Below are 47,102 nucleotides of genomic sequence, written 5' to 3' on the forward strand. Positions count from 1 at the left end.
GGCGCCGCGTCCAAAACCGGTCGTGGGAGCAGCGGCCGGTGGGTCGGCGGGATAACCGCCCCGGCCGGGCGCGTCGGCCGGGTAGTTGCCTCGTCCATAACCGGTGGTGGGGGCAGCAGCTGGTGGGTCGGCGGGGTAGCCGCCGCGGCCGGGGGCCGGTGGCGCGTCGGCGGGGTAGTTGCCGCGTCCATAGCCGGTGGCCGGAGGGTCGGTGGAGTAGCCACCGCGGCCTGAGGCTGGTGGCGCGTCGGCCGGGTGGTTGGCGCGTCCATAACCGGTGGTCGGGGCGGACGCGGGCGGATCGGCGGGGTAGCCGCCGCGACCGGGGGCCGGCGGCGCGTCGGCGGGGTGATTGCCGCGCCCATAACCCGTGGTCGGGGCAGCGGCGGGCGGATCTGCGGAATAGCCGCCGCGTCCGAAGCCGGTGGTGGGGGCGGCGGCCGGCGGATCGGCCGGATAGCCGCGGCCGGGAGCCGGTGGCGCGTCAGCCGGGTAGTTGCCTCGGCCAAAACCGGTAGTTGGGGCGGCGGCCGGCGGGTCGGTGGGATAGCCGCCGCGGCCCGATGCTGGTGGCGCGTCGGCCGGGTAGTTGCCGCGTCCATAACCGTTGGCCGGGGGGTCGGCGGAGTAACCGCCACGACCGAGGGCCGGCTGGGAGTCGGCCGGGTAGGCAGCACCACGGCCGAAGCCGGTCGTCGGAGCAGCGGCCGACGGGTCCGCGGAGTAGGCGCCGCGACCGGAGGCCGGCTGGGACTCGGCCGGGTAGGCGCCGCCGCGGCCGAAGCCGGTGGTCGGGGCGGACGCGGGCGGCTCTCCGGCGTAACCGCGTGGGGCGTCTGCGGCCGGCGCCTCGTCGGCGTAGCGGTTGCGGCGCGGACCGGGCGTTGCCTCGGCGGCGTGGCCGCCTGGCCGGTCGTCGTAACTGATCGGCATCGGAACGGCGGCGCTGCGGGCACCGGTGCCGGTGTCGTCTCGGCGGGAGCGGCGGCCGGTCTGGTCCTGCCCGCGCTGGCCGGTGTCCTCATACGGAGCCGAGGGAAGGGCGCGACGGCCCGTCGAGACGTCGTGCCGGCCGGTGGTGGCGGGGTCGACGCCGGTGGACCAGGTCGACGTGGTGGGGTCGGCGAACAGCGGGATGCTGCCGGTGTCGGCATGGCCGGCCCAGTTGTCCGAGTCGGAGCGCGTGGCCCAACCCGTACCCCCGGAAGGTCTTGATCCGCCCTCGGGAGCCCGGCGGCGACCCACCGGCGGTGACCCGTCGCCCTGATCCGCGTCGCGCCGCCAGGCGGCGCGGTCGTCCTCGCGGACCAGATGGCGTCCGTCGTCGCGCGGGGTCTGCCAGCTCGGTCGCTCGGCCGGGTCGTCCATGCGCAGCCAGTTGGTGATGGACTCCCGGTCCTGCGTGCCGCCGGTCGACGCGGACCGGGTGTCGGTCAGGTCGCTCCAGGTCGCGGTGCCCTCGATCGAGTCACGCTGCCACGGCTGGCGGGGCTGCTCGGCTTTCGGATCGACGAGCTGCTGCCAGGAGGGCGAGCTCTCGGCCGGTGGTCGCGGCGCCGGCTGCTGCCACGAACTTTCCGTGGTCGGTGTCGTGCTCGGTGACGTGAACTGCTGCCAGGCCGGGCGAGGCTCGGCACCGGACGGGTCGGACCACGGGGTGTTCGAGATGGCCGGCTGGGCCGTCGGTGTCTCGGCGGGCGGCTCGTAGGCGCTGTTGCCGCCGGTCCATGCCTCGGTGGTGGAGCGCCAGCCGTGCGAGCCGGTGGTGGAGCGCCACTCGGTGGTCTGCCGCCAGCGCGCGCCGGTGGCCCGCCACTCGGCGGTCTCACTGCGCCAGCCGACGCCGTCGGCCGGGAACGCGGGTCGGCCCTTGGCGACGTCGGTGTATCGGTTGGCCGGCTCGACCGCCTGGGACTGATCGGACTCGGCCTGCTGCGCCCACGCGTCGGCGCGGCGCTGCCAGGCGAGCGCCTCGGGGCTGGGCTGCATGCTGCCGGTGTCGGTCAGTGACGACCATTTCGGCTCAGGCTCGTCGGAATCCGGATTTTCCGGACTCGGGGAGGGCCACGGCTGTGCCGCGCGGCGATCCCGCGGCATGCGGGCGCCGTAGTCCCATTCCCGTTGGTCCACCCAGAAAGCGTGACGTGCGCGAGACCGAACCGCAACGCCTCCGGGCGACGGCTTGCTCACGCGCGGCAGCTTTTTCCCTCTCCACAGGTGGGGACAGCGTTATCGCTGCTGGATAAGGCACATGTGGCACAAACTCCGAGGGTTGTCCCCAGGATGTGCACAGGCCTGCCCACAGCCTGGGGCGGGATGTCCACAGGTTGTCCCGAGACTCGTCCACCGGCGCAGTTGGGCAGGTGGCGGGCGGGTTCGTAGAGTGGGGCCGCCTTGATCGGAGAGATTTTTTTCGATCATGGCCGGGTTCAGCCAAAAGTGTCACACCCGGGCTGTTTGATCTCAGGCAACAGCATCGCCGAGTGGAGGGAGTCCGGGTGTCGATCACCGACGACGCACGGCCGGAGTCACGACCACCGGCACAACCGGCAGGTGGCGGACCGCCGCGCGGCGGTGGCCAGGGCGGCGGCGGCCCGGGCGGTGACAGCTCGTTCCCGTCTGGCTACGACAAGTCACCGCCGCAGGACGTCGCGGCCGAGCAGGGCGTGCTCGGCGGCATGCTGCTGTCCAAGGACGCCGTCGCCGACGTCGTCGAGATCCTCAAGGTGCACGACTTCTATCGGCCGGTGCACGCCACGATCTTCGACGTCATTCTCGACCTCTACGGGCGTGGTGAGCCGGCCGACGCCCTCACCGTGGCCGCGGCCCTTTCCGACTCGGGCGACCTGCAGCGCATCGGCGGTGTGCCCTACCTGCACACGCTGATCGAGAGCGTGCCCACCGCGGCCAACGCCTCCTATTACGCGCGCATCGTCTCCGAGCGGGCGATCCTGCGCCGCGTGGTCGAGGCGGGCACCAAGATCGTCCAGCTCGGCTACGGCGCCGGCGGCAACGGCGGCCGCGATGTCGACGACATCGTCGACCTGGCCCAACAGGCGATCTACGACGTCACCGAGAAACGGGTCAGCGAAGACTTCGCGGCCCTCGGCGACATGCTGCAGCCCACCCTCGACGAGATCGAGGCGGTCGGCGCCTCGGGCGGCGGCATGAGCGGTGTGCCGACCGGCTTCTCCGACCTCGACCGGCTGCTCAACGGCCTGCACGCCGGTCAGCTCATCATCGTGGCCGGGCGACCCGGTCTCGGTAAGTCGACCGCCAGCATGGACTTCGCCCGTAACGCGGCGATCCGCCACAACTGCGCCAGCGCCATCTTCTCGCTCGAAATGAGCAAGATCGAGATGGTGATGCGTCTGCTCTCCGCCGAGGCCCGGGTGCCGCTGCACGTGCTGCGCTCCGGCCAGCTCACCGACGACGACTGGAGCAAGCTGGCCCGCCGGATGGGCGAGATCAGCGAGGCTCCGATCTTCGTCGACGACACACCCAACATGAACCTCATGGAAATCCGGGCCAAGGCTCGCCGTCTCAAACAGCGCCATGACCTCAAGCTCCTGGTCATCGACTACCTCCAGCTGATGAGCTCGCCGAAACGGACCGAGAGCCGTCAACAGGAGGTCTCCGAGCTGTCTCGAGGCCTCAAGCTCCTGGCCAAGGAGATCGAGTGCCCGGTGATCGCGGTGTCGCAGCTGAACCGTGGTCCCGAGCAGCGCACCGACAAGCGCCCCCAGCTGTCCGACCTGCGAGAGTCCGGCTCGATCGAACAGGACGCCGACGTCGTCATCCTGTTGCACCGTGACGACTACTACGACAAGGAGTCACCGAGAGCCGGTGAGGCCGACTTCATCGTGGCCAAGCACCGAAACGGCCCGACCGACACGATCACGGTGGCGGCGCAGCTGCACCTGTCCCGTTTCGTCGACATGGCGATCGTCTGAGTCAGCCCGCGTCGGCGACCAGCACCGACGCGGTACTCCACTGACCCGGGCCGTGATAGGGCAGCGGTGCCGGGCGGCCCTGTCCGTCGACGACCAGGGCGTCCATCGAGACGACGTTGGCGGTCGAGGGCACACCGTGATGGCGGTAGAGCGGGACCTCTTCGCTCAATCGGCCCACCTGGGGGTCGAGGAAGAGGATCGTGCCGTCGTGGTTCGTCGCCGCCCAGGCGTGGCAGCCGCCGCCCTCCAGGTCGGTCAGGATGAAGGCGAACGCGCCGTGACCCGAGTTGTGCAGGTGGTTGGCCAAGTTCTGCATGGCGGCATCGACCGCCGGCTCGGCCGCGCCGGGGTCGGCGCCACCCAGGAACGGGCAGAGATTCTGGAACGTCGTGCCGGTCGCCTGCTCGACCCGCCGTAAACCGTGCCGTTCGCCGCCTATCGGCCGGTCCGGGTCGCCGGCGGCATAGGAGTCGAAGGTGCGCGCCGCCGCCACCCGCGGCCGTCCGTGCACATAGGTGTCGAAGAGCGCCAGCACCGCGTCGAGGCAGTTCAGCCCGCGCGTCGGGTCGCCGGCTGGGCCACCGCCGTTGGCCAGGCCGAACCATCGCCCCGACCGCGGGTCGGCCAGGCGCGCCGCACGGCCGTCGCCGTCCTTCGGCATCGCGTCTTCCAGCGCTTTCTGATGTACGGCGAGGGGCGCGCGCAAACCCCCATAGGTGTCGTACCGCCGAGTCCGGTCGATCGGCGCCGGCTCGACCTCCCCGGTCAGTCGGGACCGCTCATCGCCCGGCTCGGGTTGTTCGCCAGGCGGCTCCCGGTCAGCGGCCGGGCCGCGCTGGGCAGGTTGCTCCCGCCCGGCGGCCGGGCCGCGCTGGGCAGGTTGCTCCCGCCCGGCGGCCGCATCACTTCCGGCCACCGGATCGCGCCTGGCAGCGGGCTCGCCCATCAGGGCTGGATCGCCGATCAGGGCTGGATCGCCGATCAGGGCTGGATCGCCGATCACGGCTGGATCGAGTTCGCCGGCGGCGACCCGGGCCTGTCCGGACTCGATCTCGGTCAGGAGCGTTCGAAGCGCCGTCGAGCGCGCCCGCAGTTCCTCGCCGTCCAGCGGGGAACCGGTGAGGATCTCGAGATCGGCCAGCCGGCTCAACGCACGGATGCGCACCCCGGTCTCGTCGGCGACGGCCGCGAGGAAGCCGGCATATTCATCGGCGACATATCCGAAATGTTCGACTGGCGGCTCGGGTGCTGACGGACGCGGCGGGATGATGGCGACGGTCCGGATGCCCGGTTCCGCAGCGTCGGCCCGGCCGGACTTCGGCGGCGGGTCAACAAGATCGTGGGCAGCGGGCCGCCGTTCCCCGGCAATTCGCTCCAATTCGGACCGCGGAATGCGCCGCGTAATTCCACCCGCCTCCGTGCCGGGCCGCGAACCACCCTTGACGGTCCCGGGCCAATAGGACTGCCGGAGCACACCGGCGGCGCTGATCCCCCGGGTAGCCCCGGTGCTGATCCGATCCGCCGCCGGGAACAGGCGGCGGGTCTCTGTTTCGGCGGAGGCAGATGCAAAAGCCGAGGGCGAGGCCGGGCCTGAGGCAGAGGCGGGGGCCGAAGTAGAGGCAGAGGCAGGGGCAGGGGTAGAGACGGGGGCAGGGGCAAAGACGGGGGCCGAGCCGGAGGCAGGGGCAGAGACGGGGGCAGGGGCAGAGACGGGGGCCAAGGCGAAGGCAGAGACGGGGGACGAGGCTGACGCTGAGGCGGGGGCTGACCCGGAAGCCGTACGCCCGAATTGGGCGCCGGAGGCGGCCGGCCCGGCACCCAGCCGGTCGGTCAGGCGCTCCGCGCTCTCCCGGACAGCGGCCCGGGCCGCGGTCAACAGCCCACCGGCCGCCGGTGCGGCCGCACCCAGCGTGAGCGCGGTCGTGACCATCGTCCCGAGGAGTTCGGTCAGGAGCAGGCCAACCTCGATCCAGGCCGCCAGCTTGGCCGCCTCCAGATCCCGGCCGCACTCCTCGACCACGCCACCCAGCTCGTGGGCGATCTCGATCAATGAGTTGAGCGGCGCCGAAGGATCACCGGCCAGCCGTTGCCACGCGTCCTGGAAGCCGCTGTTGCCGTCGCCGGTCATGATCTGGGCCGCGGCGGCGAAGGCGGCCTCGTGCGGCGCGGCGAGGGCGGCCGCCACCGCATACCAGCGGTCGGCGACGTCCCAGGTGGCGGCCTCGTCGCCGGCCGGCCAATCGCCGCCGATCACCCAGTCGAGCGTCTCGTGCACCCAGCGCGGCACGTCGAACGGAAGGTGCTGAAGGGGGTGCGGGATGGGGCTGGGCAGGGCCGTCATGGTTGCTCCAGGTTGTCCTGGGCGGCCCGGGCGGCGGCGTCACCGAGGCTTTCCACATATGCCGCGAGCTGTTGCCACGCGGTGAGGACCTGCGTCTCGACCGGACGGTACCGCTGCTCGAAGGCGCGCCCGGCCTCGTCGCCACCCCACGGTCGCACGGCCGACATGGCGGCGACCGCCGCTCCGGAGACGTCACGCTGCGCACCCAGCTCGCGACCGGCGGCACTGAGTAGCCGTGCCCCCTGCCACGCAGGGTCGAAGTCCAGCTCGTCGTCGTCACTCACCGCGGATCGGCCCCGATAGCGCGGAAGGCACTGTCGGCTTCCGGATAGCTCGGCCGAGCAAGGGAACCTTCCAGTTCGGACCGTCGATCGTAAAACCCCTGGTCTACCACGGTTCAGACTCCCGTTCGCCGCCATCGAACGTGGTGACTTTACCGGGCGTCGTCACGTTGGGCGATCCGGTAACTTCATTCCGCACAAGGAAGGATATTCACCATGATCACTCGCGGTGAGGCCGAGGAGATCGCCGCGCGCTGGGCGCGTGGCGAGGCCGAACAGCGGGGGTACGGATGTGAGCCCGCCCTCGCCGAGTTCGATCTCGGCTGGGTGATCTGGACCCGACCGGCGCCCGATGTGCTGCCGATTCCGGGCGACGGGGCCCGCACGGTGATCGATCGGGAGACGGGCGTGCTCTCGACGTGGCCGGCCATCCCGCCCGACGACCTCGCCACCCTCTATCGGGAGCGGCGGCCGAAACCGTCGGCGACGGTCGACGCGTGGGCGGCCCTGCGCCGGTCGGCGCGCCGGCGGCCCAGCCCGGCCACCGTCGCCGAGCTCGTTGTGGACGGCCGGCTGTTCCGGGCCCAGGGCGCCAAGGGCGACCAGGAGATCAGCCATCACCCGCTGGTGGAGGGCCGATTGGGCACGATGCCGGTGGCGTCCCGGGTGCGGGGCGCCGAGCGCCACGCCGAACTGATCGCCGCGTCCGACGCGCTGCACGAGGGCGGCCTGCGAGGCGGCCGGCTCAATGCCTTTCTCGTACGCGACCAGGGCGATCCCAACGCGGCTGGTCCCGTTCGCCCGTGCGAGACCTGCCTGGCCGTACTCGTCGATCTGGGCCTGTTGCCGCCGTCCGACCTCGCCTATGCCTCCGAGTGGCATCACGGCGTCGACGGCCCGACCGGCCGTTTCCCGTCCGAGGTGGCCCGGGTCCTGACCGGCGGTGGCTGGCTGGGCGTCGAGCTGCCGCTGACCACCACGATCGAGGAGGCGGAGCGGCTCAGCGGCCTGCCTGCCTTCCCGGCCGCGAGACGGGCACTGGCCGAGTTTGCCGGGGTGCGCTGCGGCCGACGCGGTCCGGGCCGCCGGCGTGCGATCCGCCTGTTGACCTTCGACCCGCTCCCGGCGGCCCGCCAGCACCGGGCGCTCACCGAGTTCGCCGAGGTGATCGGCGCGGCGGTCTTCCCGCTGGCGGTGGAGGGTGGCGACGCTCTCGTGGTGATCGACGAGCGCTCGCGAGTCTTCATCCTGGACCAGGCCGGCGACTGGTTCGTCGGCGAAGATCTGGATGAGGCCGTGACCGGCCTGCTCACCGGCGACGGCCCGGCTGACCGCCTGCACGACGACGGCTCCTGGCCGTGACCGCCCGCGCCGACCCGGGATGGAGTCGGCGCGGCGGGCGGACAGGTCAGTCGAAGAGTTCGTTGAGGAAGCTCTTGTGGCGCTTGTTGCGGTAGTGGCCGTGGTGCCCGTGCTGCCGGTAGTGGCCGTGATGCCCATAGGCCGGGGCGGCGGGGTAACCGTGTGCGACCGGCTGGCCGTAGACGGGCGGGGGTGCCGCGTAACCGCCGTGGGCCGGCGGGGGCGGCGGCGGGGCGTAGGCGCCCGGCGGCGGAGCCGCGGGTGCGGCCGGGCGGGACGGGGCCTGCCGACTGTTCCAGTTCGACTCGGCCTCGAAGAGTTTTTCCAGCTCACCACGGTCGAGGAAGATGCCTCGGCACTCGGTGCACTGATCCACCGTGACGCCGCTGCGCTCGTACACCCGCATCTCGCCGTGACACTTCGGACAGGTCATCTGCATCTCACTGACGGTACAAGGCCGTGTCACCTTCCGGGCGGCCTCCGGCTGTGTGCTTCCTGTGTGTGCACAGCGGGGCTAAAGGTCAGAGCGGGCGCCCACACCAGGAGCGCCACGGGGTAGAGCAGGTAGCCGAAACGGGTCGTGGGCATCAGCAGGATCGCGGCCAGCAGGCCCCATCCACTGATCAGGGCGGCCGCTCGGGCGGTCCGCGGCGGCCGGCGCAGCAGCCAAAAACCGATCAGCAGGGCCACCGCCACCAGCAGGGCCGACGCGACGTAGCGCCCAGCGGGCAGGTTCTGCGCGATCAGGTAGCCCGGGAACGGCGACTGCGCGGGGCTGGTCACCACGCCGTGGCCGAGCGGGAAGCGCAGCACGTTCTCCACGAACGCGTCCGCGTCGACCAGGAACGGCGGGATCAGCACGAGCAGCGGAAGGCCGAGCGCGCCGGGCAGCAGAGACCGCCACCGCCGATTGGCGACGGCGAGCACGATCAGCACGGCGACGACCGGGAAGGCGAAGAGCTTGCCGGCGGCGGCGGCACCGACGGCCACGCCGGCCCACCCGTAGCGGTCGGCGGCGGCCAGGGCCAGGGCCAGTAGGCAGAGCGCCATGACCGGGATGTCGTCGCCCCCGGTGGCCAGGGTGAGCGCGCAGATCGGGAACACGGTCGCCGCCTGCAGCCCGCGCACCACCGCCGGGGAGGAGCCGAGGAGACGCACGGCTGCGATCAGCGCCGCCGCCGTGACCACCGCGAACCAGACCCGGGCGTCCGTCCACCAGAAGTCTCCGAAGACGGCCCGCGGCAGTCCGAAGACCGCCATCCCCGGCTGATAGGGGCTGTAGCCCATCAGCCGATCGTCGGCCGGCAGCGCGAGCAGGGAGTCCCGGCCCAGGTAGGGCGTGCCGTCGTGGAGGAGCCGCTCGCCCATCCGCTCGACGACCAGCACCTCCTCCTGCGCCCGGTCGGTGCGCCCGCCGGCCCGCTGCACGGACTCGACGATCAGTGGCAGCAGAGCCACCGCGGCCCAGGTCAGCCAGGTGAGCAGGAGGCGCCGCACCAGGAAGACGGCGACGGCGGCGGCCGCGTAGCCGAAGAAGGCGATCCAACCCCAGGCACGATGTGGCAGCAGGGTCGAGGTGAGTGCGGTGACCAACGCGAAGAGGGCGGACAGGGCATAGACCACCAAATCCGCCGTACGGCCACCGCCCGCCCGGTCGATGCGCGTGAGCAGGTTGGGCACGCCGCCCAGTGTCGCAGAGCCGGGATATCAGCCGGTGCGGCCGGGGCCGGACGCCCGTCGCCGCGGCATGCGGACCACCGCGCCGGCGTCGTGCAGGGCCGACGCCAGCGCACCCGGCCGGCCACCGGAACCGCGCTGCAGCGTGCCGAGCAGCCGCACCGACGACATCGGCCGGGCGAAGAGGTGGCCCTGACCGGCCACGCAGCCCAGCTCCCACAGCGCGTGCCGCTGGGGTTCGCTCTCCACGCCCTCGGCGATCACCGTGAGGTGCAGGCTGCGAGCGAGGTCGACGGTCGACCGGATCACCGCGGCCGCCTCGGAGGAGGTCTCCAGCGCGGTGACGAACCCTCGGTCGATCTTCAGCTGGTTGACCGGGATGTGCGACAGGACCGAGAGCGGGGAGACGCCGGTGCCGAAGTCGTCGAGGGCCAGCCGGACCCCGGCCTCGCGCAGTTCGTCGAGGGCGCGGCTGACGGTGTCGAGCTGGCTGATCGTCAGGGTCTCGGCGAGCTCGAGGACGAGGCGCTCGGGCGGCACGTCGTGCCGGGCGAGCTGGGTCAGCACGGTGGCCGGGAAGCGCGGGTCGAGCAGGCTGCGGGGCGACACGTTGACGGCGACGGGCAGGTCGAAGCCCGCCTCCCGCCACACCCCGGAGGCGGCGAGCGCCTGGTCGAGCACGGCGTCGGCGAACGCGGGCAGCTGACCGGAGCGCTCCACCGTCTCGAGGAACTGCATCGGGGTCAGGTAGCCGTACTCCGGGTGCTGCCAGCGGGCCAGCGCCTCGGCCGAGATCACCTCGCCGCTGCCGAGGTCGACGATCGGCTGGAAGTCGACCACGAACTCCTGCTCGGCGACCGCCCGCTGCAACTCGCCGCCGAGCATGAGCCGCTCGACGTCGGCGGTGTCCTGCGCGTGGGCGTACGTCGCGGTCTGCTGGCCCGCTCGCTTCGCCTGGTACATGGCGATGTCGGCGCGTCGCATCAGCTCGTTGATGCCGCCGCTGCCGGGGGCGAGCGCGATGCCGCCGGCCGCCTCGACGGTGATCTGCATGCCCTCGACCTCGAGGGTGGTCTCGAGCGCGCTGAGCATCTGCTCGGCGCGGTGCGTGGCCAGCGCCGGGGTGATGAGGTTGACCAGCAGCACGGCGAACTCGTCACCGCCGAGCCGGGCGACCAGATCGCCAGGGGCGGCGGCGTCGTCGAGCCGGCGGGCCACCTCGCGCAGCACCGCGTCGCCGGCCGCGTGCCCGAGCGTGTCGTTGACCTCTTTGAAGTGGTTGAGGTCGATCAGCAGCAGGGCGACCACGCCGTCCTCGGTGCGGCCGGCGAAGTACTCGTCGGCGCGCTCGTACAGCTCGCGGCGGTTGGCCAGGCCGGTGAGCGGGTCGTGGGCGGCGTCGTAGGCGTTCTGCTCGTTGATCCGCTGCAGCTCGGCGTAGGCGGCGGCGTTACGGATGGCCGTGCACAGCGCGGACGCGAAGGTCTTCAGCTTGTACTGCTCGAACTCGGTGAGCTTGATCTTGCCGTCGAAGTCGATGACCAGCTCGCCGGCTCGGTAACTGCGGTCACGGGTCTCCAACTCGGCGGTGATCGAGGACTCGCCGTCGAACTTCCGCGGCCCGGGACCGTCGTAGGTGACGCCGTCGGTGCCGGCCCGCACCACCCGGTCGACACCGGAGGTGGTCAGGTCGATCTCGACCTCGCCGGCGGAGAAGAGATTCGCGCCCTGGACCGCGGCGATGTGCAGCACCTGATTGAGGTCGACGGAGCTGAGTTCGTCGGTGGTGTCGGCGAGTTGCCGCCACGAATCGCGCTCCTGCTGGGTGCGCAGCCGGCGGGACCGCCACAGGTGGGCGCAGCCGACGAGCACCGGCACGAAGGCGAGCAGCAGCAGGGTGGCCCCACTGACCAGAACCTCGATGACGTAGACGACCGTCGCCAGGGTTGCGGCGCGGACGAAGACACGGCCACCGAAGTCGTGCAGGAAGACCTTACGGATGGTCGTCCGGGACGCGACCGCGATGACCGGATGGAACACAAGGTCGTCAACGATCCAGAGGACCAGGTAGGCGACGACCACCGCCGCGGCGCTCGCCTGCGGGTGATCGGCGCTGGGATGCGCGCCGAACAGCAGCAGCGTGGCGCCGGTGGCGCTGATCACCAGGACTTCCTTGGCGACCGCGAAGATCGCCTTCCGTGTGTCGCCGTGGTTGAGGATGCGGACGGTGGCCAGGCCGGCGGTGACGCAGAGCACGACCCAGGGCGTCGGCACCAGCACGAGCCCGACCATGATGGGGACATCGCCCCAGCTGGTGACGTTGTTGCTGGAGCGGATCCGAATCACGATCTTCACGCGGTACGAGATGGCGGAGACCGCGTAGATCAGGAGTAACAGCAGCGGATTGGGTATGGCCGCGTGGGTGACCACCGCGTGCCAGACGTCCAGGGTTGCGACACCGGCCGCCAGAACGACGACGAGACCGATTAGCAGCGATAGCTGCCGATCGGTCGCGTCGTCGTTGGAGCTTCGTATCCGCAATGGAGTCGTCCTGTCGCCGAGCGCAACGGGCGGGGGCCCGGGCTCAAGCGTATTCATGCGCGCCAGTCCGCGCATTGCCCTACTCCCAGCCGTTGATACGCATTTTCTCTCCTCGCGTTGTGAGGCCTGCGGGAAATTCGGCGGCCTCGCGGATCTTTTCGTTCGTCGCGACGGGAGAGACGTTATGCAGGCTTCCGGGCGTTGGGAACCGTTTTATGTCGGTATGCGCAGAAAGCGAGAATCGTCCGAGAAGCAGTTACGGCGCGTTCCTGAAACAGAACTCTCTGCTACTTCGGAATCGTCCGAGGCTAGGCCTCGGTGCGTAGCACTCCGTACAGTTTCGCTAACCCTCCGGATTGTTTAATCGTTCGCGTATCTGCAGGTCAGCATGCGCGCGGAACAGGGCACAGATCATGAACATTTGTAGTACATGAACAAATTGTGGTTCCCGACGGGCGAATGACCTAACCGGAGTTTCGGAGAACCTTCTATAAACTCCCGGTATGCCCGAGGAATCCCCGCTGACTCACGTCGACCATACGGGCGCTGCGCGCATGGTCGATGTTTCTGAGAAAACGATCACGGCCCGTCGCGCGATCGCCGCCGGCCGCGTCGTCACCACCGAAGAAGTCGTCGCACTACTGCGCGGAGAAGGTGTGCCGAAGGGCGATGCGCTGGCCGTCGCGCGGCTCGCCGGGATCATGGGGGCCAAGCGGACCCCCGACCTCATCCCGCTCTGCCACCCCATCGGGCTGCACGGTGTGCAGGTCGACCTCACCATCACCGACACTGCGGTCGAGATCACCGCGACCACGAAGACCGCCGACCGCACCGGCGTGGAGATGGAGGCCCTCACCGCCGTCGCGACGGCCGGCCTCGCGATGATCGACATGATCAAGGCAGTGGATCCGGCGGCGAGCATCGAATCGGTGCGTGTACTGCGGAAAGAGGGCGGCAAGACCGGCGACTGGCTGCGCCCGGAGGACCGTCCGTGAGGGGCCGGGTGATCGTCGCCAGCAACCGCGCGGCGGCCGGTGTGTACGCCGACACCAGTGGCCCACGCCTGGTCAGCGGCCTGCGCGAGCTCGGTTGCGAGGTCGGCGACCCGGTCGTGGTGCCGGACGGCGAGCCGGTCGCCCAGGCCCTGCGCGAGGCGATCGCGGATGGCGTCGACGTGGTGCTGACCAGCGGCGGAACGGGTGTCACCCCGACCGATCGCACGCCCGAGGCGACCCGGGGCCTGCTCGACTTCGAGGTCCCCGGCATCGCCGAGGCCATCCGGGCCTACAGCCGTGATCGGGTGCCCGGCGCGGCCCTGTCCCGCGGCCTGGCCGGGGTAGCCGGCCGGACACTGATCGTGAACCTGCCCGGCTCCACGGGTGGCGCCAAGGATGGCCTCGCGGTGCTGAGTCCCCTGCTCAAGCACGTGATCGACCAGATCAACGGCGGTGATCATCCGCAGGGCTAGCGCGGGAGTACTAGACCCATGGGCGTACGCAAAGAGTCCTAGACGCATGGTGCAAAGTCGGACACCGCCCCGCGTCCACATAGTGGGAAGGTGGACACCGCGACGCCTGGGTCGGGCGCGGAACGATCGCTCTGGATAGGCTCGACCGGTGAGCGAAGACATCCCTGTCGACTGGGAGCGGGCCCGCGCCCTCGCCTACGAGGCGGGTCGCCGGGCCGCCGGGCCGACCGAGTTGATCTCGCTGCCCGACGCCGATGGCCGCACCCTGGCCGAGCCGCTGCGGGCGCTCACCGACCTGCCCGCGTTCCCCACCTCGAGCATCGACGGCTGGGCGGTGCGCGGTCCGCAGCCGTGGCGCCCGGTCGGCCAGGTGCTGGCCGGCGGCATCGCGGCGCCGCTCGACGAGCCGGGCACCTGCGTCGAGATCGCGACCGGCGCGATGGTCCCGGCCGGCACCGAGGCGCTGCTGCGCATCGAGGAGTCCACTCGGGACGCCTCCGGCCTGGTCAGCGGCGTTCCCCGGGAGACGCCCGAGTGGCGGCTGCCGGGCGAGGAAGCGCACAAGGACGAGGAACTGCTGCCGGTCGGCACCGCCGTCGACCCGGCGGTCATCGGTGTCGCCGCCACCTGCGGTTACGAGGTGCTGAGCGTGCGGCCGCGACCGCGGGCCGCGCTGCTGGTCTTCGGCGACGAGCTGCTCACGGCGGGCACCCCGGGCGCCGGCCGGGTGCGTGACTCGCTCGGCCCGCAGGTGCCGGGCTGGCTGCGCCGTTACGGCGCCACGGTCGACCCGGCCGCGGTGACCGGCCCGGTGCAGGACACCCTCGAGGCGCACCTCGCGGCGGTCCGCACCGCGCTGACCGGCGCCGACCTGGTCTGCACCACCGGCGGCACCATGCACGGCCCGGTCGACCACCTGCACCCGGCCCTGGCCGAGCTGGGCGCGGAGTACATCGTGAACACCGCCGCGGTCCGCCCCGGTTTCCCGATGCTGCTGGCCCGCGTCCCGAGTTCGGACGGCCGCCCTCGCTTCCTGGCCGGCCTGCCCGGCAACCCGCAGTCCGCGATCATCGCGCTGGTCACCCTGGTCGCGCCGCTGCTGGCCGGTCTCCAGGGCCGCCCGGCACCGGTGCTGCCGCAGGTCGAGGCGGTCACCGACGTTCCCGGCCGGGGCAATTTCACGCACCTGGTCCTGGCTCGGCTCGACCCGAGTGGACGGTCGGCCACCCCGGTCGGTCACGTCGGGTCGGCGATGTTGCGCGGCCTGTCCAACGCCCAGGGCTTCCTGGTGATCCGCCCGGACACCCGGGCGACCGCGGGTGACCTGGTGCCGTTCCTGCCGTTGCCCCTGACCACCGGGGAGCGGCCGTGACCGGCACCGTCGTCATCGCCGAGGTGCTGGACGCGCCTCTCGACCTCGCCGCGCACGAGAAGGCCGTGTCCGAGGCCCGGGCCGGCGCGGTGGTCACCTTCCAGGGCGTGGTGCGCGACCACGACCACGGCCGCGGTGTGACCCTCCTGGAATACGAAGGCCATCCCAGCGCCGCGGCGATCCTCCGGGAGGTCGCCACCGAGATCGCCGCCGACCCGGAGGTCTACGCGGTCGCGGTTTCGCATCGCATCGGCACCCTGGCGATCGGTGACGTCGCGCTGGTCGTGGCGGTCAGCACCGCCCACCGCGCCGCCGCCTTCGCGGCCTGTGCGCGGGCGGTCGACGAGGTGAAGGCCCGGCTGCCGATCTGGAAGCGACAGGTCTTCGCCGACGGCACCGAGGAATGGGTCAACTGCCCGTAGGCCCAGGATCGGCCGGTAGGGAATGGGTCAACTGCCTCTGGGTCCGGGAATGGCGGGGGCGCGGCGCGCGACCGGCTCCGGGCGCCGGCGAGCCGGCACGGCCGGCGCTACGCCGGGACGCCACGGCAGGGTGTTGAGCAGGACGATCACCGCGATGGCGTACGCATCCCAGGCCGCCGTCCATCGTGGATCAACCACGAACAGCAGGTAGACGACGACCGCCGCGACCGCGTAGCCGGCCCCGGGGAACCGCTGCCGCCGGAACCGCCGGACGGTGATCCGCCGCCGGACCGACGCGTCCACCAGGATCAGCATCGCCGGCAGCACCCACACCAGCTCGTGGATCCGGCTGACCGGCCCGATCGCCGCGCTGGTCAGCCCGATCAGGGTGAACGCCGCGATCTCGTCACCGTCGGCGTGCGCCGACCGGGCCCGGATCATGCCGACCGCCACCAGCAGGACGGAGAACGACAACCAGATCAGCGCCGGTGTGGTGGCCGAGTCGTAGAGCCGGGCCAGCACTCCGGCCAGCGACTGGTTCGCGAGCGCGTCGAGCGGCCCGCCCCGGTCCAGCCTCGGCAGCACCGACCCGAACCAGGTCACGGTCGCGCCGGGCGCCAGCAGGAACGCGCCGGCCAGCATGGTCGTGGTGGTGGCCGCCGCGGTCAGGGCGGCCCGCCACTGCCGGCTCACCAGGAGGTAGCCGAGGAACAGCACCGGGCTGATGGTCAGCGCCGTCGCCAGACCCACACCCACCCCGGCCCAGGCTCCGGTCGCCCAGAAGTGGCGCAGCTTCCGGCGACCGCGCGGCGGCTGGGAGGCGGGCGGTCCGGGCCACCAGGCCGCCCGGCTGCGCGCCCAGGCCGCCCGGCGCAGGGCCACCACATCTGCGGTGACCAGGCCGAACATCAGCAGGTCGAGGCAGCCGAGACCGAGCGTGGCGCGCACCGGCTCGACGAGCAGGGCCAGCGTCACGGCGATCGCCACGGCCGGGCCGCGGGGTCGGCCGTAGCGGCGGGCGACCGGGCCGACCAGCGCGATCAGGGCCAGCACCAGGGCGGCCACGCCGACCACGGCGAGCAGCCAGCCGACCGTCGGCAGCGGCACGAACGCGGCCGGGGTGAACAGGATCGCGGCCGGCGGTGAGAGGAGCGTGCCGACCCGGCCGGGGTAGAGGCTCTCCCCGGTCAGCCAGTCGTGCACGGCCGCCCGATCCACGGCGGCCGTGCTCAGCCCGTACCGCCCAAAAAGCCATGTGATCAGCAAGCCGGCGCCGAAGCACCCCAGCGCGACCAAAGCGGACCTTCGCATGCCGCGACCCCCGTCGCTCTCGTCCCCGGGCACGGGACGCGAGCTTAGAAGGCGCAGACCAAACCGCGCGGCCCCTCGTCCGCTTTAACGCCGGGACCGCGACAAGGTTGTCATCCGGGCAGTTTGCGAGCCGCGGCGGCCGACATCGCGGCGATCTTGGCTTCTCGCTTGGCCGTCTTGACCGCGCGCTTCACCTCGTGCTTGGAGCGGGAGGCGGCGTGGCTGGTGCGGTAGCGCAGGCCGGGCCGTCCCTCGGTGTCGGCGGCGGCCAGCAGCAGGCCGCCGAGCAGGGCGAGGTTCTTGAGGAACTGGGTCTGGTGGCCCTCGCTCTCGGGCTTGCCGACGCTCCAGAACGGGTGACCGGCGATCGTGGTCGGCACCAGGCCGGCCGCGAGCACGGCGGCGGCCGGGCGGGTCAGGTGCCCGGTGGCCAGCGCCAGGCCCGCGACCACGTCGGAGGCCGCCTTGATCCGGACGAGGCTGCGGGCGTCGCTGGGTATGCGCGGATCGACCTTCTCCAGGAGCGGGCCGACCCGGTCGGTGACTCGGCGGGCGACTTCCACCCGATTTTCACCCGGATTGATCAAGATTCGGACCCCGCTGATCACGAAGACCGAGGCGAGCATGGCGCGAGCGGCGGTGCGTACCGGCTTCATGAATCTGGTTATACCCGCCAGACGGGTCTCACACCGGCTGGGTGCGAAGGTAGCGGCCGAAATGCGGCACGGTGAAGGCCACCGTGCCCCGTTCGCCCGAGTAGATGAGGCCCTTCTTGATCAGCGCGTCGCGGGCCGGGGAGAGGCTGGCCGGCTTGCGGCCGAGCGCGGTGGCGATCTCCGAGGTCGGCACGGCCGCGTCCATGTCGTTGTCCGGATCACCGGAGAGGATGGCCATGGCCCGCATGTACTCCCGCTCGGCCGGGGTGGCCCGCTCGAAGCGGGAGCCGAAGAAGCCCACGGCCAGCTCGGCCTCGGCCTCGGGGGCGGCCACCCGCACGTCGGCGTCGGTCACCGGGGACTGCGGGGCGTGGTCCCAGGTGGCCTTCCCGTACGCCTGCACGAAGTAGGGATAGCCGCCGGACTTCTCGTAGAGCAGGTCGAGGGCCTTCGCCTCGTACTCCACGTCCTCGCGGGCGGCCGGGGCGCACAGTGCGAGGTCGGCGGCGACCCGGTCGAGCCGATCGATGCGCTGGTAGCGGAACAGGCGCTCGGAGTAGGACTTGGCCGCCGACAGCACGGCCGGCAGGTGCGGCAGGCCGGCGCCGACCACGATCAGCGGGGCGCCGAGCTGCGACAACTCGTGGCAGGCGGCGCACAGCGCGGAGACGTCGGCCGGGCCGAGGTCCTGCATCTCGTCGATGAACAGGGCGATGCCGGTGCCCACGTCGGTGGCGAGCGAGGCGGCGTCGGTGAACAGCTCGACCAGGTCGATCTCGATGTCGCCGGAGTCGGCCCGGCCACGGGCCGGCGGCACGTCGATGCCGGGCGACCAGCGGTCCCGGATCTTGCCGTTCGGGTCGTTGAAGCGCAGCGCGAACGCCTTGAGCACGCCGAGCACCTCGTCGACCCGGTCGGGGTCGCGGTGGTGCGGAGCCAGCTCGCGGATGGCCATGTGCAGGGCGGCCGAGACCGGGCGGCGCAACGACTGGTCGGGCCGGGCCTCGATCTTGCCGGTGCCCCAGAGGCGGCCGATCGCGGCCGAGCGCAGCGTGTTGAGCAGGACGGTCTTGCCGACGCCGCGCAGGCCGGTGAGCACCAGGCTGCGCTCGGGCCGGCCGCGGGCGACCCGCTCCAGCACGACGTCGAACGCGTCGAGCTCGCGGCCGCGACCGGCCAGCTCAGGAGGGCGCTGACCGGCGCCGGGTGCGTACGGGTTCCTCACCGGATCCACGGATAGCACCGTATCGGGTCATCTAGCTAAAACGCTAGACATGCCTATGGATTGCTGTCGTGTCTCTTCTAGCCCTTTATAGCGAAATTGCTAGACCGAGCTAGAGCGCCTTATGTTCCTTGAGGCAGAGCACGAAGTCCAGATCGTCCAGCGCGCTGTCGTAGAAATACCACTTCGTGTAGCCGGTCACCTTGGAGCACTTCTGCTCGGCGTCCTTCTCCCCCGTGGTCTTGCCGTCCACCCGCTCCAGCACCTGGTAGGTGCCCGACGTGCAGGCCGTCGCCCGCATCTCCGGCACGTCGTCGGTGCCCTCGTTGACGACGCAGTCGCCCTTCTTCACGTTGAAGCGGGCGTCCTCGCTGCCCCGCGGCACCGGGCCGGGGTTGGCGGCGGTGTCCGACGCGGTGGCCTGGGGTGCGGCCTTGTTGTCGTTGCGCAGCTTGAGCATCCAGGCCGTCGTGCCGAGACCGATGCAGATCAGCACGCCCAGGGTCACCACGAGGGCGAGGATCGGCGTGTTCCGTTTGGACGGTGGCGGCGGCGTCTGCCCCCACATCGAACCGCTGTCCCCGAATGGCGGCGGCGAATGCTGATAGGACGACGAGACCGGCTGCTGCGGGATCGACGGCGGGTGCGCGCCCCACGACGGTTCGGGTGCACCCTGGTCACCCCATGGGTCCGCGGGCTCCGCATAGGGCTCGTCGGAGCTCCCGTGCGACCACGGCGGGCCGGAATGCGGGCCGTTCTGCGACATGGGGGATTCCTCCGGATGCGTGCTCTGCGCTGCATGCCACCGTAGCGTGCGGGGGTGTCACAAACCCGCACGGAATCGCCGCGGCTGTCGGTAACACGACCGCCACCACGTGCCCGATGCCGATACGGTCCACGGTCGTGTCAGCACTCCTTGTGATCATGGCGGCCGCCTTCGGGGCGGCCTCCGCGGCCTTTCTGCCGCGACTCGCCCATCGGCTCGCCGTCGGCTTCGCCGAGCCGGCCAGGCCCGGCTGCGCGGACTGCGCACGGCCGTTTCCCGAGGGCTTCGCCGGTTGGGTACGGGCGGGAGCGGCGTGTTCCTGCTCGGGCGGGTACGCAGTGCCCGTGCTCGGCGGCGCGGCCGTGGCGACGATCCTGACGACCACCGTCGGGGCGTCCCCGGAACTGCCGGGTTACCTGCTGGCCGCCGTGCCGGGTCTGCTGCTCGCGATGATCGACCGGCGCTGTCTGCGGTTGCCCGATCCGCTGGTCGGGGCGCTCGCGGTGCTCGCCACGGTTCCGCTCGCGATCCTGCGGCCGGAACGGATCGGGGTTGCGGTCGTGGCGGCGGTCGCGGTGCTCACGACGTACACAATCCTGGCCTTTCTCGGGGGTCTCGGCCTCGGCGACGTGAAGCTGGCCGCGGTGCTCGCCCTGATCCTGGGTTTCGCCGGTTGGCCGGCGGTGGTCGTCGGCGTGCTGGCGCCACACCTGATCAATGGGCCGATCGCGGTGTTCCTGCTGATCAGCGGCCGTCGCCGACCGATCGCCTTCGGTCCGGCGCTGCTGGCCGGGGCGCTGGCCGGGCTGGCGTTACAGCAGCCGTAGCTGGCGGTCCTTCGGCCGCGACGGCACGGTGTCGCCCAGCCGCTCGAACAGGCCGGAATCGATCGCGTCGAGGAACGGCGTCGGGTTCTGCTCGCGTTCGCTGCCGTGCCGGAATCGCCGCGCGGCGTAGCTCACGTAGAGGCGGTCCTGGGCGCGGGTCAGACCGACGAAGAACAGCCGGCGCTCCTCGGCGACCTCGTCGTCGCTCGGCGTGGAACCCGGCCAGCGCAGCGGCAGCAGGCCGTCCTCGCAGCCGACCAGGAAGACCACCGGGAACTCGAGGCCCTTGGCCGCGTGCAGGGTCAGCAGGTTGACCGCCTCGGCCCGCGGATCCAGCGCGTCGACCTCGGCGCCCGTCTCGATCTCCTGCAGCAGGCGGGGCAGGTCGTCACCGATCCGGTGGGCCAGCGGCGTGAGCAGGTCGGCCGCCGTCCAGATGTCCTCGGGAGCCAACTGCTCGGCGTCCAGGGTCGGCGCCGCGTAGCGCTGGGCCAGCACCTGGGCGGTCAGCTTCACCCGGGCCGCGAGCGATCCCTCGAGGCCCCGGGCATGCCGCAGCTCGCGGGCGATGACCTGCACGCCGGCCCGATCGCGCAGCCGGTTGTGCGACCGCTTCTGCACCGGGATGCCGGCCCGGGACAGCGCCTCGACGACCGGGCCGGACTGGGCGTCGGTGCGATAGAGGACCGCGATGTCCGAGAAGGACAGGTTGCCGGTGACCACGGCGCGGGAGTCGATGCGGCCCGAGTCGAGCGAGCGGTGCGAGAGGCCGCCGACCAGCTCGTCGATGGTGCGGACGACGAAGTCGGCCTCGTCGGCGACGCTCGCGGCCGGGTAGCGGCCGACCAGCGGGGCTTCCGGGTCGAGCCGGGCCGGGTCCAGCCGCCGACCGCTGACCAGCGAACTCGGGGCGATGGCCTGGACCGCGGTGGCCAGGATCGGCGCGCTCGACCGGTAGTTGCGGGTCAGGCGCACCAGGCGGGCGTCGACGAAGTCCTCGTTGAAGCGCAGGAAGTACTTCACGTCGGCGCCGCGGAACGAGTAGATCGCCTGGTCCGGGTCGCCGATCGCGCACAGGTTGCCGTCGGCCGGGCTGAGCAGGCGCAACAGTTCGTACTGGACGTCGTCGACGTCCTGGTACTCGTCCACGAAGATCCACTGCCAGTGCCGGCGGTACTTCTCGACCAGGGCGGGCTCGTCGCGCAGCGCCTTCACCGGCAGCTCGATCAGGTCGTCGAGGTCGACCAGGTCCTGCTGGCGGAGGAGTTTCTTGTACGCCAGATCGTCGTCGCCGGCCTGGTCACGGGCCTCGGCCACCTCGCGGTCGTCGGCGATCCGCCAGTTGTTGCCCAGTCCGGCGGCCTTGGCGTTCTCCTTCAGGATGGTCAGGCCGATGGAGTGGAACGTGCCGACCGTGATGTCGTCGGCCACGTCGCCCAGCAGGGCGTCCAGTCGTTCCTTCAGCTCGGCGGCGGCCCGGCGGGTGAAGGTGATGGCCAGGCAGCGGTGCGGGAAGACGCCCAGCTCGGCGCAGAGGTAGGCGATGCGGTGGGTCAGGGTGCGGGTCTTTCCCGTGCCCGGACCGGCGACGATCAGCAAGGGTCCGCCGGGGGCGCTCGCGGCCACGCGCTGCATGGCGTCGAGGCGGTCGAGGAGGCCGGTGCCCACCTCTTCCATTCCGGCCAGCATCGGCTCGAACGGCTCGTGCGGGCTGACCGGGGTGGTCAGGGGTGGCGGCGCCGGATTTCTCGGCTCCTTGGCGGCTTTTGCCGCTGGCTTGGGTTTAGCGGATTTTTCCGGCTTGCGTTGTTGGGGCACGTCAAACGCCGGAATGTCGAACAGGGTCTCGACCTGCGGAGCGGCCGACTTGTGGCGCAATTCGCCCGGCTCGAACAGGGTGATCACGCCGTACTCACCGTCGTAGCCCGGGACCCGGCGCACCTGCTGCCGGCGCAGGCGGGTGATCGCCTCGCGCAGTTCGTCGCCGCCCGCCTGGCCGATCTCGTCGAGCGGCACCCGGCGGAGAATGTCCAGCTCCGCGCCGAGCATCGCGACCAGGTGGTTGAGCTGGCCCTCGACCGTCTTCGACTTCGGGCCCACGCCGTTGATCTCACCGAGCACCTCGTGCAGCTGGATCAGGTGCTCGACGTGCTGGCCGTCCTTCTCGAAGCCGGTCGGCCGGTCGGCGAGGTCCTCGACCCGGCTCAGCACGCCCACGGTCAACGGCTTGCCGCACTCCGGGCAGCGGCCGCCGGCCTCGCGGGTGCGCTGCGGCTCCCAGTTCACGCCGCACGCCCGGTGCCCGTCGGCGTGGTATTTGCCCTCTTCCGGGAAGAACTCGAGGGTGCCGGCCAGGCCTAGTCCGGCTTTGACCGCTTCGTAATCGGGCTCGCCGGTGAACAGCGTCGCCTCTCGGGCCAGGGCGGCCGGCGAGTGCGCGTCGGAGTTCGAGACCAGGCGATAACGGTCCAGGCTGGACACCCGCCAGTTCATCTCGGGGTCACTCGAAAGGCCCGTCTCCACTGCGGTGACGTGCTCGGCCAGATCGGCGTAGCAGTCGGCGATCGCGTCGAAGCCGGACTTGGAACCGAGCGCCGAGAACCACGGCGTCCAGATGTGCGCCGGGATCAGATAGCCGCCCGCATCCAGGGTGATCTCCAGCAGATTGCGGGAGTCGAGGCCGAGGATCGGCCGGCCGTCGGCGGTGAGGTTGCCGATCCGGCCGAGCGCCGTGTTGAACTTCGCCGCGGCCGCGAAGTCCGGCATGTAGATCAGGTGGTGCACCTTGCGGGTGCGATCGTCCCGCTTGTAGATCGTCGAGATCTCGACGCTGAGCATGAACCTCGCGGATCTCGTCCCCTGCAACGAGCCCGGCAGGCGCTTGGTGACCTCGGCTTCGTCCTTCAGCGCGTAGAGGCCGTCGGTGCCGTCGATCAGGCTTTCCCGCAGATGGTCGAACCAGGCCGGGTGCGTGAAGTCGCCGGTGCCGAGCAACGCGATGCCCTTGCGGCGCGCCCACCACGCGAGGTTCGGCAGCGTCAGATCACGGGAGCAGGCGCGCGAAAACCGGGAGTGGATGTGCAGGTCCGCGACGTATGCGTCCGCGGCGACCGAGGACCCTGCGTTGTCCGAGGGCACGCGCTGCATCCTGTCACGCCCTCCGGTTCCCTCACCAATCGCCACGCTCGACAAACTTACGGATCTTGATACTTGAAGATCGACCCGGTTTCCGCTCGATTCCTGGCCGGGCCTCTTCACGCGGCCATTACGCCGTCCGCAGCTCGACCACCGTGACCTGCGGGGGTGCGCCAACCCGGACCGGCGGTCCCCAGAAACCGGCGCCGTTGGTCACGTAGACCGGCACGCCATCGACCTCGCCGTAGCCGGACACCACCGGCTGTTCCAACTTGACCAGCAGATTGAACGGTGCCATCTGGCCGCCGTGCGTGTGCCCGGAAACCTGGAGATCAACACCGAACGGGGCGGCCTGACTCGCCGCCGCGGGCTGGTGTGCCATCAGCACGACCGGCCGCGACGTGTCCCGGTCACCGAGCGCCTTGGCGAAGTCGGGCGCATCGCCGTGCTGCGCGCCACCGAGGTCGTTGACCCCGGCCAGATCAAGCCCATTGATCTCCGCCCGCTCGTTCCGCAACGGCCGCACGCCCAGCCGTGCCACCTCCTCCAGCCAGGGCTCGTACCCCGAGTAGTACTCGTGGTTCCCGGTCACGAAGAACGCCCCGTACCGCGACTCGATGTCGGCAAGCGGCGCCGCGAACCGCCCCAGTTCCGCAACGCTGCCGTCAACCAGATCACCGACGACGCACACCACGTCCGCCTGCACCGAATTGATCAGGTCGACGATGCGCCCCGCATGCCGGGTGCCGGTGAGCGGCCCGAGGTGGATGTCGGACACCACGGCCAGCCGCGTCCCGTCCATCGAGCGCGGCAGCTTCGCGATCGGAATCGAAACGCGATCGAGCTGAGGCCCGCCGAGCGCCGTCTTCATCCCGTATCCGGTGATGCCCGCCGCGGTAAGCCCAGCAAAGATCGCCATTCCCCGAGCCAGAACCAGCCGCCGCCCAACCCCGTCACCGTCATTGGCCGTTTCCGGAGCGATTCCGGCGGAGCCTTCAGCCGTGGCAACGTCGCCGTGGCTTTCCGCCGAGCCGGCTTCAATCGCGGCTTCGCCACGCGTATCGCTTTGCGTAACGCTATGGCTACCATCCGTCTGATTTCGAGCGACTTCTTTGGTACGCGACGTCAGCTTCCAGAAGAGCAATACCGCCGCCCGAGGAATCTCGAGCGGAATAAGCACGACCAGTAGATAGAACATCAGGGCCAGCCACAGATACCCCGGCCAGGCCAACCACGCTAAGTGACCGGTACGAGTCCCGGCGAGCGTCACCGGCAGCAGTAGCCCGAGCCCCGCAGCCACGACAGCCCCGACCCGTCGAGTCCGGCCCGGCCGTAGTGGATCTCTAAGAAGCCGCTTGTAGAGATAGAAATGAATCAGCCCAATGACGAGAAAGACCAATACGACAAAAGCCAGCAAACCCGCTCCTCAGCCCACGACCCAGACACCAAGTCTCCCTGTCACCAACTCCCACCCCACCACCAACCCACGAATCCGCGCCGATAGACCAGTCCGCCCTCACCCGAGGCCTCCGCCGACCCGTCGTGATCCGCGCCTCCGCGTCACGATCGGCCCTGCCGATTCCGTGTTCTGTACCGCCGCACCGCGACCGGCATCGCCGACTCCGAATTCCACGCGGCCGCGCTGGGTTGGCGTCGCTGGGCTGTGAGTCGGCTGCAGCACGGCTAGCCGTGCTGTCGGCCCGTGAGTCGGCTCCGGGACGGCGAGCCAAGCTGCCGGCCCGGGAGCGTCGCTGCCGACCGCTGGTGGGCGGTGCCGACCTCGTGGGCCGCGCTGCCGCCTTGTGAGCCGCGTTGCGGTGGGTGAACCCGGGGCCGACGCGGCGGCCGTGGCTGGCGTTGCTGACCTCGTGGATTGGCTGCGGCAGGTCGAGCCGCTGGAGCCCTGAGAGCTGCGCTGCCGCGTGATTGGCGCTGCCGACCTCGAGGGCCGCGCTTCTAATCTCATGAGCGCGCTGCCATGACGTATCCGCAGTGGCTTCCGTGGCCGCGCTGCCGCCCTGTGAGCCGCGCTGCCTGCCGCCCTGATGAGCCGTTTTGCCGCGCCGCTGGGCTGCCGCAACGCGAGCGGCGCTGCTGGTCCCGGATTCACGCCTCCGGCGCCCTTCGGGGCCGCGCGGGACGGTCGCCGCGCCGCGCCTCGTCGTTGGTGGCGTGGGACGGCTGGTCAGCCGCCGGCGAACGGGGGGAGCACGTCGATGGTTGCGTCGGTGGGGAGCGGGGCGTGGCGGTCGTGACAGCTCAGGCCGTCGACCAGGAAGCTTGCGGATTTCAGGACCAAGCCCAGACGCTCCCCGTGGCGGTCGGTCAGCAGCTGGATCAGTTCGTCCAGCGAGGTGGCCACGGCCGGCTCGCTGGAGACGCCGCGGACGGCGGCGCGGGCGCCGGCGAAGTAGCGGACGGTCAGGCTGGTCGGCATGGTCACCCTCCGATCGCGGACATCGGGCGGGCGGGCTGGAGGAAGCTTGGGTCGTCGATGCCGTGGCCGGCCCGCTTGCCGCGCATCGCAATCTGCCACCCCGCGGCGATCTCGTCGTCGGTGGCGCCGGTGCGGAGCAGCTTGCGCAGGTCGCTCTCCTCGGTGGCGAACAGGCAGTTCCGGATCTGGCCGTCCGCGGTCAGCCGAGTGCGGTCGCAGTCTCCGCAGAACGGCCTGGTCACGCTGGCAATCACCCCGACCCGGGCAGGCTCCCCAGCAGCATCCACATGACCCGGAACCAGCCAGGTCTCGGCCGGCGCTGTTCCACGTGAAACCGAATCCGGCTGGAGATCGAACGGTGCCAACGCCGCCAGGATCTCCTCGCCGGTCACCATCGTGTGTCGATCCCACCGATGCTGAGCATCGAGCGGCATCTGCTCGATGAACCGCAGCTGGTAGCCGTGCGCCAGCGCGAACCGCAGCAACTCAGGCGCCTCGTCATCGTTGATGCCCCGCATCAACACCGTGTTGATCTTCACCGGTGTCAGCCCCGCCTCCGCGGCAGCGGCCAACCCGCGCAACACGTCGGCATGCCGGTCACGCCGGGTCAGAGCCTGGAACCGCTCGGGATCGAGCGTGTCCAGCGAGACGTTGATCCGATCGAGCCCGGCCTCCCGCAGCGGCGCGGCCATGCGCTCGAGCCCGATCCCGTTGGTGGTCAGCATCAGTCGTGGTCGCGGCGAAAGCGCCGCCGACGCCTGAATGATCCCGATCAGCCCGCGCCGCAGCAGCGGCTCGCCGCCGGTGAATCGCACCTCGGTGATCCCCAATATCGAGACCCCGATGCGGATGAGCCGCCCCAACTCGTCGTCGGTGAGCTGCTCCTCCCGGGGAAGCCAGGCGAGGCCTTCCTCCGGCATGCAGTACGTGCAGCGCAGGTTGCACCGATCCGTCAGCGACACCCGAAGATCAGTAGCCACGCGCCCGAACCGGTCAGCGAGCTCAATCACGGACGGACCCCACCGTTCCGGATCTTCTCGCGTCTCCCATGCTTCGAATCTAGTCGCTGTTTCCGGTCATCGCCCTTGTGGATTTCGTGCTGTGGACAACGCCCCTGAACGCGGTGCCCGCCTAGGCGCCGGAAACGCTCCCCCGGCAGCGTGTAAACCGGTTGATCGAGGCTGCAATCGATTGCGAGGGTCGGCGGATGGCGTCGTTCGAGGAACTCGTGGCCGAGGGCGCTGCTGCCCCGGTCGATGGCTGGGACTTTTCATGGTTCGACGGACGAGCCACGGAGCAGCGGCCGTCTTGGGGATACGCGCGCTTGATGGGCGAGCGGATGGCACGGGCGAAGCGCGCCCTCGATCTGCAGACCGGCGGCGGCGAGGTGCTGGCCGGCATCCCCCGGGCGCCGGAGGTGCTGATGGCCACCGAGGGATGGCCACCCAACGCGGAACTGGCCCGGGTGCGGCTCGCTCCGCTCGGCGGGCGGGTGGTCGCGGCCGGTGAGAACGACGACCTGCCCTTCGAGGACGACTCGTTCGACCTGGTGGTGAGCCGTCACCCGGTCACGGTGCGGTGGGGCGAGGTGGCGCGCGTGCTGGAGCCCGGCGGCACCTATTTCTCGCAGCAGGTCGGCGCCGGCTCGGTGCACGAGCTGACCGACTTCATGATGGGCCCGCAACCGATCAGTTCCGCTCGTGATCCGGAGCGTGCCCGCGCCGCGGCCACCGACGCCGGCCTCACGGTGCTCGACCTGCGCTCCGAGGCGCTGCGCATGGAGTTCTTCGACGTGGCCGCGGTGATCGTCTTCCTCCGGAAGGTCATCTGGATCGTTCCGAGCTTCACCGTCCCGGCCTACTACGACCGGCTGAGGGCCATCCATGCCCACATTGCGGAGCACGGCCCGTTCGTGGCCCACTCCCAGCGGTTCTTGATCGAGGCCCAGAAGCCCGCCTGATTCGCGCACGCCCGGCAGCTAGCCAGCGGGGGGAGGTGCACCGCATACAGCTTGGTCAGAAGGCCTGCAGGGCGCCGGACGCGGCCGTGACCACCGCGTCTCGGTAGCCGGCGCCGAAGGCCGCCGTGTGGACCAGCAGCAGGTGGAGCTGATGCAGCGGGATCCGGGCGCGCCAGCCCTCCGTCAGCGGATGCGCCTCCTGATAGGCCGCGAGGATGCGATCGAGGTGGGGAGCGCCACCGAACAGATGGAGGTTGGCCAGATCGGTTTCCCGGTGCGCGCCCTGGGCTGCGGGGTCGATCAGGTAGGGCTGGTCGTCGGCGGCCCACATGATGTTGCCGGGCCACAGGTCACCGTGGGTGCGGCTCGGCGGTTCGCCGCCCGGCGTGTGGGCGAGTTTGTCGAGGATGCGGTCCACGAGGGCGGCGTCCGGCGGCGTCAGCGCCCCGTTCTCGGTCGACGCCTTCAAATAGGGCAGCAGGCGGCGCTCGGCGAACCATGTCGGCCATGGACCCGGGTGGGGCGTGTTATCCAGGGGCAGGGGCCCGATGAAGCCGTCCCACGGTGCGCCGAACGTCTCGGCGGGGGTGTCGTGGAGGGCGGCCAGGGCGCGGCCCAGGCGCTCGGCGCCACGGGCGGTTGCGGGCGCCGAGTCGATCCACTCCAGGGCGATCATCTGGGGGAGCGCCACGAGCAGTTCGGGAGTGGGGGCGCCCGCCTCGGCCAGCCAGCGCAGACCGTTCGCCTCGGCCTCGAAGAACCCCTCCGGGGGCTTGCCGGCCGACCAGGTCTTGGCGAACAGGGACGTGCCATCGTCCAAGGTCAGGCGGCTGGCGGTGGAGACGCTGCCGCCACCCACCGGCGTCTCGCGGATGCGCTGGTGGGTGAGAAATGTCGGGAGATGCTCGGGGTGCGCGCGTAAGTACGCCTGGTCCACGGGGTTATCTTCCACTTCGCCTTACGGACGTCCGAAATCGGAGTCAAAATGTCGGCATGAGCCCTGTCACAGTGCGTTCGTACCGTCCGGGTGACCACTCCGCGGGTCGTCGACTGTGGTCCGAGCTGACCAACCAGCACAACCAGATGTACGGCGAGCCGGCCGACGACGCGGGCGTGGGCTTCGAGGAATATCTGACCCGTCTCGATCTGAGCGGGCTCTGGGTGGCCGATCACGCGGACGACGGGGTGATCGGGCTGGTCGGGCTGATCATGAGGGGCCGAGCCGGTGTGGTGGAGCCGATCGTCGTCACGATCTCTCACCGGCACAAGGGCGTGGGGCGCAAGCTGCTGCGGCACGTCGCCAACGAGGCCCGGAAGCGGAACATGACCGCCCTGACGATCTCGCCGGACTCGCGGAACGTGGACGCCATCCGGAGTCTGCATGCCGCTGGTTACGACGTTCTTTCCTCTATTGAGTTGACGCTCGACCTGGGCCGGCACCCGAACGCGCGGCACCAGGAGGGGCTGGAGTTGCACGATATGCAGTTCCGCTCGTAGGACGCGCAAGATTTTTCCGAGCCTGTGGATAACGGAGCGTTGTCCACAGGCTCACGTTTTGGCACTTCCCTGAGTGGTCCGGCGCGCCAAAGTCTCGGGCATGACCCCGGACTGCTCGATCATCGTTCGTACTCCCGCCGAAGCCGTCGCCTTCACCCCCTATGTCCTCGGCTTCCATCCGAGCGACAGCCTCGTTGTACTAGGCCTTTCCGGAAAGGTCGTCGTCGTGGGCGTGCGCTACGACCTGCCGCCGCCGGCCGCGGCCTTCGACGAGGTCGCCCAGGTGATCGCCCATCAGGGGGCGCCCGAGGTAATGGTCCTCGGCTACGGCAAACCACGTCTGGTGACACCGGCGGTGTTGGGCCTGGTGGGCGCGCTCGCGCCGGTGGGCGTGCGGGTGCGGGAGGCGCTGCGGGTCACCGACGGTCGCTGGTGGTCCTACTCATGTTCCGACGAGACCTGCTGCCCGGCCGAGGGCACGCCGTGCCGGTCCGACCTCGCCGCGGAGGCGGTCTATCGCGGGATGGTGGCGCTGCCCGACCGCAAGGCGCTGGTGGCGAGGGTGGCTTCGGCCACGGGCGCGATCCGGCGGGACATGGCGGCGGCAACCGAGCGGGCGCGGTCCCGGTTCACCGACCTGACCGGTGCGGACGTCGAGGCGGGCCGGGGCGGTCAACTGATCCGTAAGGCCGGCCGGCAGGCGATCCGGGAGGCGGAGCGGGTGGCGCGCGGCGGCGGCATGCCGTCGCACGATGGCATCGCCTGGCTCGGGGTTCTGCTGGTGCGGCCGGTGGTGCTCGACTACGCGCTGGCCCGATCCGGCCCGGATGACTGGCGGCTGCGGCTGTGGGGCGAGGTGGTGCGCCTGGTCGAGCCGGAGTATGCACCGGGGCCGGCCTGTCTGCTCGCGTTCGCGGCGTGGCGTTCCGGCGACGGAGCGCTGGCTCGGGTGGCCGTCGACCGAGCGCTCAAACAGGAGCCGACGCATCGCATGGCCGCCGTGCTCGACCGGCTGCTCGGTCTGGGCATCGGCCCGCAGGCTCTGGTGGACCTGCGGGCACCGGTGCGGTCGGGCCAGGGGCGGCGCGGGACCGACGGGCGGCGGGCACGTCGCGGCGCCCGCCGGCGATCGCTGTGACCGCAGCCGGGCGCCGGTCGGAGGCGTTTCGTGCTGGTCACCGCAGCCGGGCAGGGTTCCGCGGGCTGAAGTGCACCCGCTGGCCGCACCGGGTCAGTCGGTGGGGCCGCGGTCCGCCGGGCCGAGAAGCCCGATGTTCAGACGGTGACGCGCTGCGCCTCGGTGTAGACGTTCATGGTCGCTCCGCGAAGGAAGCCGACCAGTGTCATGCCTGCCTCGTCGGCCAGTTCCGCCGCCAGCGTGCTGGGTGCCGAGACGGCTGCGAGGAGCGGGATGCCGGCCATCCACGCCTTCTGGGTCAGCTCGAAACTGGCCCGGCCCGACACCAGCAGGAGATGCCCGGTGAGCGGCAAGCGGCCCTCCCGCAGTGCCCAGCCGATCACCTTGTCGACCGCGTTGTGCCGGCCCACGTCCTCGCGCAGCACCAGAAGTTCACCGTCCGCCGTGAACAGGCCGGCCGCGTGCAGGCCGCCGGTGCGATCGAAGGTGCGTTGCGCGGCGCGCAGCCTGTCGGGCATCGCCGCCAGCGTGCGGGCGGGCACGGTCACCGGGTCGGCGGACACGTCGAACCGCGATCGGGTCCGCACGGCGTCGATGCTCGCTTTCCCGCACACGCCGCACGAACTGGTCGTGTAGAAGTTCCGGCTCGGATCGGTGACCGGCGGCGGCACGTCGGCGCCGAGCACCACGTCGACCACGTTGTACGTGTTCGGGGTGTCGGTCCCCGCGCACAGCTGGGCGGTGACGACGTCGCCGGCCGTTCCGATGATGCCCTCGGTGAGGAGGAAACCCATGGCGAGATCGATGTCCTGCCCGGGGGTGCGCATGGTGACCGCGAGCGGCCGTTTGCGCACCCGAATCTCCAGCGGCTCCTCGGCGGCCAGGTCATCGGGGCCGCGCCGGGAAGCGTCCGCCGCGTCCAAGTTGATCTTTACAATCGGTCGCCGGGTCGACGTACGCGCCATCCGCCGAGCCTATGCCGGAAACCCCGGAATGCCCGGGACCGATAGTGATCCACGACCGCGAACTGAGCGCGCGGTCACGCTCGACACGCGCTCGGGATACGGTACGTACGTGGGAGGGTTTGCGGCGGTAGTGCTGGCCGGTGGCGCGGCACGGCGGATGGGCGGCGCGGACAAGCCGACGCTTCCTGTCGGCGGTCAGTCCATGCTGACCCGTGTCCTGGCCGCGGTGCATGACGCCGATCCGCGGATCGTGGTCGGCCCGGTGCCGCCCGACCTGCCCGTGCCCGTGCACTCCACCCGGGAGCAGCCACCCGGTGGCGGCCCGGTCGCGGCCACCGCGGCCGGTCTCGCGCTGGTGCCGGCAAATATCACCTACACCGCGCTGCTCGCCGCCGACCTGCCGCTGCTCACCGGCGAGGCGATCGACGTCCTGCGGTTGACCGTCGAGTCGGCGCCGATGCAGGGCGCCGTCTACCGCGACGCCGAGGGGCGCCGGCAGCTTCTGTGCGGGGTCTGGCGGACCACGGCACTGCGCGACGCTGTCACCCGGCTGATGGAGGCGCGCGGCGATCTGCACGGCGCCTCCGTCCGCGAGCTGATGGAGTACCTGCGAGTCGCCGAGGTCTCCTGGCGCCGCCCCGGCCCACCGCCGTGGTTCGACTGCGACACCGACGACGACCTCCGCACGGCCGAGGAATGGGCGCGATGAGCGACCTTGACGCCTGGGTCGTGGCGGCCGGCGAAGAGTTGGGGATCGCGCCGGCCGACGTGCCGGTCAAGGCGGTGCTCGACCTGGCTCGGGACGTGGCGCACGGTGTCGTCCGGCCGGGGGCGCCGGTCACGGCGTACCTCATGGGTCTTGCCGTGGGGCGCGGCGCGGACCCCGCGGACGCCGCCGAACGTCTCAGTCAGCTCGCGCTTTCCTGGCCGAAACCCACCCCCTGAAGTCTCTCGATAGGGTGGCGGAGACGGAGGTGCGATCATGACGGCAGACAACGCCGCAGGCGGGTCGAACGACAACATCCTGCTCGACGAGCCGACCACGGCTGACCTGCGGGCCAAGGTGACCGAGGCGTGGCGGGAGTTCGCCGGCGCGCTGGCGGCGCTGCTGCAGAACCTCGCGCCGGACTCGCACATCGACATCACGCTCGACCCGACCGCGTCGGGCACCGGCACAGCGGTCTACTCGGTGAGCATGCGGGTGCTCCCCGACGGCGTGGTGGAGGCGCTCGCGGTCGGCAACGCCGAACTGCCCGAGGGCTTCCGGATGGATCGCGCCGCGGTCGCCGACATGGTCGCGCTCGGCTGGTCGCCGCCGGGTGTGCTGCCGGACTCGGGCAACTCGTTCGGCGTGCGCTCCGCGCAGGAGAAGGCGGCACAGCTCGCGACGGTGGTCTCCCGCACGTTGCGGGACGTCTACGGCGCTCCGCACCCGGCCTTCCTGGTCTATATCGTGCACGACGAACAGGACGAGCCGATCGAGACGGCGCCGCTGGCCACCGCCCGGCACGAGCCGACCATCGGCCAGTCCCTCGACCTCGACGACCTGGACGCGGACGGTGAACTGCGGGCGGCGTTGGCGGGTGCGGCCGAGGAGGTCGTGCCGCTCGAGGAGCGGGTTCGCACGGTGGTCGCCACCATGTCGAAGACCCCCGTCGACCAGCTACAGGTCGACACGGACGGTGACATCGGCATCCGGGCCGGCTCGGCGATGGTGTTCGTCCGGGTTCGGGATAATCCGCCGCTGGTGGACGTCTTCTCGCCGATCCTCACCGAGGTCGAGCCGACCGAGGAGCTCTACGTCAAGCTGTCCGAACTGACCAACCGCATGCCGATCGGCCGCCTCTACTGCGCGCAGGACACGGTGTGGGCGTCGATCCCGGTTTTCGGCCGCAACTTCCAGGCCACCCACCTCATGCTCGCCGTGCAGGTCATGACCGGCCTGGCCGACGAGCTGGACGACCGGCTGCACGGCGAGTTCGGGGGCAAGCGCTTCTTCGGCGAGGGCGACAAGCCCACACCGGCGAAGCAGCCTGCCGACGACCACCGGACGGGGATGTACCTCTAGAAACGCACGGTCGCTCTCTGGTCCAGGGTGGACAGATCAAAGGCGGTCATGCCCGACTCGCCCAGGGTCCAGAGGTCGCTGCCGATCACCAGGGACCGGTCCACGTACCCGCTGATCTTCCCGGCCTCGTGCAGGCCACCGGCGTCGACCCGCAGGGCGAGCGCGCCCTCGACGGCGCCCTTGATCGGTACGACGAGCAGTCCGGTGGCCGGCCACCAGAGCAGTGCGTGCGGATCGAATTCGGCATCCGACACGCTCTGTGGCACTACATGCTGGGCCAGCCGGCGAGGGCTCGCCGGATCACCGACATCGAAAAGCGAAACCTGCGTCCCTTGCCGTACGCCGTCGGTGCCGGCCTCCTGCCCGACGCCCACCAGAAGGTCGTCCCCTACCTGTTGCAGATGGGCCGAATAGCCGGTGATCTTCAGTTCGCCGGTGACCCGAGGGGCGGCCGGATCGCTGAGGTCGAGGCTGTAGAGCGGATCGGTTTGTCGGAAGGTCACCACATAGCCGCGCGGGCCGAGGAACCGTACGGCGTAGATCCGCTCGTTCTTGCCGAGCCCGTCGACCACCCCGGTCTGCACAAGCTTGCCGCCGCTGTCGGCGAGCACCCGCACCGCCGACGCCGTTGACGTGGTGGTCGCGACCCGCAGCCGACCGTCCCATTCGGACATCGAGTACTGGTTGAGCAGTGACCCGGGAACGCGGCCCGAAGCGGCCAGCTCCGGCTTTCCCGCCGCGGGCAGCGCGAACTTGAAGATCTCGGTGTCCAGCTCGGCCGGGTCGGCGGCGGGCAAAGCGTTGACCTGCCAGTCCTGGTTGTTGGCGACGTAGAGGCTGGTCGGCGTGCCGTAGACCAGATCACCGTCGCTGACCACGCCGACCGGGCTGCCGTCGGTGAGCGCGTCGGCGGCCAGGTCGAAGGTCAGCAGGGTGAGCATCCCGGCCCCGGAGTACGACGCGGGTCGGCTCACCGCGTCGCAGCCGACGCGTCCCGAGGTGACCGCCGTACCGGTGGTGACCTGCCACGACGGCAGCCAGGCGTCGATCGGCGCCGCGCTGATCGCCTGCCGATTCCGGCGGAGGAGAGCGTCGGCGTCGCCGTCCGGGTAGTACGGGAATTTGATCCGCGGGGTGGAGCTGAGCACGACCCGGGCCACGCTGCCGGTCTGCCGGGCGTCGACCACCTGGCCGCTGCCGACGAATCGGCTGATGATGCGCGGCGGCCCGCTCAGATCGATCAGGAGCAGCTCGGCGTCCCCGGGCGGCGCCATCTTGTAGACACGGCCGTCGGTCCGCCCATAACCGGAGGTGAGTACGAGAGCGTGGTCGCCGGCCAGGAGGAACTGCGCCGTCGAGACGTTCCCGAGTTCGAGCCGGCCGGTCAGCGCGCGGGTGGCCGGGTCGATGACCCGCAGGGCCCCGCCCTGGACGGTGACGATGCGGCGGCCGTCGGTCTTGACGATGTCGGGCTCGTCGGCACCGATCTCGTGCACGTTGGTCCCGGAGTAGGTGGTCGCCTTGGCGGCCGCCGCATCGACTCGGGCTCCGGTAGCCATCGCGTTCTCCGGAAAGGCGTCGCTGCCGGGCAGTCCGTAGGGGCCGACGCTGCGCCGGGTTGCCGCCCGCAGGTCGGTGAGCAGCCGGTCGCAGTTGTCGAACGCGACCAGGCTGAGCTTGGCGATCGCGGCCCCGGGCACGGGGACCGGTGATTCCAGTATTTTCCTGGGCGGCGCGTCGGTGCAGCCGGCCAGCGTGAGAATCGCGGTGAAGATCAGGATTCGGCGGCGCATGTGCGCTTGGACGCGGCGCCGAACGGATGGGTTCCTACTGGGGGGCGGGCACCACCGTCGGTGTCTCCACGAGGCGGGACAGCACGATCATGCTCCGAGTCGAGGTGACGAACGGCTCGGCTCGCAGCCGCTCGAGGGCCTGTTCGAGATGCCCGATGTCGGCGGCCCGCAGGTGTACCAGTGCGTCGGCCTGGCCCGACACCGTGTAGGCGCCGATCACCTCGGGATGCCGCCGGGTGGCCACCGTGATCTGGGCGGGGGTGGTGCGGCCGGTGCAGAACAGCTCGACGAAGGCCTCGGTGGTCCAGCCCACGGCGGCGGGGTCGATGACCGCGGTGAATCCCTTGATCACCCCGCTGGCACGGAGCCGATCCACCCGCCGTTTCACGGCCGGGGCGGAAAGAGCGACCTTGGACCCTATCTCCGCGTACGACGCGCGTGCGTCGGCGACCAGTAACGCAATGATTCGCTGGTCAACCGGGTCCATCTGCAACGATTCGCCTCCAGAACACAAGATTTCTCGCTGTTTCGTGCACCCGAGCCTACCTACGCTTTACCTCATGAGCCAGACCGAGCGCTTGCCGCGAACCCGGACATATCTCATGTGCCCTCCGGAGCATTTCACGGTCGAGTACGCCATCAACCCGTGGATGGACATCACCGTCCCGGTCGACGCGGCGCTGGCCGTCAAGCAGTGGGACCTGCTGCGCAACACCCTCGTCGAACTCGGCCACACCGTGCACCTGCTCGACCCGGTGGCCGGCCTGCCCGACATGGTCTACGCGGCCAACGGCGCCTTCTCCGTCGACGGCACGGTCTACGGCGCCCGCTTCCGCTACCCGCAGCGCGCCGACGAGGCCGACGCCCACCGGGCCTTCTACACGCGGACGGACTGGAAATACGAGACGCCTGAGCACGTCAACGAAGGCGAGGGCGACTTCACCTACCTGCCCGGCGCGCACGGCGGCGTGATCCTGGCCGGCTACGGCTTCCGCACCGAGCCGGCCGCACACGCCGAGGCCCAGGAGATGCTCGGCCGCCCGGTCGTCTCGCTCCGCCTGGTCGATCCCGCCTACTACCACCTGGACACGGCCCTGGCCGCGCTCGACGACCACAACGTCGCCTACTACCCGGACGCGTTCTCGGCAGCCTCACAGCGGGTGCTCGCCCAGCTTTTCCCGGACGCCGTGCTCGCCGACCGGGCCGATGCCGAGGCGTTCGGGCTCAACCTGGTCAGCGACGGCCGTCATGTGATCCTCAACACCGAGGCGGCCGCGATGGGCGAGAAGGTGCGGGCGGCCGGCTACCACCCGGTGCACGTCGAACTCACGGAACTCAAGCGTGGGGGCGGCAGCGTCAAGTGCGCGGTGGCCGAACTCCGGCCCTGAAGGCCCCGAGGCCAGCGGCACCGAGTTGGGCGCGTGCGGGAAGATGGAACGCATGACCGATGACAATCGCACCGCGGAGAAGCAGGAAGACGGCTCCGTCATCGTGGTCGGACCCGATGGGCGTCCGATGGGCACGATCGAGTCCGACGGCACGCTCAGCCCCGAGGAGCCGGGCAACCTGATCGAGCAGCCGGCGAAGGTCATGCGCATCGGCAGCATGATCAAGCAGCTGCTCGAGGAGGTGCGGGCAGCTCCGCTCGACGAGGCCAGCCGTGGCCGGCTGCGCGAGATCCACCAGCGGTCGATCATCGAGCTCGAGGACGGTCTCGCCCCCGAGCTTCGCGAGGAGCTGGAGCGGCTCTCGCTGCCGTTCGAGGGTGACACCCCGCCGAGCGAGTCCGAGCTGCGCATCGCCCAGGCACAGCTGGTGGGCTGGCTCGAGGGTCTCTTCCACGGCATCCAGGCCGCGCTGGTCGCCCAGCAGATGGCGGCCCGGCTCCAGCTCGAGCAGATGCGTGGCGGTGGCGGCGGCCGGCCGGCGTTACCGATGGGCCGCATCCCGGCCATGCCCGGGCAGCCGCAGAACCCCGGCGAGGGCCCGACCGGCCAATATCTCTAGAGGTCGAAGGCGTCGCGCAGGTATTGCGCGACCCCGTCCTCGTCGTTCGTGAGACCCACCTCGTCGGCCACCGCGCGGACGGCGGGGTGGGCGTTGCCCATCGCCACCGAACGACCGGCCCAGCTCAGCAGCGGGATGTCGTTGGGCATGTCGCCGAACGCCACCACCTCGCCCGCGTCGATGCCCTTGCGTTCGCACAGCCAGGCCAGTCCGGCCGCCTTGGTCACCCCGGCCGCCGAGATCTCCACCAGCGCGCTCCGCGACGAGTGGGTGACCGTGGCGATCTCCCCCAGCACGCCGCTGACCAGCTTGTGAAACTCGTCCGCCTCGTGGTTGGCCGAGCGGACGAGCAGCTTGACGGCCGGCGCCGAGGTCAGCTCCTCGGGGCCGGTGAGCACGCGGACCTCATCACTCTCCGGGTCCCAGCGCAGCGGCCAGGCCTCCTCGTACCAGAAGCGCCGGCCCTCCTCGACCTCGACGGCCAGGGCGATGTCGGGAATCGCGTCGCGCAGCTTCTTGGTGACGTCGATCAGCAGCTCGACGGAGAGCGGCTCGGCCCGCAGCACCGTGTCGGTGTCGGGGTCGTAGACGACCGCGCCGTTGGCGCAGACCGCCGGAACCGGCTCCGGCATCTGGTCGTAGAGCTGCCGGAGCCATCGGACCGGCCGGCCGGTCACCAGAACGAACGGAACGGGGAGGGCGTGGATCACGTCGAGGGTGCCCTTGCTCAGCGTGCCGTCGCTGTGGATCAGGGTGCCGTCGATGTCGGAGGCGACAAGCCGAAAAGGGTGCATCACCTCGACAGTAACTTGTCGAGATAGACGGCCACCCCGTCCTCGTCGTTCGACAGAGTCACCTCGTCGGCCACCGCCATGAGGGCGGGATGGGCGTTGGCGACCGCCACGCGGCTCCACCCGGCCCACGCGAACATCGGCAGGTCGTTGGGCATGTCACCGAAGACGAGAACGTCCTGCGGATCGACGCCGACCGCCTCGGCCACGACCGAGAGGCCGGTGCCTTTGTCCACGTTCGCCGGGCAGATCTCCACGTAGTCGAGACCGGCCTGGGTGACCGACGCCACGTGCGGCGGCACGATCCGCCGGGCCACCTCGAGCAGATCGTCGACGTGGTAGTCGAAGGACCGGGCGAACGCCTTGATCACGTCGCCGGTGAGGCAGTCGGCGCGTTCCCGCCGCTCGACCACCACCGGGTAGCGCCAGGTCGGGTCGTAGTCGCCCCACAGCGGCGAATCGTCGTGCTCGAGCGCCTCCACCATCACCGACAGCGCTCCGACCTCGGCCTCGAGGTCGGCCAGCACCTTCGACAGCGCCGGCCCGGCGAGCCGGGACCGCAGCAGGTAGGCCGACTCGGCCTGGTCGAGCACCCAGCCGCCCTGGGCCAGCACCAGGAAATCGGCCACCCGGATGTCGTTGCGGGTGAGCGACGTCAGACGCGGCCCGCGGCCGGTGGCGCCCACGATCCGGATGCCGGCGGCCCGGACCCGTTCGAGAACCTCATGGGTGTACGCGGACACGGTGTCATCACTGCGCACCAACGTGCCGTCGAGATCCGTCGCGATCAGCTTGGGGAGTCCAGGCTTGACCATCGGTCACCTCCGAGGTGGGGCTGAACCCCCGCGGAGGGCGGAAGGAAAACGTTACACCCGCCCAGCTACCTGCTGCTATTACTTTTGGTAGCGGGCGGGTGTATTAACCGTTAGCGGACAGGTTCGAGGACGTCGCGGCCGCCGAGGTAGGGCTGCAGCGCCTTCGGCACCCGCACCGAACCGTCCGGCTGCTGGTGGTTCTCCAGGATCGGAATCAGCCATCGGGTGGTCGCGAGCGTCCCGTTCAGCGTGGCCGCGGTCTGCGGCTTGCCGTCAGCGTCGCGGTAGCGGATGTTGAGCCGCCGCGCCTGGAACGTGGTGCAGTTCGACGTCGAGGTGACCTCGCGGTAGCGGCCCTGCGACGGCACCCACGCCTCGCAGTCGTACTTGCGCGAAGCGCTCGAACCGAGGTCGCCGCCGGCCACGTCGATCACCCGGTAGGGAATCTCGACCTTGGCCAGCATCTCCTCCTCCATCGCCAGCAGCTTCAGGTGCTCGTCGGCCGCCTGCTCCGGCTTGCAGAAGGAGAACATCTCCACCTTGTCGAACTGGTGCACCCGCAGGATGCCGCGCACGTCCTTGCCGTACGACCCCGCCTCACGGCGATAGCACGACGACCATCCGGCGAAGCGGCTCGGTGCGGCTTCGAGATCCAAGATCTCGTTTGAGTGGTACGCCGCCAGGGCGACCTCCGAAGTGCCCACCAGATAGAGGTCGTCGGCCTCGAGTCGGTAGATCTCGCCGGCGTGCGCGCCGAGGAAGCCGGTGCCCTCCATCGATTCCGGCTTGACCAGCGACGGCGTGATCGAGGGGGTGAAGCCGTACTCCACCGCCTGGGCGATCGCCATCTGCAGGAGGCCCAGCTGGAGCAGCGCGCCCACCCCGGTGAGGAAGTAGAACCGCGAGCCGGACACCTTGGCGCCGCGCTCGGTGTCGATCGCCTTCAGGGCCTCGCCGATCTCGAGGTGGTCCTTCGGGTTGTCGATGGCCGGGCGGTCGCCGACCTCGCGCAGCACGACGAAGTCGTCCTCGCCGCCCGGCGGCGTGCCGTCCTGCACGATGTTGGGCACGGCCAGGTGGGCCCGGCGCAGCGTCTCGGCGGCGGCCGAGGCGGCGGCCTCGGCCGTCTTGACCTCGGCGGCCAGCTCCTTGGTGCGGGCCAGCAGCGCCGCCTTCTCGTCGCCGGAGGCCTTCGGCACCTGCTTGCTCAGCGATCTCTGCTCGGCCCGGACCGCCTCGAACCGCTGGGTAGCGGCTCGGCGCTCCTCATCGGCGCGCAGCAGGGCATCCACCACCTCGGTGGACTCGCCGCGCACTCGCTGGCTGGCACGGATGAGCTCGGGGTCCTCGCGGAGCAGACGCAGGTCAATCACGATTGCCGAGCCTACCGGCGGCCCGTCCCGGTCAGCACCCGAGTATCCCTTCCCGTCACGATCCGCTCGGCTTGTCGCGGTCATCGCCGAGTGAGGTGAACGGCCGGGCCGGGCCGACGGTCAGCTCCAGCGGCGAGTCCGGGACCACCTGCTCGTCCCCGGCGGACGGCCGGCGCCACGACCACACGGCCGGCGGTTCCTCCGCGACCGGCTCATCGGCGACCAGGGCCGCGGTGTGCCGATCGGCCAGATAGAGCGCGAGCAACACGAAGCAGACCCCGGCGAGGGCGCACCACAGGCCGCGCCCGTAACCGGCCTGCAGCTGGTCGGGGCTGAGCGACATGGTGTAGAGGTAGGGCACCACCCGGCTCTGGTCGCCGAGCGAGACGGCCAGCGCGAAGAGCAGGCCGAGCATCGTGCCGCCGACACTGAGCCCGCCGAGCCGCGCCCAGCGGCGCCCGGCCGGCGGCCCGAACATGGTCAGCACCACCGCGGCGACCAGCGGGAACAGCCCCACCAGGACGGCGGTGCCGAACGCGCCGAGGTCGGTGAGGCCGGTCGGCACCAGTTGGTCGCCGACGGCACCCTCGGGGCCGAACACCGCGGCGTCGACCGTGGTGACCTGCCACTCGGAGATGAGCGAGACGAGCAGGGCGACCGCGCCCAGCGCCGCGGCCACCGGGACCACGCGCCGGTCGCCGGCCAGGGTGTGGCCGAGGCCGGTCGCGCTCCAGCGACGCCGGCGAGGAGCCTTCACCGCGCCGAACTCGATCACCTCGTCGGCGGGAGGAACAGTCGTCGGCGATGGGTCGGTGTCGATCGGGCCATGCTCGGGGGGCATGTGACCCATGATGGCCCGTGCCCGGTCGACCGGCCACCGGCCGTCCGATGGACTAGCGTTTCGGATATGCCTATTCGTACTGCTACGGCCCACTGGGATGGGAACCTCACCGAGGGTTCCGGCACGATCAAGACCGGTAAGGGCGGTTACCAGGGGAACTACTCGTTCAAGTCGCGCTTCGAGGAGGGCGAGGGGACGAACCCCGAGGAGCTCATCGCCGCCGCGCACTCCGGCTGCTTCTCGATGGCGTTCTCGAAGGCGCTCGCCGACGCGGGCTACACCGGCACCTCGGTGGAGACCATCGCCAAGCTCCACTTCGACAAGACTGACGCCGGCTTCAGCGTCACCCGGATCGACCTGGAGACCGTCGGCACCGTGCCCGGCATCGACGACTCCGAGTTCCAGAAGATCGCCCAGGCCGCCAAGGAGGGCTGCCCGATCTCCCGGCTGCTCGCCCCGGGCACCGAGATCACGCTGTCCGCGAAGCTGGCCTGACCGGCCGAATCACTCCGCCGGTGCGGGCAGGGGTTGCTGTCGGATCCCTGACCGCGCCGGCCGCACCGGCGTGCCCGCCGACGAGGCGCACAATGGTCACTGTGCCGGTCGAGATGAGTCGCGAGCGTTTCGAGGAACTCGTCGGTGAGGCGCTCGACGAGGTGCCCGTCGAGCTGCTGACGATGATGAACAACGTGGTCTTCATGGTCGAGGACGCACCCCCCGACGGCAGTGATGACCTGCTCGGACTCTACGAGGGGACGGCCCTGACCGATCGGGGCTGGGACTACGCGGGCGTGCTGCCCGATCGCATCACCATCTACCGTTTGCCGACGCTGAAGGTCTGCGACACCGAGACTGACGTCATCGACGAGGTCGCGATCACCGTGGTGCACGAGATAGCCCACCACTTCGGCATCGACGATCACCGTCTGCACGAGCTCGGATGGGGCTGAAAACCGGCTGAACGGCCGGTCACCGACTTGGCGGTGGGTCCTACCCTGATGCCACATCGCACACAGGAGGACGTTCATGCGCAGCGAGCTCTTTTCGGCCGAGAACCTCGAGAAGGAGTCGGCCCAGCCCGGGTTGCGTCTGCAGAATTCCAAGCTGCTCAAGGCGGAGCTGAACGGTGAGTTCATGGCCCGCCAGGGCTCGATGGTCGCCTACCAGGGCAATGTCCAGTTCGAGGCGCTCGGCTCCGGCGGCATCGGCAAGTTCATCAAGTCGAAGCTCACCGGCGAGGGCGTACCGCTGATGAAGGTCCGCGGCACCGGCGACGTCTTCCTCGCCGACAAGGCCGCCGACGTCCACCTCATCGACCTGGAGCCGGGCGACGCCCTCTCCATCAACGGGACGAACGTGCTGGCGTTCGACTCGACCCTCAACTACGACATCAAGATGGTCGGCGGCGCCGGCATGATGTCCAACGCCGGCCTGTTCAACTGCGTCTTCAGCGGGCACGGCCGGATCGCGGTCACCACCAAGGGCACCCCGGTGGTGCTCAGCGTCGACCAGCCCACCTACGTCGACCCGCAGGCCGCGATCTGCTGGTCGGCCAACCTGCAGACCGGTTACCACCGCGCCGAGCAGCTGGGCCTCGGCACGCTGCTGGGCCGCACCACGGGCGAGCGCTTCACGATGAGCTTCGCCGGGCAGGGCTTCGTCGTCGTACAGCCCTCGGAGGAGCCCCCGGCCGGCCTCGCCGGCACCGGCGGCGGCCAGCAGCAGCAGGGCGGCCTGCTGGGCAATCTGCTCGGGAATTAGTGGATCTCGCCGGCTCGGAGGCGGGAAAGCCACGCCGCCGAGTCGGCGAAGTCGCTGTCGGACAGGCCGGGCGGTGACGGGACCGGGTCCTCGCGGGTGAGCCGGTGCCGCGGGTAGCTGCCGAGGAAACGCACCTCGGCGCAGATGCGGCGAAGGCCCTGCAGGGCCTCGCCCATCCGGGTCTCGGCCACGTGGCCGGTGCAGTCGAGGAAGAAGACGTACGTGCCGAGCTGCTCGCCGGTCGGCCGGGACTCGATGCGGGACAGGTTGATGCCGCGTACCGAAAGCTCGGTCAGCACCGCGAGCAGCGCGCCCACCTGGTCGTGCCGGATCGAGACGGCCAGCGACGTGACGTCGTCGCCGGTCGGCTCGCCGACCGGGCCGGGCCGGGTGAGCAGCGCGAAGCGGGTTACCGCGTCGGCGTGGTCGGCGACCTTGTCGGCCAGCACGGTCAGCCCGTTGCGCGGCACCCCGATGGGCGCGCACAGCGCCGCGTCGTACTCCCCCGCAGCCGCGGCGATCGCGGCGGTCGCGTTGGACAGCACGTCCACCACCGTGGCGTCGGGCAGGTGGGCGAGCAGCCAGTTACGGCACTGGGCCGAGGCCTGCGGGTGCGCCGCGACCGTGCGGATCCGGGCGAGCGGAATCAGGTCGCGGGCCGCGAGCCGGAACTCGACCGGGATCACGACCTCGCGGGTGATCACCAGCGGGCTGCCGGTGGCCAGCTCGTCGAGGGTGACCGGGATGGCACCGCCCACTGAATTCTCCAGTGGGACCAAGGCCGCGTCGGCGTCGCCGGAGCGAACCGCCTCGAGGGCCTCGGGCACGCTGCGGGCCGGCGTGCGCAACCCGCGCTCGGCGGCGGGCAGGGTGCGCAGTGCGGCCTCGGTGAAGGTGCCCTCCGGACCGAGGTAGACGAAGCGAGTCGGCGGTGTTCCCGGCATGCCGCGCAGTCTAGTCAGGATCCGCAGGCCAGGACCCGGATGCCCGGTGGCGCCGACGTCAGCACCCGGTTGGTGCACACCTCGGAGCCGGCCGCCACCAGCGCCAGCGTGGTGTCCCGGCCGGTGGTGACGACCATCAGCGGTTCGAGTTGGTCGGCGCTCGCGCCGGTGATCTCGACCGTGCTGAACGACCACTCGCCGGAGCAGTAAGGCCCGTCGTCGACCTGCAGCGTCTTGTTCGGGATGCCCGGCTGCCCCTTGATCAGGGTGAGGAGCTGGGCGTCGGTCGGCGAGCCGGTGCAGGCGGCCGCGTGCGACGGGGTCGGCGTCGCCGGGACGGTGTCCGGCGCCTGCGTGACCGTGGTGGTCACGGCCGTCGGATAGGTATAGGTCGGATATGCCGGTCCGGGCGCGGCGGCGGTGGGCGTCGGGAACGTCGCGCCGGGGACGCCGAGCGCCGACGGATTCAGCGAAATGGGAGCCGCGCTCGGGCTCACGTAGAGCGGAGGCGACTTCAGCGGCGGCTTGGGCGGCGCACCGCAGGCGCTCAGCAGCAGCAGAGCGCCGATGGGGATCAGCAGGAGTGTGCGGGGGGACACGCGGACATGGTAGGGCGCAACGGCTCAGGAGGCGATGCGGTGCCCCGCCGCCGTGAGAGTGTCCACCGCCTCGCTCAGCCGCACGGTCGGCACGAGCAGGTAGTCCGTGGTGTACGTCGAGAACGTCACGATATTGACCCGGGCTGCGGCCAGCGGGCCGATCAGCGAGGCCAGCACCCCGGTCAGCGCCAGGTCGAGCGGCCCGACCACGCGCAGACACCGCCAGGCCGTGTCGGCGGTCGCGTCCTCCGGCACCCGGTCAGCCGGGCAGATGATCGACAACTCGTCGGGCGCCCAGCTGAGTGAGATGACGCTCTTGTCGTCCGGACCCGCGGCCAGCGAAGCCGGGATCGGCGAGCCGGCCGGCAGCCGACACACCGCGTACTCCTCCGGTAGCAGATCTAGATCAAGCATGAGGGCAGACTACGTTTCCGCATCGTGCCTTGCCCAACCCCTACCGGTGCGGCAAACGCCACACCAGCGGATTTCAGCGCACCGGAGAGAAGAACGTCAGTGAACCGGCGACCCGATCGTTGTGCAGCAGCGGCGTCGTGATCGCGTCGACGGTCAGCGGTGGCTCGCCCGGGCTCGGCACCACGCGCAACAGGCCACGCGCCAGCCGCTCGCTGCGGATCGCCAGCAGCGGCGGGATCTTTTCCACGTCGGACTCGTCCAGCTGGCTGGCCACGGCCGTGAAGTCGATCAGTCGAAGCGCGTTGCCGAGCGTCTGGCCGACCACCTCGGCCGGCTTGCCCAGCCCGAACAGCTCGCTGCACGAGGCCGACATCGCCAGGATCTTGGCAGCGGAGTCGATCACCAGGCACGGCTCGGCGGCCGAGGCCACCGTCGACGTCCACCGCTCGACGCTCGGGACGAACTCGGCCTCGGCGGGCGTGCGTGCCTGGGGCACGAACCCTCCCGAGAGCGAGAGCTCGATGTGTCCCACCCCGTCCTCCTCGCTCCTTCGCGGGGGCGGACGCCGCGGCCGTGAAACACGGGGCCGCGGCGTCAACCCGCCGACTGCACTGAAGGAACGTTACCGGCGTGCCGGACGCTTGTCAGCGGCCGTTTGTCCGTCGGGGTGCCACCGGTAGTCGCCGGCCGGGCGATAGGGCGCGTTTGCCCAGGTCCCGGGGTGATGTGCGACAGCTGAGAGCTTGCTGGCGGTGGCCGGCGAGATGCGCGCGCCACCCGCGATGAGTAGCCGGTCGAGTTCCTTGTCGGTCGAGACGAGGACCTCCTTCGGCAGGCCGTGCACGCTGATCACGCCGTTGCCGACGAACGTCAGCACGGGAGTGACCGGCACGGACAGGCCGACCGCGGCGGAGAGCGCCTTGCTGGCGCGACGGGCTTCCCGGCGGGCCTCGGCGATGTAGGCCGGGCGCTTGCCGTTGATCTGCACGACGTCACCGGCGATGAGCACCCGGGAACGGCCGTGATCGGCAACGGTCACCGCGTAGATGCCGCCCGGCCCGATGGCCAGGAAGCCGGCGCGGTCGTCGGCGAGATCGGGTTCGTAGAAGCCCTGCGCATCGGTGCGCGGCCAGTCCACGATGTGCCAGTTGGGTCCGAGGCGGTCGAGACGGGTCAAAGCCCGGTTCCCGGCGGCCTCGAGGCGGCGGGCGTCGCGGTCGGCTCGACGGCGACGGGCCCACTCGGCAGGCGACGGGCGAGTCGGTCCGTCGAGCGGGGATGATGGGACTGGTCGATCGAGGGTGGGTAGCGCCTTCGTCGATACGGGTAGGGCAGGGCGCGGGAAGACAGTCACTGCGACCTCCGGCAAAAGGTCTCTTCGGGCTCTCTTTTCACTACCGTACGTGTACGACCCCACACGGAGGCAAGACATCGGGGCGAAAGAGAGACGAGTGAGTGGGGATGAATGCCGCATTCACGCACGAATTTTTCTTGCGGATAGTGCATAGCGGCGTTCTCTCCCCGGTTCGGCAGCTTCAAGCACAAAGTTAGCCTCACCTACGCTCGTGCGCACCGATGTCTCATGATCTAGTCAGAACGTCATCGGACGAACGCGAGGAGTACCGGGGTGAACTACGTCGACAGTGAAGTCAGCCCGCTGCGTACGGTCCTGCTCCATCGGCCCGGAGCCGAGCTCGCCCGGCTGACTCCGCGGAACAACGACTCGCTGCTCTTCGACGGTATCCCGTGGGTCGGCCGGGCGCAGGAGGAGCACGATCGCTTCGCCGACGCGCTGCGCGATCGCGGCGTCGAGGTGCTCTACCTCGCCGACCTGCTCACCGAGACCCTCGCCGTCGCGGACGCCCGGGAGGAGCTCACCGGGGCCGTGCTCGACGACCGCCGGCTCGGTGACACCCTGCGCGACTCGGTCGGCCGCTACCTGGCCGACCAGGACCCGCGCCGGCTCGCCGACGTGCTCATGGCCGGCCTCGCCCACCAGGAGCTCAAGCCGGGGCCGGGCGGCCTGGTCTACGAACTCATGGACGATCACGACTTCATCATCGATCCGCTGCCCAACCTGCTCTTCACCCGCGATTCATCGGTGTGGGTGCGCGACCGGGTGGCGGTGACCAGCCTGGCCATGCCGGCCCGGCAGCGGGAGACCACGCTGACCCGGGCCATCTACCGCTACCACCCGCGCTTCGCCGGGGTGGAGTTGCTCTACGACCCGGCGCTCGAGCACGTCGAGGGCGGCGACGTGCTGGTGCTGGCGCCGGACGTGCTGGCCATCGGGGTCGGCGAGCGCACCACGCCGGCCGGGGCCGAGCGGCTGGCCCGGCGGGTCTTCGCGGCCGGGCTCGCGCAC

The 47,102-nt window shown here is 70.7% G+C and carries 45 protein-coding genes and 1 pseudogene; 19 read left to right on the forward strand and 27 right to left on the reverse strand.

Annotation, left to right across the window (positions count from 1 at the left end; genetic code table 11):
* Window positions 1–2,130 (reverse strand): annotated as a pseudogene (locus Ato02nite_RS01745) (hypothetical protein); the annotation flags it as partial.
* Between the two features lie 368 nt (window positions 2,131–2,498).
* Here Ato02nite_RS01745 and dnaB point away from each other — a divergent pair.
* Window positions 2,499–3,953 (forward strand): replicative DNA helicase, encoded by a 1,455-nt coding sequence (gene dnaB, locus Ato02nite_RS01750; protein WP_213004541.1) that lies wholly within the window; start codon window positions 2,499–2,501, stop codon window positions 3,951–3,953.
* 1 nt (window position 3,954) lies between these two features.
* Here the strand turns inward: dnaB and Ato02nite_RS01755 are convergent, their stop codons facing one another.
* Window positions 3,955–6,294: a toxin glutamine deamidase domain-containing protein gene (locus Ato02nite_RS01755; protein ID WP_213004542.1), complete on the reverse strand. Its 2,340-nt coding sequence runs from the start codon at window positions 6,292–6,294 to the stop codon at window positions 3,955–3,957.
* Window positions 6,291–6,578 carry a hypothetical protein gene (locus Ato02nite_RS01760; protein WP_213004543.1) on the reverse strand — a complete coding sequence of 96 codons (288 nt, stop codon included), beginning with the start codon at window positions 6,576–6,578 and terminating at the stop codon, window positions 6,291–6,293. Before Ato02nite_RS01760 ends, Ato02nite_RS01755 begins: the two co-directional genes overlap by 4 nt.
* Before the next feature lie 213 nt (window positions 6,579–6,791).
* Here Ato02nite_RS01760 and Ato02nite_RS01765 point away from each other — a divergent pair, with 213 nt between their 5' ends.
* A complete protein-coding gene (locus Ato02nite_RS01765; RefSeq protein WP_213004544.1) occupies window positions 6,792–7,937 on the forward strand; it encodes an SUKH-3 domain-containing protein in 1,146 nt (381 codons plus the stop codon).
* 46 nt (window positions 7,938–7,983) lie between these two features.
* Here the strand turns inward: Ato02nite_RS01765 and Ato02nite_RS01770 are convergent, their stop codons facing one another.
* The 3 genes from Ato02nite_RS01770 to Ato02nite_RS01780 are packed head-to-tail and all read right to left on the reverse strand — an operon-like array spanning window position 7,984 to window position 12,155.
* Window positions 7,984–8,376 (reverse strand): TFIIB-type zinc ribbon-containing protein, encoded by a 393-nt coding sequence (locus Ato02nite_RS01770; protein ID WP_438873005.1) that lies wholly within the window; start codon window positions 8,374–8,376, stop codon window positions 7,984–7,986.
* A 23-nt stretch (window positions 8,377–8,399) separates the two neighbouring features.
* Window positions 8,400–9,617: a glycosyltransferase 87 family protein gene (locus tag Ato02nite_RS01775; RefSeq protein WP_213004545.1), complete on the reverse strand. Its 1,218-nt coding sequence runs from the start codon at window positions 9,615–9,617 to the stop codon at window positions 8,400–8,402.
* 27 nt (window positions 9,618–9,644) lie between these two features.
* Window positions 9,645–12,155 carry a putative bifunctional diguanylate cyclase/phosphodiesterase gene (locus tag Ato02nite_RS01780; protein ID WP_246605973.1) on the reverse strand — a complete coding sequence of 837 codons (2,511 nt, stop codon included), beginning with the start codon at window positions 12,153–12,155 and terminating at the stop codon, window positions 9,645–9,647.
* Window positions 12,156–12,658: 503 nt separating this feature from the next.
* Here Ato02nite_RS01780 and moaC point away from each other — a divergent pair.
* The 4 genes from moaC (at window position 12,659) to Ato02nite_RS01800 (ending at window position 15,417) form a co-directional block, all read left to right on the forward strand.
* Entirely contained in the window at window positions 12,659–13,150 is a 492-nt protein-coding gene (moaC, locus tag Ato02nite_RS01785; RefSeq protein WP_213004547.1) for a cyclic pyranopterin monophosphate synthase MoaC, read from the forward strand.
* A complete protein-coding gene (locus Ato02nite_RS01790; RefSeq protein ID WP_213004581.1) occupies window positions 13,123–13,623 on the forward strand; it encodes a MogA/MoaB family molybdenum cofactor biosynthesis protein in 501 nt (166 codons plus the stop codon). The genes moaC and Ato02nite_RS01790 overlap by 28 nt, the downstream gene beginning before the upstream one ends.
* A 148-nt stretch (window positions 13,624–13,771) precedes the next feature.
* A complete protein-coding gene (locus tag Ato02nite_RS01795; protein WP_213004548.1) occupies window positions 13,772–14,995 on the forward strand; it encodes a molybdopterin molybdotransferase MoeA in 1,224 nt (407 codons plus the stop codon).
* Window positions 14,992–15,417 carry a molybdenum cofactor biosynthesis protein MoaE gene (locus tag Ato02nite_RS01800; protein WP_213004549.1) on the forward strand — a complete coding sequence of 142 codons (426 nt, stop codon included), beginning with the start codon at window positions 14,992–14,994 and terminating at the stop codon, window positions 15,415–15,417. The genes Ato02nite_RS01795 and Ato02nite_RS01800 overlap by 4 nt, the downstream gene beginning before the upstream one ends.
* 27 nt (window positions 15,418–15,444) lie before the next feature.
* Here the strand turns inward: Ato02nite_RS01800 and Ato02nite_RS01805 are convergent, their stop codons facing one another.
* From Ato02nite_RS01805 to Ato02nite_RS01820, 4 genes are all read right to left on the reverse strand, one after another.
* The gene (locus Ato02nite_RS01805; protein WP_213004550.1) at window positions 15,445–16,728 is read right to left on the reverse strand and encodes a glycosyltransferase 87 family protein; all 1,284 of its coding nucleotides are present in this window, start codon (window positions 16,726–16,728) and stop codon (window positions 15,445–15,447) included.
* 110 nt (window positions 16,729–16,838) lie between these two features.
* Entirely contained in the window at window positions 16,839–17,384 is a 546-nt protein-coding gene (locus Ato02nite_RS01810) for a DoxX family membrane protein (protein ID WP_213004551.1), read from the reverse strand.
* A 28-nt stretch (window positions 17,385–17,412) separates the two neighbouring features.
* Window positions 17,413–18,618 carry an ATP-binding protein gene (locus tag Ato02nite_RS01815; RefSeq protein WP_213004552.1) on the reverse strand — a complete coding sequence of 402 codons (1,206 nt, stop codon included), beginning with the start codon at window positions 18,616–18,618 and terminating at the stop codon, window positions 17,413–17,415.
* 100 nt (window positions 18,619–18,718) lie between these two features.
* Window positions 18,719–19,372, reverse strand: coding sequence for an LppU/SCO3897 family protein (locus tag Ato02nite_RS01820; protein ID WP_213004553.1), 654 nt, complete (start codon window positions 19,370–19,372; stop codon window positions 18,719–18,721).
* Window positions 19,373–19,509: 137 nt separating this feature from the next.
* Between Ato02nite_RS01820 and Ato02nite_RS01825 the strand changes: the two genes are divergently transcribed.
* A complete protein-coding gene (locus tag Ato02nite_RS01825) occupies window positions 19,510–20,199 on the forward strand; it encodes a prepilin peptidase (protein WP_246605975.1) in 690 nt (229 codons plus the stop codon).
* On the opposite strand, the gene Ato02nite_RS01830 is transcribed toward Ato02nite_RS01825, so the two are convergent.
* The 4 genes from Ato02nite_RS01830 to moaA all read right to left on the reverse strand — a co-directional run bounded on the left by Ato02nite_RS01830 (window position 20,185) and on the right by moaA (window position 26,781).
* Window positions 20,185–23,346 carry a UvrD-helicase domain-containing protein gene (locus Ato02nite_RS01830; RefSeq protein ID WP_213004554.1) on the reverse strand — a complete coding sequence of 1,054 codons (3,162 nt, stop codon included), beginning with the start codon at window positions 23,344–23,346 and terminating at the stop codon, window positions 20,185–20,187. The genes Ato02nite_RS01825 and Ato02nite_RS01830 overlap by 15 nt on opposite strands.
* A 118-nt stretch (window positions 23,347–23,464) precedes the next feature.
* Entirely contained in the window at window positions 23,465–24,748 is a 1,284-nt protein-coding gene (locus Ato02nite_RS01835; protein ID WP_213004583.1) for a metallophosphoesterase, read from the reverse strand.
* Between the two features lie 771 nt (window positions 24,749–25,519).
* Window positions 25,520–25,771: a MoaD/ThiS family protein gene (locus Ato02nite_RS01840; protein WP_213004555.1), complete on the reverse strand. Its 252-nt coding sequence runs from the start codon at window positions 25,769–25,771 to the stop codon at window positions 25,520–25,522.
* Between the two features lie 2 nt (window positions 25,772–25,773).
* Window positions 25,774–26,781, reverse strand: a complete 1,008-nt coding sequence (moaA, locus tag Ato02nite_RS01845; RefSeq protein ID WP_213004556.1) for a GTP 3',8-cyclase MoaA — start codon at window positions 26,779–26,781, stop codon at window positions 25,774–25,776.
* A 197-nt stretch (window positions 26,782–26,978) separates the two neighbouring features.
* Between moaA and Ato02nite_RS01850 the strand changes: the two genes are divergently transcribed.
* A complete protein-coding gene (locus Ato02nite_RS01850) occupies window positions 26,979–27,731 on the forward strand; it encodes a class I SAM-dependent methyltransferase (protein WP_213004557.1) in 753 nt (250 codons plus the stop codon).
* 55 nt (window positions 27,732–27,786) lie between these two features.
* Here Ato02nite_RS01850 and Ato02nite_RS01855 read toward each other — a convergent pair whose 3' ends face one another.
* A complete protein-coding gene (locus Ato02nite_RS01855; RefSeq protein WP_213004558.1) occupies window positions 27,787–28,668 on the reverse strand; it encodes a fructosamine kinase family protein in 882 nt (293 codons plus the stop codon).
* Between the two features lie 56 nt (window positions 28,669–28,724).
* Here Ato02nite_RS01855 and Ato02nite_RS01860 point away from each other — a divergent pair, with 56 nt between their 5' ends.
* Entirely contained in the window at window positions 28,725–29,228 is a 504-nt protein-coding gene (locus tag Ato02nite_RS01860; protein ID WP_213004559.1) for a GNAT family N-acetyltransferase, read from the forward strand.
* A 100-nt stretch (window positions 29,229–29,328) separates the two neighbouring features.
* On the forward strand, window positions 29,329–30,366 hold the full coding sequence (locus tag Ato02nite_RS01865) for a DUF4192 domain-containing protein (RefSeq protein ID WP_213004560.1): 1,038 nt from the start codon (window positions 29,329–29,331) through the stop codon (window positions 30,364–30,366).
* Window positions 30,367–30,503: 137 nt separating this feature from the next.
* On the opposite strand, the gene fdhD is transcribed toward Ato02nite_RS01865, so the two are convergent.
* Entirely contained in the window at window positions 30,504–31,331 is an 828-nt protein-coding gene (gene fdhD / locus Ato02nite_RS01870) for a formate dehydrogenase accessory sulfurtransferase FdhD (RefSeq protein ID WP_213004561.1), read from the reverse strand.
* 157 nt (window positions 31,332–31,488) lie between these two features.
* On the opposite strand from fdhD, the gene mobA reads away from it, so the two are divergent.
* From mobA to Ato02nite_RS01885, 3 genes are read left to right on the forward strand one after another with little or no spacing between them, the layout of a single operon-like run.
* The gene (mobA, locus tag Ato02nite_RS01875) at window positions 31,489–32,040 is read left to right on the forward strand and encodes a molybdenum cofactor guanylyltransferase (protein WP_438873006.1); all 552 of its coding nucleotides are present in this window, start codon (window positions 31,489–31,491) and stop codon (window positions 32,038–32,040) included.
* Entirely contained in the window at window positions 32,037–32,276 is a 240-nt protein-coding gene (locus Ato02nite_RS01880) for a DUF6457 domain-containing protein (protein ID WP_213004563.1), read from the forward strand. The genes mobA and Ato02nite_RS01880 overlap by 4 nt, the downstream gene beginning before the upstream one ends.
* Before the next feature lie 37 nt (window positions 32,277–32,313).
* Window positions 32,314–33,399, forward strand: coding sequence for a T3SS (YopN, CesT) and YbjN peptide-binding chaperone 1 (locus Ato02nite_RS01885; protein WP_213004564.1), 1,086 nt, complete (start codon window positions 32,314–32,316; stop codon window positions 33,397–33,399).
* Here Ato02nite_RS01885 and Ato02nite_RS01890 read toward each other — a convergent pair.
* A complete protein-coding gene (locus Ato02nite_RS01890) occupies window positions 33,396–35,192 on the reverse strand; it encodes a beta-propeller domain-containing protein (RefSeq protein WP_246605978.1) in 1,797 nt (598 codons plus the stop codon). The two genes, Ato02nite_RS01885 and Ato02nite_RS01890, sit on opposite strands and share 4 nt — an antisense overlap.
* A 34-nt stretch (window positions 35,193–35,226) precedes the next feature.
* Complete coding sequence (locus Ato02nite_RS01895) at window positions 35,227–35,685, reverse strand: Lrp/AsnC family transcriptional regulator (RefSeq protein WP_213004565.1); 459 nt, start codon at window positions 35,683–35,685, stop codon at window positions 35,227–35,229.
* A gap of 67 nt (window positions 35,686–35,752) precedes the next feature.
* Here Ato02nite_RS01895 and ddaH point away from each other — a divergent pair, with 67 nt between their 5' ends.
* Together ddaH and Ato02nite_RS01905 are read left to right on the forward strand one after the other, a co-directional pair.
* Entirely contained in the window at window positions 35,753–36,580 is an 828-nt protein-coding gene (gene ddaH / locus Ato02nite_RS01900; protein ID WP_213004566.1) for a dimethylargininase, read from the forward strand.
* Window positions 36,581–36,632: 52 nt separating this feature from the next.
* The gene (locus tag Ato02nite_RS01905; protein ID WP_213004567.1) at window positions 36,633–37,199 is read left to right on the forward strand and encodes a bacterial proteasome activator family protein; all 567 of its coding nucleotides are present in this window, start codon (window positions 36,633–36,635) and stop codon (window positions 37,197–37,199) included.
* Here the strand turns inward: Ato02nite_RS01905 and Ato02nite_RS01910 are convergent.
* The 4 genes from Ato02nite_RS01910 to Ato02nite_RS01925 all read right to left on the reverse strand — a co-directional run bounded on the left by Ato02nite_RS01910 (window position 37,196) and on the right by Ato02nite_RS01925 (window position 41,019).
* Window positions 37,196–37,993 carry a Cof-type HAD-IIB family hydrolase gene (locus tag Ato02nite_RS01910; RefSeq protein ID WP_213004568.1) on the reverse strand — a complete coding sequence of 266 codons (798 nt, stop codon included), beginning with the start codon at window positions 37,991–37,993 and terminating at the stop codon, window positions 37,196–37,198. The two genes, Ato02nite_RS01905 and Ato02nite_RS01910, sit on opposite strands and share 4 nt — an antisense overlap.
* On the reverse strand, window positions 37,993–38,805 hold the full coding sequence (locus Ato02nite_RS01915; protein ID WP_213004569.1) for an HAD-IIB family hydrolase: 813 nt from the start codon (window positions 38,803–38,805) through the stop codon (window positions 37,993–37,995). The genes Ato02nite_RS01910 and Ato02nite_RS01915 overlap by 1 nt, the downstream gene beginning before the upstream one ends.
* A 110-nt stretch (window positions 38,806–38,915) precedes the next feature.
* Window positions 38,916–40,178, reverse strand: coding sequence for a serine--tRNA ligase (gene serS / locus Ato02nite_RS01920; RefSeq protein ID WP_213004570.1), 1,263 nt, complete (start codon window positions 40,176–40,178; stop codon window positions 38,916–38,918).
* Between the two features lie 55 nt (window positions 40,179–40,233).
* Window positions 40,234–41,019, reverse strand: coding sequence for a hypothetical protein (locus tag Ato02nite_RS01925; RefSeq protein ID WP_213004571.1), 786 nt, complete (start codon window positions 41,017–41,019; stop codon window positions 40,234–40,236).
* Window positions 41,020–41,085: 66 nt separating this feature from the next.
* On the opposite strand from Ato02nite_RS01925, the gene Ato02nite_RS01930 reads away from it, so the two are divergent.
* The 3 genes from Ato02nite_RS01930 to Ato02nite_RS01940 all read left to right on the forward strand — a co-directional run bounded on the left by Ato02nite_RS01930 (window position 41,086) and on the right by Ato02nite_RS01940 (window position 42,780).
* Entirely contained in the window at window positions 41,086–41,514 is a 429-nt protein-coding gene (locus Ato02nite_RS01930) for an OsmC family protein (RefSeq protein WP_213004572.1), read from the forward strand.
* Between the two features lie 92 nt (window positions 41,515–41,606).
* Window positions 41,607–41,969 (forward strand): metallopeptidase family protein, encoded by a 363-nt coding sequence (locus tag Ato02nite_RS01935; protein WP_213004573.1) that lies wholly within the window; start codon window positions 41,607–41,609, stop codon window positions 41,967–41,969.
* A gap of 76 nt (window positions 41,970–42,045) precedes the next feature.
* On the forward strand, window positions 42,046–42,780 hold the full coding sequence (locus Ato02nite_RS01940; protein WP_213004574.1) for an AIM24 family protein: 735 nt from the start codon (window positions 42,046–42,048) through the stop codon (window positions 42,778–42,780).
* Here the strand turns inward: Ato02nite_RS01940 and pheA are convergent.
* From pheA to Ato02nite_RS01965, 5 genes are all read right to left on the reverse strand, one after another.
* The gene (gene pheA / locus Ato02nite_RS01945; RefSeq protein WP_213004575.1) at window positions 42,777–43,724 is read right to left on the reverse strand and encodes a prephenate dehydratase; all 948 of its coding nucleotides are present in this window, start codon (window positions 43,722–43,724) and stop codon (window positions 42,777–42,779) included. The two genes, Ato02nite_RS01940 and pheA, sit on opposite strands and share 4 nt — an antisense overlap.
* Window positions 43,725–43,738: 14 nt before the next feature.
* Window positions 43,739–44,323 (reverse strand): hypothetical protein, encoded by a 585-nt coding sequence (locus Ato02nite_RS01950; RefSeq protein ID WP_213004576.1) that lies wholly within the window; start codon window positions 44,321–44,323, stop codon window positions 43,739–43,741.
* A 24-nt stretch (window positions 44,324–44,347) separates the two neighbouring features.
* Complete coding sequence (locus Ato02nite_RS01955) at window positions 44,348–44,737, reverse strand: ACT domain-containing protein (protein ID WP_213004577.1); 390 nt, start codon at window positions 44,735–44,737, stop codon at window positions 44,348–44,350.
* A 73-nt stretch (window positions 44,738–44,810) separates the two neighbouring features.
* Window positions 44,811–45,269 carry a PAS domain-containing protein gene (locus Ato02nite_RS01960; protein ID WP_213004578.1) on the reverse strand — a complete coding sequence of 153 codons (459 nt, stop codon included), beginning with the start codon at window positions 45,267–45,269 and terminating at the stop codon, window positions 44,811–44,813.
* A gap of 90 nt (window positions 45,270–45,359) precedes the next feature.
* Window positions 45,360–46,091: a hypothetical protein gene (locus Ato02nite_RS01965; RefSeq protein ID WP_213004579.1), complete on the reverse strand. Its 732-nt coding sequence runs from the start codon at window positions 46,089–46,091 to the stop codon at window positions 45,360–45,362.
* A 273-nt stretch (window positions 46,092–46,364) separates the two neighbouring features.
* Here Ato02nite_RS01965 and Ato02nite_RS01970 point away from each other — a divergent pair.
* Window positions 46,365–47,102 (forward strand): arginine deiminase family protein (locus Ato02nite_RS01970; protein WP_246605981.1); only part of this gene is annotated, 738 nt, incomplete at its 3' end.

The sequence above is a fragment of the Paractinoplanes toevensis genome, assembly GCF_018332695.1.
GTDB lineage: Bacteria > Actinomycetota > Actinomycetes > Mycobacteriales > Micromonosporaceae > Actinoplanes > Actinoplanes toevensis.

Bases quoted from the DNA above. Each gene is read 5' to 3' on its own strand.
- Ato02nite_RS01755 (WP_213004542.1), bottom strand. From the start codon at position 6,294: ATGACGGCCCTGCCCAGCCCCATCCCGCACCCCCTTCAGCACCTTCCG.
- Ato02nite_RS01765 (WP_213004544.1), top strand. From the start codon at position 6,792: ATGATCACTCGCGGTGAGGCCGAGGAGATCGCCGCGCGCTGGGCGCGT.
- Ato02nite_RS01770 (WP_438873005.1), bottom strand. From the start codon at position 8,376: ATGCAGATGACCTGTCCGAAGTGTCACGGCGAGATGCGGGTGTACGAG.
- moaC (WP_213004547.1), top strand. From the start codon at position 12,659: ATGCCCGAGGAATCCCCGCTGACTCACGTCGACCATACGGGCGCTGCG.
- Ato02nite_RS01805 (WP_213004550.1), bottom strand. From the start codon at position 16,728: ATGCGAAGGTCCGCTTTGGTCGCGCTGGGGTGCTTCGGCGCCGGCTTG.
- Ato02nite_RS01810 (WP_213004551.1), bottom strand. From the start codon at position 17,384: ATGAAGCCGGTACGCACCGCCGCTCGCGCCATGCTCGCCTCGGTCTTC.
- Ato02nite_RS01820 (WP_213004553.1), bottom strand. From the start codon at position 19,372: ATGTCGCAGAACGGCCCGCATTCCGGCCCGCCGTGGTCGCACGGGAGC.
- Ato02nite_RS01830 (WP_213004554.1), bottom strand. From the start codon at position 23,346: ATGCAGCGCGTGCCCTCGGACAACGCAGGGTCCTCGGTCGCCGCGGAC.
- Ato02nite_RS01840 (WP_213004555.1), bottom strand. From the start codon at position 25,771: ATGCCGACCAGCCTGACCGTCCGCTACTTCGCCGGCGCCCGCGCCGCC.
- Ato02nite_RS01850 (WP_213004557.1), top strand. From the start codon at position 26,979: ATGGCGTCGTTCGAGGAACTCGTGGCCGAGGGCGCTGCTGCCCCGGTC.
- Ato02nite_RS01860 (WP_213004559.1), top strand. From the start codon at position 28,725: ATGAGCCCTGTCACAGTGCGTTCGTACCGTCCGGGTGACCACTCCGCG.
- Ato02nite_RS01865 (WP_213004560.1), top strand. From the start codon at position 29,329: ATGACCCCGGACTGCTCGATCATCGTTCGTACTCCCGCCGAAGCCGTC.
- fdhD (WP_213004561.1), bottom strand. From the start codon at position 31,331: ATGGCGCGTACGTCGACCCGGCGACCGATTGTAAAGATCAACTTGGAC.
- mobA (WP_438873006.1), top strand. From the start codon at position 31,489: ATGGGCGGCGCGGACAAGCCGACGCTTCCTGTCGGCGGTCAGTCCATG.
- Ato02nite_RS01880 (WP_213004563.1), top strand. From the start codon at position 32,037: ATGAGCGACCTTGACGCCTGGGTCGTGGCGGCCGGCGAAGAGTTGGGG.
- Ato02nite_RS01885 (WP_213004564.1), top strand. From the start codon at position 32,314: ATGACGGCAGACAACGCCGCAGGCGGGTCGAACGACAACATCCTGCTC.
- Ato02nite_RS01890 (WP_246605978.1), bottom strand. From the start codon at position 35,192: ATGCGCCGCCGAATCCTGATCTTCACCGCGATTCTCACGCTGGCCGGC.
- ddaH (WP_213004566.1), top strand. From the start codon at position 35,753: ATGAGCCAGACCGAGCGCTTGCCGCGAACCCGGACATATCTCATGTGC.
- Ato02nite_RS01905 (WP_213004567.1), top strand. From the start codon at position 36,633: ATGACCGATGACAATCGCACCGCGGAGAAGCAGGAAGACGGCTCCGTC.
- Ato02nite_RS01910 (WP_213004568.1), bottom strand. From the start codon at position 37,993: ATGCACCCTTTTCGGCTTGTCGCCTCCGACATCGACGGCACCCTGATC.
- Ato02nite_RS01915 (WP_213004569.1), bottom strand. From the start codon at position 38,805: ATGGTCAAGCCTGGACTCCCCAAGCTGATCGCGACGGATCTCGACGGC.
- Ato02nite_RS01925 (WP_213004571.1), bottom strand. From the start codon at position 41,019: ATGCCCCCCGAGCATGGCCCGATCGACACCGACCCATCGCCGACGACT.
- Ato02nite_RS01930 (WP_213004572.1), top strand. From the start codon at position 41,086: ATGCCTATTCGTACTGCTACGGCCCACTGGGATGGGAACCTCACCGAG.
- Ato02nite_RS01935 (WP_213004573.1), top strand. From the start codon at position 41,607: ATGGTCACTGTGCCGGTCGAGATGAGTCGCGAGCGTTTCGAGGAACTC.
- Ato02nite_RS01940 (WP_213004574.1), top strand. From the start codon at position 42,046: ATGCGCAGCGAGCTCTTTTCGGCCGAGAACCTCGAGAAGGAGTCGGCC.
- pheA (WP_213004575.1), bottom strand. From the start codon at position 43,724: ATGCCGGGAACACCGCCGACTCGCTTCGTCTACCTCGGTCCGGAGGGC.
- Ato02nite_RS01955 (WP_213004577.1), bottom strand. From the start codon at position 44,737: ATGCTTGATCTAGATCTGCTACCGGAGGAGTACGCGGTGTGTCGGCTG.